This window comes from Pelotalea chapellei (genome assembly GCF_018531195.1).
GTDB lineage: Bacteria > Desulfobacterota > Desulfuromonadia > Geobacterales > Pseudopelobacteraceae > Pelotalea > Pelotalea chapellei.
Genome location: NZ_JAHDYS010000021.1, coordinates 1 through 57,671 on the forward strand (window position 1 = coordinate 1; position 57,671 = coordinate 57,671).

The 57,671-nt window shown below is 53.2% G+C and carries 43 protein-coding genes and 1 tRNA gene (1 of these 44 running past the window's edge); 23 read left to right on the plus strand and 21 right to left on the minus strand.

Going from position 1 to position 57,671, the window contains the following annotated elements; translation table 11 throughout:
* Window positions 1-214 precede the first annotated feature (214 nt).
* The 3 genes from KJB30_RS16505 to KJB30_RS16515 all read right to left on the minus strand — a co-directional run bounded on the left by KJB30_RS16505 (window position 215) and on the right by KJB30_RS16515 (window position 3,157).
* Window positions 215-1,393: a vWA domain-containing protein gene (locus tag KJB30_RS16505; RefSeq protein ID WP_214301396.1), complete on the minus strand. Its 1,179-nt coding sequence runs from the start codon at window positions 1,391-1,393 to the stop codon at window positions 215-217.
* Window position 1,394: 1 nt separating this feature from the next.
* Window positions 1,395-2,453, minus strand: coding sequence for a hypothetical protein (locus KJB30_RS16510; protein WP_214301398.1), 1,059 nt, complete (start codon window positions 2,451-2,453; stop codon window positions 1,395-1,397).
* 296 nt (window positions 2,454-2,749) lie between these two features.
* Window positions 2,750-3,157 carry a bacteriohemerythrin gene (locus KJB30_RS16515; RefSeq protein ID WP_214301400.1) on the minus strand — a complete coding sequence of 136 codons (408 nt, stop codon included), beginning with the start codon at window positions 3,155-3,157 and terminating at the stop codon, window positions 2,750-2,752.
* 284 nt (window positions 3,158-3,441) lie between these two features.
* Between KJB30_RS16515 and KJB30_RS16520 the strand changes: the two genes are divergently transcribed.
* Window positions 3,442-5,352, plus strand: coding sequence for a UvrD-helicase domain-containing protein (locus KJB30_RS16520; protein ID WP_214301401.1), 1,911 nt, complete (start codon window positions 3,442-3,444; stop codon window positions 5,350-5,352).
* Window positions 5,353-5,364: 12 nt separating this feature from the next.
* On the opposite strand, the gene KJB30_RS16525 is transcribed toward KJB30_RS16520, so the two are convergent.
* Genes KJB30_RS16525 through KJB30_RS16535 form a run of 3 tightly spaced genes read right to left on the minus strand, consistent with a single transcriptional unit; the run spans window position 5,365 to window position 11,635 of the window.
* Window positions 5,365-6,651 (minus strand): response regulator, encoded by a 1,287-nt coding sequence (locus tag KJB30_RS16525; RefSeq protein WP_214301402.1) that lies wholly within the window; start codon window positions 6,649-6,651, stop codon window positions 5,365-5,367.
* Window positions 6,648-10,547, minus strand: coding sequence for a response regulator (locus tag KJB30_RS16530; RefSeq protein WP_214301403.1), 3,900 nt, complete (start codon window positions 10,545-10,547; stop codon window positions 6,648-6,650). The genes KJB30_RS16525 and KJB30_RS16530 overlap by 4 nt, the downstream gene beginning before the upstream one ends.
* Entirely contained in the window at window positions 10,544-11,635 is a 1,092-nt protein-coding gene (locus KJB30_RS16535) for a response regulator (protein WP_214301404.1), read from the minus strand. The genes KJB30_RS16530 and KJB30_RS16535 overlap by 4 nt, the downstream gene beginning before the upstream one ends.
* Before the next feature lie 376 nt (window positions 11,636-12,011).
* Here KJB30_RS16535 and KJB30_RS16540 point away from each other — a divergent pair, with 376 nt between their 5' ends.
* From KJB30_RS16540 to def, 4 genes are all read left to right on the plus strand, one after another.
* Window positions 12,012-12,479 (plus strand): YehS family protein, encoded by a 468-nt coding sequence (locus KJB30_RS16540; RefSeq protein ID WP_214301405.1) that lies wholly within the window; start codon window positions 12,012-12,014, stop codon window positions 12,477-12,479.
* Window positions 12,480-12,532: 53 nt separating this feature from the next.
* Window positions 12,533-13,618, plus strand: a complete 1,086-nt coding sequence (locus KJB30_RS16545) for a sensor histidine kinase (protein ID WP_214301406.1) — start codon at window positions 12,533-12,535, stop codon at window positions 13,616-13,618.
* Window position 13,619: 1 nt separating this feature from the next.
* A complete protein-coding gene (locus KJB30_RS16550) occupies window positions 13,620-14,015 on the plus strand; it encodes a response regulator transcription factor (protein WP_214301408.1) in 396 nt (131 codons plus the stop codon).
* Between the two features lie 305 nt (window positions 14,016-14,320).
* Window positions 14,321-14,854: a peptide deformylase gene (gene def, locus KJB30_RS16555; RefSeq protein ID WP_214301410.1), complete on the plus strand. Its 534-nt coding sequence runs from the start codon at window positions 14,321-14,323 to the stop codon at window positions 14,852-14,854.
* 20 nt (window positions 14,855-14,874) lie between these two features.
* On the opposite strand, the gene KJB30_RS16560 is transcribed toward def, so the two are convergent.
* Together KJB30_RS16560 and KJB30_RS16565 are read right to left on the minus strand one after the other, a co-directional pair.
* Complete coding sequence (locus KJB30_RS16560) at window positions 14,875-15,372, minus strand: nucleoside 2-deoxyribosyltransferase (protein ID WP_214301412.1); 498 nt, start codon at window positions 15,370-15,372, stop codon at window positions 14,875-14,877.
* A gap of 159 nt (window positions 15,373-15,531) precedes the next feature.
* Complete coding sequence (locus tag KJB30_RS16565) at window positions 15,532-16,434, minus strand: DNA-3-methyladenine glycosylase 2 (protein WP_214301414.1); 903 nt, start codon at window positions 16,432-16,434, stop codon at window positions 15,532-15,534.
* 208 nt (window positions 16,435-16,642) lie between these two features.
* Between KJB30_RS16565 and KJB30_RS16570 the strand changes: the two genes are divergently transcribed.
* A complete protein-coding gene (locus tag KJB30_RS16570) occupies window positions 16,643-17,074 on the plus strand; it encodes a low affinity iron permease family protein (RefSeq protein WP_214301416.1) in 432 nt (143 codons plus the stop codon).
* 135 nt (window positions 17,075-17,209) lie between these two features.
* Window positions 17,210-17,297: transfer RNA gene (locus tag KJB30_RS16575), tRNA-Ser, on the plus strand.
* Window positions 17,298-17,624: 327 nt separating this feature from the next.
* Here the strand turns inward: KJB30_RS16575 and KJB30_RS16580 are convergent.
* Both KJB30_RS16580 and KJB30_RS16585 read right to left on the minus strand, forming a co-directional pair.
* A complete protein-coding gene (locus KJB30_RS16580) occupies window positions 17,625-18,917 on the minus strand; it encodes a type II toxin-antitoxin system HipA family toxin (protein WP_214301418.1) in 1,293 nt (430 codons plus the stop codon).
* The gene (locus KJB30_RS16585; protein WP_214301420.1) at window positions 18,907-19,245 is read right to left on the minus strand and encodes a helix-turn-helix transcriptional regulator; all 339 of its coding nucleotides are present in this window, start codon (window positions 19,243-19,245) and stop codon (window positions 18,907-18,909) included. The genes KJB30_RS16580 and KJB30_RS16585 overlap by 11 nt, the downstream gene beginning before the upstream one ends.
* Window positions 19,246-19,593: 348 nt before the next feature.
* Here KJB30_RS16585 and KJB30_RS16590 point away from each other — a divergent pair, with 348 nt between their 5' ends.
* Complete coding sequence (locus KJB30_RS16590; protein WP_214301422.1) at window positions 19,594-20,592, plus strand: TlpA family protein disulfide reductase; 999 nt, start codon at window positions 19,594-19,596, stop codon at window positions 20,590-20,592.
* A gap of 232 nt (window positions 20,593-20,824) precedes the next feature.
* Here the strand turns inward: KJB30_RS16590 and KJB30_RS16595 are convergent, their stop codons facing one another.
* Window positions 20,825-21,838 (minus strand): transglutaminase-like domain-containing protein, encoded by a 1,014-nt coding sequence (locus KJB30_RS16595; protein WP_214301424.1) that lies wholly within the window; start codon window positions 21,836-21,838, stop codon window positions 20,825-20,827.
* Between the two features lie 240 nt (window positions 21,839-22,078).
* On the opposite strand from KJB30_RS16595, the gene KJB30_RS16600 reads away from it, so the two are divergent.
* From KJB30_RS16600 to KJB30_RS16610, 3 genes are all read left to right on the plus strand, one after another.
* Window positions 22,079-22,414, plus strand: coding sequence for an MGMT family protein (locus tag KJB30_RS16600; RefSeq protein WP_367619005.1), 336 nt, complete (start codon window positions 22,079-22,081; stop codon window positions 22,412-22,414).
* A gap of 188 nt (window positions 22,415-22,602) precedes the next feature.
* Window positions 22,603-23,607: a diguanylate cyclase gene (locus KJB30_RS16605; protein WP_367619006.1), complete on the plus strand. Its 1,005-nt coding sequence runs from the start codon at window positions 22,603-22,605 to the stop codon at window positions 23,605-23,607.
* Window positions 23,604-27,245 carry a response regulator gene (locus tag KJB30_RS16610; RefSeq protein ID WP_214301428.1) on the plus strand — a complete coding sequence of 1,214 codons (3,642 nt, stop codon included), beginning with the start codon at window positions 23,604-23,606 and terminating at the stop codon, window positions 27,243-27,245. The genes KJB30_RS16605 and KJB30_RS16610 overlap by 4 nt, the downstream gene beginning before the upstream one ends.
* A gap of 224 nt (window positions 27,246-27,469) precedes the next feature.
* Here KJB30_RS16610 and adeC read toward each other — a convergent pair whose 3' ends face one another.
* The 4 genes from adeC to KJB30_RS16630 all read right to left on the minus strand — a co-directional run bounded on the left by adeC (window position 27,470) and on the right by KJB30_RS16630 (window position 33,985).
* Complete coding sequence (adeC, locus tag KJB30_RS16615; protein ID WP_214301430.1) at window positions 27,470-28,891, minus strand: AdeC/AdeK/OprM family multidrug efflux complex outer membrane factor; 1,422 nt, start codon at window positions 28,889-28,891, stop codon at window positions 27,470-27,472.
* The gene (locus KJB30_RS16620; RefSeq protein ID WP_214301432.1) at window positions 28,892-32,053 is read right to left on the minus strand and encodes an efflux RND transporter permease subunit; all 3,162 of its coding nucleotides are present in this window, start codon (window positions 32,051-32,053) and stop codon (window positions 28,892-28,894) included.
* Between the two features lie 63 nt (window positions 32,054-32,116).
* On the minus strand, window positions 32,117-33,349 hold the full coding sequence (locus KJB30_RS16625) for an efflux RND transporter periplasmic adaptor subunit (RefSeq protein WP_281415724.1): 1,233 nt from the start codon (window positions 33,347-33,349) through the stop codon (window positions 32,117-32,119).
* Window positions 33,350-33,409: 60 nt separating this feature from the next.
* Entirely contained in the window at window positions 33,410-33,985 is a 576-nt protein-coding gene (locus KJB30_RS16630; protein WP_214301434.1) for a TetR/AcrR family transcriptional regulator, read from the minus strand.
* A gap of 152 nt (window positions 33,986-34,137) precedes the next feature.
* Between KJB30_RS16630 and KJB30_RS16635 the strand changes: the two genes are divergently transcribed.
* The gene (locus tag KJB30_RS16635) at window positions 34,138-34,317 is read left to right on the plus strand and encodes a CsbD family protein (RefSeq protein ID WP_214301436.1); all 180 of its coding nucleotides are present in this window, start codon (window positions 34,138-34,140) and stop codon (window positions 34,315-34,317) included.
* Between the two features lie 60 nt (window positions 34,318-34,377).
* Here KJB30_RS16635 and KJB30_RS16640 read toward each other — a convergent pair whose 3' ends face one another.
* The 3 genes from KJB30_RS16640 to KJB30_RS16650 all read right to left on the minus strand — a co-directional run bounded on the left by KJB30_RS16640 (window position 34,378) and on the right by KJB30_RS16650 (window position 37,512).
* Window positions 34,378-35,181 (minus strand): amidohydrolase family protein, encoded by an 804-nt coding sequence (locus KJB30_RS16640; RefSeq protein WP_214301438.1) that lies wholly within the window; start codon window positions 35,179-35,181, stop codon window positions 34,378-34,380.
* 85 nt (window positions 35,182-35,266) lie between these two features.
* Complete coding sequence (locus KJB30_RS16645; RefSeq protein ID WP_214301440.1) at window positions 35,267-36,775, minus strand: phospholipase D-like domain-containing protein; 1,509 nt, start codon at window positions 36,773-36,775, stop codon at window positions 35,267-35,269.
* Window positions 36,772-37,512 carry an endonuclease/exonuclease/phosphatase family protein gene (locus KJB30_RS16650; RefSeq protein ID WP_214301442.1) on the minus strand — a complete coding sequence of 247 codons (741 nt, stop codon included), beginning with the start codon at window positions 37,510-37,512 and terminating at the stop codon, window positions 36,772-36,774. The genes KJB30_RS16645 and KJB30_RS16650 overlap by 4 nt, the downstream gene beginning before the upstream one ends.
* 308 nt (window positions 37,513-37,820) lie before the next feature.
* Between KJB30_RS16650 and KJB30_RS16655 the strand changes: the two genes are divergently transcribed.
* From KJB30_RS16655 to KJB30_RS16665, 3 genes are all read left to right on the plus strand, one after another.
* Window positions 37,821-38,510 carry a TVP38/TMEM64 family protein gene (locus tag KJB30_RS16655; RefSeq protein WP_246545761.1) on the plus strand — a complete coding sequence of 230 codons (690 nt, stop codon included), beginning with the start codon at window positions 37,821-37,823 and terminating at the stop codon, window positions 38,508-38,510.
* A gap of 348 nt (window positions 38,511-38,858) precedes the next feature.
* Window positions 38,859-39,914 carry an L-histidine N(alpha)-methyltransferase gene (egtD, locus tag KJB30_RS16660; RefSeq protein ID WP_214301444.1) on the plus strand — a complete coding sequence of 352 codons (1,056 nt, stop codon included), beginning with the start codon at window positions 38,859-38,861 and terminating at the stop codon, window positions 39,912-39,914.
* A gap of 3 nt (window positions 39,915-39,917) precedes the next feature.
* Entirely contained in the window at window positions 39,918-43,346 is a 3,429-nt protein-coding gene (locus tag KJB30_RS16665; protein ID WP_214301446.1) for an IscS subfamily cysteine desulfurase, read from the plus strand.
* Between the two features lie 369 nt (window positions 43,347-43,715).
* On the opposite strand, the gene KJB30_RS16670 is transcribed toward KJB30_RS16665, so the two are convergent.
* Window positions 43,716-44,363: a DUF922 domain-containing protein gene (locus tag KJB30_RS16670; RefSeq protein WP_214301448.1), complete on the minus strand. Its 648-nt coding sequence runs from the start codon at window positions 44,361-44,363 to the stop codon at window positions 43,716-43,718.
* A gap of 467 nt (window positions 44,364-44,830) precedes the next feature.
* On the opposite strand from KJB30_RS16670, the gene KJB30_RS16675 reads away from it, so the two are divergent.
* The 8 genes from KJB30_RS16675 to galK all read left to right on the plus strand — a co-directional run bounded on the left by KJB30_RS16675 (window position 44,831) and on the right by galK (window position 53,268).
* Window positions 44,831-45,568 (plus strand): SRPBCC family protein, encoded by a 738-nt coding sequence (locus KJB30_RS16675; protein WP_214301450.1) that lies wholly within the window; start codon window positions 44,831-44,833, stop codon window positions 45,566-45,568.
* Window positions 45,569-45,621: 53 nt separating this feature from the next.
* A complete protein-coding gene (locus KJB30_RS16680; protein WP_214301452.1) occupies window positions 45,622-46,815 on the plus strand; it encodes a zinc-dependent alcohol dehydrogenase in 1,194 nt (397 codons plus the stop codon).
* Between the two features lie 48 nt (window positions 46,816-46,863).
* A complete protein-coding gene (locus tag KJB30_RS16685; protein WP_214301454.1) occupies window positions 46,864-47,397 on the plus strand; it encodes a hemerythrin domain-containing protein in 534 nt (177 codons plus the stop codon).
* Window positions 47,398-47,486: 89 nt separating this feature from the next.
* A complete protein-coding gene (locus tag KJB30_RS16690; protein WP_214301455.1) occupies window positions 47,487-47,912 on the plus strand; it encodes a four-helix bundle copper-binding protein in 426 nt (141 codons plus the stop codon).
* Window positions 47,913-47,945: 33 nt separating this feature from the next.
* Window positions 47,946-49,730, plus strand: a complete 1,785-nt coding sequence (locus tag KJB30_RS16695) for a glycoside hydrolase family 2 protein (protein ID WP_214301457.1) — start codon at window positions 47,946-47,948, stop codon at window positions 49,728-49,730.
* Window positions 49,731-49,856: 126 nt separating this feature from the next.
* Entirely contained in the window at window positions 49,857-50,945 is a 1,089-nt protein-coding gene (gene galT, locus KJB30_RS16700; RefSeq protein ID WP_214301459.1) for a galactose-1-phosphate uridylyltransferase, read from the plus strand.
* A complete protein-coding gene (locus KJB30_RS16705; RefSeq protein ID WP_214301461.1) occupies window positions 50,942-52,030 on the plus strand; it encodes a M24 family metallopeptidase in 1,089 nt (362 codons plus the stop codon). Before galT ends, KJB30_RS16705 begins: the two co-directional genes overlap by 4 nt.
* Window positions 52,031-52,188: 158 nt before the next feature.
* Complete coding sequence (galK, locus tag KJB30_RS16710) at window positions 52,189-53,268, plus strand: galactokinase (protein ID WP_214301463.1); 1,080 nt, start codon at window positions 52,189-52,191, stop codon at window positions 53,266-53,268.
* A gap of 81 nt (window positions 53,269-53,349) precedes the next feature.
* Here the strand turns inward: galK and KJB30_RS16715 are convergent, their stop codons facing one another.
* On the minus strand, window positions 53,350-55,593 hold the full coding sequence (locus KJB30_RS16715; protein ID WP_214301479.1) for a family 1 glycosylhydrolase: 2,244 nt from the start codon (window positions 55,591-55,593) through the stop codon (window positions 53,350-53,352).
* Window positions 55,594-55,732: 139 nt separating this feature from the next.
* A protein-coding gene (locus KJB30_RS16720) for an NAD(P)-binding protein (RefSeq protein WP_214301465.1) crosses the window boundary here: on the minus strand, window positions 55,733-57,671 show its 3' portion. Its footprint extends 716 nt past the window's final position; the window shows 1,939 of its 2,655 coding nt (coding positions 717-2,655); the start codon falls outside the window, past its right edge — the gene reads right to left on this strand; its stop codon occupies window positions 55,733-55,735.

The window sequence follows — 57,671 nt, forward strand, 5'->3', positions numbered from 1 at the left end:
ATGTCTAGCTCCTTGGTTGAGGTTCTAGACCGAAATCACTAAGTTGGCAATGGCTCAGTTTTCAGGGGGAAGGTCACTTTCATACCCCTGTCACCTCTTATCTTAAGAGGGGGAACAAATTAGTGTTGCCAAAGGTTCAATCTGCATTCTGCTGCCTGTTGCGTTCCTCCCCTTAAGCTAAGGGGAGGGCAGGAGGGGTTATGGATTCTCACTCCTAAACATCCAGCCGCAATTCCACTCCCCACGGCACCGGCTTCTCTCCCTCTCTGGTCAGCACCCACAGTGTAGGGATTTCCATGGTCGCCGGCGCTTCGCCGAAACCATCGGTGAGATATATAACCGCGGCAGGTCTGGGATGAAGGGTACGGGCATAGTCGAAGAGGGGCCGCAGGTCGGTAAAACCGCCACCGTGATAGCTCTGCACCACCTCACTGCCGCTCAGACTTTTGACTTTCTGAATCCGGCTGTTGGCATACACGACATTGATAACTGCATCGCTGGAGCGGGCAATGCGCATCAATTCAGCCGCAAAGCTTTCCCTTAATTCCGGCGCGTTGGTAGAATCACTCACATCAACCCCAATCAGCAAGTTAAGTTTGCGGTTCTTGCGGATGCCGGGAGTTTCATGCTCGAACCGGCGGTGTTCACGACTCCAGCTGTTCCGTCTGCAGGTGCGTCCGACAGTGGCCACAAATTGACGCAGCACCTGTCTCCAGGGAACAGGCCAGGGAGCCAGATAGCCTGCGATAACCTGGCGCAGTTCAGGCGGAACCGAACCATCTGCCGCCTTCAGCGCCTCATTGACCATTCCCCGCACAACCTCTTCACCCAGCTTCAAAGGGGTACTGTCGGCATCGTGCCAGGAAGCATGGCTGTCTATGGTGCCCCCGCTGGTGCTACTGGAATCGGTGTCTGGTTCCGGTCCCGTATGCCCGCCCAAATCCCGGTCGGCATCGCCCAATCCATTGCCGGACAGGTTCCCCATGTCAAAGGGTGAACTGATCCGGGCGTAATACTCTTCTGCCGACAGCCCTTGCGGTTGCCGGTAGGTTTCAGGAAACAGCGCCTCTTCCGGCAGCCCGGCAATCCCCTGGTTGATGGCAATATCGCAGGCGATATCCCAGTCGTGGCTGTTCTTTCCCTTTCCCCGCAGCATATGCAGATGGAGGACATGCTTTACCACATGTTGCAGCAGCCCCTCCTGTTCGGTGGAGGATAGTGCGCCAAAGCTTGTCCCGCTGACTTCCAGGACCGGCACGCCGGACTGGATTGTCACCCCCAGCGGCTCCTTGCAATCAGCCTGTTCACGCCGGAAATTCAGCAGAAACTGCCCGTAGAAGGGGTAATGCTTCAATAGCCGGATAACGGCATTTTCAAGCGCCCGGTCCGACATGTCAGGCCTCCGCGCTCATGGCACGTATGGCATCAAGCACAACTGCGTCGTACTTGTCCTGGCTGATGGCCAGGGCCACGCTCGGGATTTTCAGCAGAGACTTGATCGTGGCGAAACGCATGTCCCGGGGAAGGCAATCCAGATACGAGATCAGGTTTTCCTCCTGATCACTGGTCAGGGCAGGGGATACCTGAAGCAGACTCAAAAGCTCGTTCATGGTGGCTGCCTGGGCATCGTCCCGCTGTCTGCGAACAGCCTCCATCACCAGCGACCAGCTGTTCAGCACCTCCGTTGCAGGCACGGGACGGTTGGCCTGGTCCTCACACCAGCGCAGAAAGGAAATGGCCGCTTCCTTTCCGATAATGCCGGCATACACCTCCATCTCAAGATCCCGCGGCAGCCGGCAGTGCCGGCGCAGGGTGCTGACCATCTCCCAGCCCCGTTCGGTCGGTTCCACATCCATGTCCAGCGGATTGCCCTGGCGCGCCAGGAAGGCGGGATTGCCAGCCAGAAAACCACGCACACCGGCATCCAGCTCTTTTGCAACGGCATAGCGGGCCCAGCACTGATAGTCCGTTTCCACATAGAGCATGACCATCCGGTCGATCAGGGCCCGATCCAGGGTTGCCACCTGATAGGTTCCATCCGGCGGGTTGATGGTTACCACCACCTTGTGGCGCAGGGCCAGTTTGTGGGTATGCAGGCCCCGCTGCTGTCCCTCGGCCGGCGGCTCTACAAACTGGAAAATGGCCTGCAGGGTATCCTCCTGTTGGGCCCGGTTCAGTTCGTCACAATGGACAACAGTCGCTTGCACCTCATCCCCCGGCCACCAGCAGGGTCGTGACCAGTACATTACATCTCCCTCCCGGTAGGGAATGCCGACCAGATCTCCCACCTCCATCTGCCCAAGACGGATAGGAGCGTAACCATGCCCAAGCTCGCGGCACAGCTGTATGATCCCGGCAGTCTTCCCGACCCCCCGATGTCCCACCACGCAAGGGGTGAGATCGGTCTTGGTCAGGATCTCCTTCAGTACGGTTTTCATCTGTTCTATGTTCATGACTCGATTCCTTTTATCGTGCTTGTGTGGAAAGTACCCTGCAATTAAGACATATCAGCCGCTGATTTTCCAATCTTTATTGAAGAATAGGAAGGGTAAACCTGTTTCACGCGAAGCCGCGAAGACGCAAAGAAAGGCTGCAAACAGAAAACTTTTTAAGTTCCCAAAAGTTTGGATTTCAGTCGCATCTTTGTGTCGTTGCGTAAGATCGAGGGGTCGGATTTGGATATTAATTTGATTTTGATGAAAAGACGATGGTGAGACAGGATGGAGAGGGTTAACGGAGTTTGTCTGTTCTAAGAGGTGCCCTTTGCTGTCAGGTAATTTGCAAGACAGAAGTCAATCTGAAGGATGTGATTGAGAAGCCAGTTTTTCAGGTAGATTAGTAATTCAAGGGATTGAAGACGTTTTCCGGAATTGTAGTCCTTGATCATGCCTTCAATCTTATTTGAGAACTGAATATGTTCTTCACAGTGCGCAGCCATTCCTGGAAAAGATTGCTCCTTCATCAACTGTTCCTCGGCTCCAAAATGGTAAGCGGTATAGTCCAGCAACTCACAAAGAACAGCAGCTACGTTTTCTGCAGGGGCATCAGCAGTGAAACCATCATACGCTCTGTTAAGCAGGCTGACGAGGTGTTGGTGGTGCTGATCGATTTCCTGTATTCCAAGTAAAAAGCTACTGTTCCATTCGATAATCGGCATATCAATTTTTGCTCCGGCCATCAAGATTTAGGCTATGTATAAATATACAATTTTCAGTTGTAGGAGATCAAGTTTCTCACTTGATGTGTATCCGCTTTGATCCGAAATTATCAGATTTGATCCGTGTGCAAATTGCCTGACCGGGCTGATGCATTGACAGCATAGCGTGACATGGCGTATAAAAAGGACCCCAAAAATTAAGGCTCTGGAAAAGGGAGCATAATCCCTTAAATCCTGAGCCTTTGTTTGTTTTCAATACATGACAGGATCGGTTTCAGTCGCATATGAGTGAAGAGTGCCAATTTGATATAGTCTTGCAGGAACAGCAGCGCCTGTCCGACATCCTCACGTCAATCGAGGAGACGGCCAGGCAGAACCGGGCCAAGATTGCCAGCCATGACGCATATATGGTGGAACTGGGCAAGGAGCGCCTTGAATCGGTCAGCTGGCGCGAAAAGAATTCGCTTACGGAAAAGCTGATTGAGAACGACAAGTTCGATCCCGCCAAGTACCTCACCGAGTTCACCATGATTGATAGTCCGTACTTCGGGATCGTCGGCATCAACGACAGTGACCGGCGGATCGGCGCCAAGGAGTATCTGATCGGCAAGCAGGGTTTCGTATCCCATGACAACAAGGCTTTGGTGGTGGACTGGAGAAAGGCGCCTATCTCGCGCTTTTTCTATGACTATGACCTGGGAGATGAATACATCGAGACAATCCAGGGCAGGGAACGGGAAGGGGTGATAACCCGGCGTGATACTTTGGAGATCGCGAAACGCTCATTGCGACGGATGGAATGCGGCGATGATCTGTACGACCTGGCTGGCGGCAAATGGGTGAAAAACGCAAAGCAGTTTCATTCGACGACCGACACCAAGGTGGCCAACCAGGACCATCGCATGGTGGATATCGTTTCGCTGATCTCGCCTGATCAGTTCCATATGATTACCTCGGAAGCCACTGACGGCTGTACCCTGATCACCGGCGGTGCCGGCAGCGGCAAGACCGTGGTCAGCCTGCACCGGCTGTCGTGCCTGCAGTTCAACGATCCCGAGCGCTTCGCCCCTGAGCGCTGCATGGTGCTGATGTTCAACAAGGTGCTGCGCAACTATGTTCGGCAGACCTCCGCCGACCTGCTTGGCAACACCAGGGTGGATACCTTCAGCGCCTGGGCCTTGGGCGCCATCGCCTCCTTGACCGGGAAGATCATCAAACCGGTGGTGGGGGATGAGCTGACCGCGCAGAAAAAATCATCCCAGTTGTCTCGATTGCTGACACGATATGTGGGCGAGGTGCAGGAGTCCGACCCGCTGCAGGATCTGTGGCGCTTCTATGGCCAGCCCTATGTGCTGGAGGCGCTATTTGCAGACGGGAAGGGGAGGGAAGACTATCTGGCCGAGTTGCGCCGACGCTACGCGGTCAGGAGCCAGGCTGTCTCCTTTGCCGACCTGAGCGTGCTTCTGCGGCTGTGCCAGCTGCGTGAGAAAGATGGCCCGGTGCGTGAGGCGCTGGGCTGGTATGCCCATATCATTGTCGATGAGGGGCAGGATCTATCGCTCCTGGAGCTTGAGGCGATTCTGGCGGCAACAGACAAGCGCAACAGCATCACCCTCAGCGCAGACAGCAAACAGAAGATCCTTTCCTGGGTTGCTGAAGCAGACTTCGATATCTTCCACCAAAACCTGAAGGAAATAGGAGTAAATAGCCAAAGTCTCTCGGTTTCATACCGCTGTCCCCAGGAGATCATGGCCCTGGCCGCCAGAATCAGCAACCGCGAAATTGAGCAGGTTGGCAGGCATTCCGGAGTGCTGGAGTACCATCAGGCAGCTGATGAAGAGAACGCACTGGTGCTGTTGCGCCGGCTGGTGGAAACGCTGGTGAGCGAGGATCCCCACAGTTTGACTGCGGTGATCTGCAAGAAAAAGTCGGACGAGAAGATGCTGCACAAAGCGCTGACGGGGATTAACGGATTGCATGCCCAGGGTGAGTTGACTTTCGAGCCGGGTGCACTGGTGACGATTGCCCATCAGGTGAAGGGGGTCGAATTTGCCAACGTGATCCTCTACGACCCCAATTCCAGGGATTTCAGGAAGTCTGCCCTGGACCGCAATCTGCTGTATGTCTGTGTCACCCGCGCCTGCCGACGTCTGGATATCGTCTACTGGAGAGAGCTTGCAGCAGGGCTTGCCTGAGGCGGATGGGTGTTAATGTTCTGCGCTGTCTACATATACCCAGACTCCACGCTCCGATGGCGGACGCATGCGACTGTCCTGACGTATAAGCGAAATGCCGGCAAGATCCAGCTTGCCCCCCTTCCGGAGCAGGAGCACCCCTGTGGTACTGATCACATCACGCGAGAGAACCAGCCCTGAAAACAGTTCAGCGGGGGCAACCTCGACTTCTTTTGACGTATTGGGCTTTTTTGTCTCGAAATAGAGTATGCGCGTGATCCCCGAGAAGTAGGCAATCAGTTTGGGATCAAGCAGCGTACCGGCATGGAGCCGCGCTTTCATAAGGGCGTATTCGGCCCGCTCCCCGCTTACGGCGCTTGCAGCGCATTCCAGGAAATCCGCTATTGCCACCAGTCGGGCACCAAGGGGAATGTCATCTCCCTTCAGGCCATCGGGAAATCCGCTCCCTTTATAAGTTTCGTGATGTCCACGAACCATCAACCCTACATCGTGGAGCTCTTCAAGGGATGAGAAAACATCCTGACCCCGTACAGAATGACTTTGATATTCCGATAATTCGTTGGACGTCTTATCCGTTTCGCGCTTCTCGGTGGTACCTCGTCCGGTTCCAAGTTTTCCGACATCGTGCAATAGCCCTGCCAGCCTGACCTTGGCTACCATCTTTGCATCGAGATTCATCTTGCGCGCGGCATCACCGGCCAGTTCACTGACAGCACGGGCATGAACGCCATGCCGGTTTTCCATCATTTCGAAAACACCTGACAACAATTCGACTGCCTTTGAATACCAGCTCAGCTCGGCAGCATGCTCCTCGGCGGACATCAGCGCCTGAGTCTTTTCGCGGATGGTCGTGACGCTTTGCAACAGCCGTTTCTTGAGATTGCTGTTCCATTCCTCTAACGCATCCTGGTTTTCTTTGAGGGCCAGATGCGTCCTGACACGAGCCTGCACAACAGCAGCGTTGACCGGTTTGGTGATATAGTCCACTGCACCAGCTTCCAGCCCTCTGGCCTCATCGTCGCTTTCCTTCAGGGCAGTCACAAAGATGACCGGAATTCTTTTGGTGGCCTCGTCCGCTTTGAGAGCACGACAGACTTCAAGTCCGTCCATTTCCGGCATCATGATGTCTAGCAGAATCAGGTCCACTGGCGTTGTCCGGGCAATTTCCAGCGCCTTGGCTCCCCGCGTTGCTACTTTAATGACGTACTGGTCTTTGAGAATCCCTTTGAGGATATCGATGTTTTCGGGAGTATCGTCTACAATTAATACTGTTCTGCCTTTTTCCCTCTCGTCGGTCATGACTGTTCCCCCATACCGGATGATTCTATTTCCTTCATCATTGCATGCAATGTCGTCAGTGCTTCATCAAAATCATAGTCAGCTATGCTTTTTTCAAGGTTGACCACCATCTCCTCCACAGCAACAACGGAAACCAGATGCTGTCGGCATTCCGCCATGCAATCGGCGGCCTCGCTGTCGCTGTCATGTATATATTTCTCCAGCTTTTTCAACCTTAGACCGAGATCAGCCGGGGAGATAGCAGCCGTGGCATCTGGGACAAGAGGCGAATCTTCTTTCCCCAGGCTTGATTCCAACTGTGTCATGAGCGCCTGCAGCGATTTTGTCAGGCGAGCCAGGCTGTCGACCGGTTCCAATCCTCGGTGCAACTCCTGCTCTGCGGCCAGGGCCGACGATTGAAGTTCCGTTGCGCCGATAGTACCGGCCAAGCCCTTTAACGAGTGGGCAATGCGCTCAGCGCCTGGACGGTCTCCTGATTGCAGCGCCGCGGTGATCCTTTCCGCTGCATCACTCTGTCCATCCTTGAATTTCCTGAGAATCTCCAGATACAGTTTAAGGTTGCCAACACGCCGCACGCCACTGGCCGTATCGACTCCCGGAATATCCATAACTGTTGCGATTGTCGCGAGAGGTTCGCCGTTCCTGCATACTCCTTCTCGCAGGCAGGGAAGATGAGGCAGCTGGCGGCAGATCGATTCCATCAATTCCCGCGGCTCGATCGGTTTGATTACGTGATCGTTCATGCCGGCATCGAGTGAACGCTGCCGCTCCTCGGCAAATGCATGGGCGGTCAGGGCGATGATCGGGAGTGCGTTGAAGCGGCTGTCTTCACGAATGAGGCGGGTTGCCTGGATCCCGTCCATCTCGGGCATCTGGATATCCATCAGCACCAGATCAAAGTGTTGCTCACCTTTCAAAACCAGTTCCAGCGCTTCCCGGCCGTTGGTGGCAAGTGTGACCGTGGCGTTAACCAGTTCCAGCAGTTCGCAGGCAATCTGCCGGTTCAGTTCGTTATCTTCCACCAACAGCAGGTGGAGACCCTTAAAGTTGTATCCCTCTTCCAGAGCGTTTTGTTCGCCTGCGGCGGCAGCGTGATGGCCGGGTGCAAAATGCCTGATGATGACATCGTACATGTTTGACTGGGTCATGGGTTTGTGGAGAAAATCGTCGGCGCCAGCCTCCAGGGCCTCAGTATGCTCCTGTTCTTTCCCGAAGGCGGTCAGCATCACAATGTGGGGTGAGTTTTGAAGGGTGCCGTCTTTCTTGATGCTGCGGATAGTTTCGATACCGTCCATGTCCGGCATCTGCCAGTCCATCAGGACCAGATGGTAAGGTGACAGGGTGTCTTGAGCTTTCACCGCCTGGATTGCTTTTGCCCCGGAATCGACGGCTTCCACCTCAACAGGTAAAAACTTGAGGAGCTTTTTCAGCGCCAGCCTGCTTACCTGGCTGTCATCAACGATGAGGATACGCATGTTGCGGATTATATCTGGGATAAGCCATGGGTCGGCTGCTGTCGCTGAACGGCCGAAAGAGACAGTGAAACTGAAGCTGCTGCCCTGACCCTCAACGCTCTCTACCCGGATCTCTCCTCCCATCATCTCGACCAGCCGCTTGCTGATGGACAGACCTAGTCCAGTGCCGCCGAAGCGGCGGGTGGTGGTGCTATCGGCTTGGGTAAATGGCTGGAAGAGCGTTCCGATCTGCTCGGGGGTCATGCCGATGCCGGTGTCCCGGATCGTGAAGCAGATCTGTAGCTTGTCTTGTGACTGACCGATCAGGTCAATGCTCAGTTCAACCTCGCCCGCTTCCGTGAACTTGACGGCGTTTATCAGCAGATTCATGAGCACCTGCCCCAGTCGCAAGGGGTCGCCGATCAGATGCGACGGGACATTTGCAGAATGTGAGAGCAGGAATTCGATCCCCTTCTCCAAGGCCTTGTGCTGGATTACTGAAATTACCTGGGTAAGCACAGTTTCCAGTGCAAATCCGGTTCGCTCCAACTCCATCCGGTTGGCCTCGATTTTGGAGAAGTCCAGGATGTCGTTGATCACACCCAGCAGTGATTTCCCGGAGCTGCTGATCTTTTTGATGTAATCGTGCTGCTTGGGTGTGAGGTGGGTTTTGAGGGCCAGTTCCGAGAAACCGAGAATGGCATTGAGAGGGGTGCGGATTTCGTGTGACATGTTGGCCAGAAATGCGCTCTTGGCACGGTTGGCGGATTCTGCAATATGTTTTGCGTTTTTCAGTTCCTGAATAAAGTGTTTTCGTTCGGTGACGTCTTCTTTCACTGCAACGTAATGGATCACCTCATCAGTTGGTCCCTTTACCGGGGTGATCGAAGCCGATTCCCAGTAGATCTCGCCGTTCTTCTTCATGTTGCAGAGTTCACCGTTCCACTGCTTGCCCATGGCGAGTGTCGCCCACATTTCCACATAGTACTCGGCCGGTTGAAGGCCGGACTTGAGAACGCGGGGGTTTTGTCCGATGAGTTCTTCTAACGCATAGCCCGTAATTTTTGTGACGTTGGGGTTAACGTATTCGATGATCCCCTTGTGATCAGTAATAACTACCGCAACGGGACTGGCTTCAATAGCCTGCTTAAGCATCTGCTGGTTTTGGGTGGATTCCTCAAGTTCGGCGGTACGCATGCGTAAAGCTTCTTCTGCTTGTTTCCTCGCCGTGATGTCAAGGATGGTGGAACGACTCATTACGTAGTTGCCGCTAATATCCCTGATCGCCGTTGCGCTGAGCAGCACTGTCAGAATGGTGCCGTCCATATGGACGATTTCACATTCAAGGTTATTTACCCAGCCCCGCTTCTTGAACTGCTGGAATTCCTCCTGGAATACCCTCCGGCTTTCCGGTGTCAAGAGATCGGAAAACTTCATCTTGCCCAGAACCTGATCCCTGGTCAATCCGATCATCTTTAATTCCGTGTCGTTGATCTGGACGATGACACCTTCACTATTCAGCGAGTGGTAGCCGCAGGGCGCCTGGTCATACAGATCTCGAATTTCCTGCGACGATCGCAGCAGCGCGTTTTCATGATCTCTGCGAAGTGCTGCACGTTGTAATAGCATGTTGGCGAAAATTGATACCAGCAAGGCGCACATGAACGACAAGAAGTAAAATATCGGCAGTTCAGCGGGAGACGTCCATCCTTTTTTGGGCATCACGGACAGGGTCCATGTGCCGTTGGGCACTGCTATGGAAATATGTACGGGCGATGACCAATGCTCAGTGGTCCTGTTCGTGGAAAAGACATAGGGGCTTTTACCATCAGGCCCGACCCGCCATAGTTCATAAAGATATCCCGCCTTGACAAGTTGATCGATGCTGGTGTTCTGGAGGAGATCAGGAATTTTGATAAGGACGATTGTGAATCCCCAGAATGGTTTGCCTTCATCCTTATCCCTGAAAACCGGCAGTCTGCCGACAGCGGCAACCCCTCCCTGGATAAGCTCAAAGGGCCCAGCCAGGGTCAGTTTCCCCGTCTGAAGCGCGGTGAGGGCTTCGTCACGGCGTTTTGGATCGGTGAGCAGATCATGACCAATGGCCTTTTCGTTGCCTGCCAGGGGGTATGCCTTTGAAATCACCCCGTTGGGCGCCCATTCAAGTGTATTAATGCCACTGTAGGTTCTGATCAGGTTGGCAGCCAGCATGTCAAAATGAGGGATACTGCCATATTGTTGTAAAATGGCCGCCAGGGCGTGCGTTGCTGACAGAGACACCGAAAGTTGCCGCTCAACTGTAAATGCGGTGTTTGCGGCCAATTGTGTTGCCGTTTGCCTTTGGTTGTCAGCGTGCTCGTCTTCGTACCGGGATGAAATCAGTAACCCCAACGCGAACACCATGCAGAAGATAGCGGCAGGGATGAGCCGATTCTTGCTCATTGATTTGCTCCTGCGTACTTCACAATCTCAACCTCTCCCGATAAGGAAGATGACTCCACGGTGACATCGGAGAACTGCTGCTTGACCTCAAGGATCTCGGGAATCCGTCTGGAAAACGCCTCCACCAGGGTCGGATCGAAGTGACTGCCGCTACATCTGCGGATTTCGGCGACCGCCTCCTCCACCGGCCAGGCCTTTTTGTAAGGTCTGACGCTGGTCAGGGCGTCGAATACATCAGTAACCGCGAGAATGCGACCGATCAGGGGAATGTTCTCCTGCTTCAACCGCCGGGGATAGCCGCTGCCGTCCCATTTTTCGTGGTGGGTATAAGCACCAATTGCGGCGGTTTTCAACAGCTCACCGGGATGGTCGCCAATGATCTTGTAACCGATGTAGCTGTGGGTGCGCATGATGTTCCACTCATCGTCGTCCAACTTGGCAGGTTTGAGCAGTACCCGATCCGGGATGCCGATTTTGCCGACATCGTGCATGGGGGCTGCGTGCAGGATCAGCTCCGACTCTGCAACTGAAAGACCGATTTCCAGTGCGATGAGTTGGGAGTAACGGCTCATTCTGATGACATGCATGCCTGTTTCGTTGTCCTTGTATTCTGCAGCCCGGCCCAGGCGCCTGATGATTTCGAGACGGGTGCCATTGAGTTCGGCCGTACGTTCCCGAACCTTGTCCTCCAGGATTCTGTTCTGGTCGTAGAGTGCCAGGTGGGTCTTGACCCGGGCTCGCACTATGGAAGGGCTGAGAGGTTTACTGAGATAATCCACGGCGCCACAGGCAAAGCCGGCGGCCTCGTCCTCAACCTCTCCCTTTGTTGTGACGAATATGACCGGTATCCGCCGGGTAAGCGGATTTTCCTTCAGGCGGCGGCAGACCTGGTAGCCATCCATATCCGGCATCATTACGTCCAGCAGGATCAGGTCGGGAGGAGTTGCCGACTCGGCGATGCGCAGTGCTTTAAGGCCGTTGGTGGCGGCCTTAACGGTATAGTCTTCCTTGAGGATCGCCGAAAGAATGTCGATGTTGGCGGGTATGTCATCAACGATCAGGATGATCTGTTTGTGCTTGTTCTGCATGGTTTACCTTGCTGCAAAAGAGATTATGATGCTAACAGGATAGGCAATTTACGAGGCCCAAATCTAACATATCAGTTATATTTTTACCTGTTTTTTCTTTGTTTTTGCTGGATTGAATTTTGTGAAAATACTCGCAATTAGAGGTATTTAACGTCGTCTTAAGAGGACAGCCTTGTTTGCGAATATACCGACTGTCCCATGCAGGAGATTTCTATAATTTCGGGTAGGAGAGGGTACCTGTCATAGTTTTCCCTTTTTGTGGACTTAGATGGGATGCTGCAGGAGCCTGGAAATTATCGCAACTCCAGTGTAGTATGTGCAACTCATAGGAATAGGGAAAACATGAGAGTGACAGATACTACGAACGGAGAAAATAATGGCTAATAATGAAACATTGCGAAGCATACGGGATGCTCTGAAAATCGACGATGCAACCATGGTCCGGATATTTAAGGAGTCCGGACGTGAGGTGGGTCTGTCAACGATTTCTGCGTTTCTTTCATCTGAGGATGAGGACGATTATATCCCGTGTGCCGATCCGGTTTTCGGTTTCTTCCTGGAAGGATTAATAATCCATAAAAGAGGTCGCAAGGATGATAAAGCATCTCCGGCATCCCAGCCGGTCAGCCGTCTTTCAAAGAATGATGTCGTAAAAAAATTGAGGATAGCCCTGGACCTGAAAGAAGATGATCTCATCACGATTTTCAAGGCTTCCGGCGTTCAAATTTCTAAAAATGATCTGAGTTCCTTATTCAGAAAAGAGGGTAACAAGCACTACAAGGAGTGCAGTGATCAGATTTTTAAGGCATTCTTAAAAGGACTTGCAATATGTTGCAAGGGATAAGGGTGCATCCGGGGCCATTGATTTTATCAAGCTAGAGGGTAGGGCCGCTTCTGATGAACATTTCGGGCGAAATAAAAGCAAATAAAACCGATAAATCTTCCAAAGTCAGGTCAACCATACGTTTGGTTGCAAGCATGCTGGTTGTGCTGTTTTTCGCAGAAGCGATCGTCATGTTCACCCTGCCGCTGATCTTTCATACTTCAATCCCTTTTGTGGACAATTTTGCCGATTCGGTGATGCTGATACTGATAAGCGCACCTTTTCTGTGGTTTCTGATCGCCCGGCCACTGCATGCCACTGCCAGGGAGGTCGAGAGGCTGAATGTGAGCCTTGCGGCGCGGGCCATTGACCTGGAAAAGCAGAATGCGGAATTGCAAAAGACCTATCATGATCTGGAGGTTGAAACCGTTGCACGCCACAGGGCTATGGAAGAACTGCGGGAAAAGGAACAGTTACTGATTCAGCAGAGCCGCATGGCTGCAATGGGTGAAATGCTCGGCAACATTGCGCACCAATGGCGACAGCCTTTAAATGTCCTTGCTGTCAAAATTCAGGAAATAGGTTTTCTTTATCAATACGATGAACTAAGCAAGGAAGTGCTCCAAAGCAATATAAGTACAGCCATGGAAATACTTCAACACCTGTCCCGGACCATTACCGTTTTTCAGGATTTCAGTGTGCCTGACAAGGAAAAAAAACTGTTCATGGTGGAGCAGGTCATATCGAATACGCTTCAGATCATTGAAGAGAGCATAAAAAAAGCAGGAATCAAACTTGAGGTCAGCTCAGCTGGAAACCCTCAGATTACCGGTTATCCCAACGAATTCGGCCAGGTGCTCATGAACCTCATTATGAATGCCAAGGATGCCTTTGTGGAGCAGGGAACGGCGAGTCCGCACATAGTTGTGCATGCATGGTCCGAGAACGGCACGTCAGTGGTGACCATTACGGATAATGGAGGTGGTATCAAGGAGGCAATAATGGATAAAATATTTGATCCATACTTCACCACCAAGGAACTTGGCAAGGGAACTGGTATTGGCCTGTTCCTGTCAAAAACAATCATCGAGAAAAACATGGGGGGACGGCTTAGCGTGCGGAATGTTGAAAACGGTTCAGAATTCAGGATAGAGGTCTGAAATGGTTGCGGAAAAAACTCCCTCATCCTTTTCATTACTATTGGTGGAAGATGACAATATAGTCTGCATGGTCGTTGGTCGCATGGTGGCCAGGAAATTTCCGGAAGCGAAGGTCTATACTGCCGATAATGGCCAAGTTGGGTTGGACCTCTTCCGGGAGCATGTTCCCCGGATCGTTGTGACAGATATTAATCTGCCATTCATGGACGGGATCGAGATGGCCAGTCAAATCAAAATGATAAATGCCGAAACTAAATTTATCGTGCTCACCGGTTACAGCGATCAGAGTCACCTTGAGAAATTTAAAGAAATAGGTTTCGAAGAGTACATGATCAAGCCGGTCGATTTCGACAAGCTGTTTGCTGCGATTGAAAAATGCGTGCCGACTGCTGGCTGATCGGATTATCCTGGACGTAATGTGTCAGGTGAAAATCAGTCGCCTATATCCTTGAAATTGAGTTATTTTTTCTGTCACAAATCTTCTCGTTGTTACAGAGCAGCAACCTCCATAAACGGTTTCAATCCTACCTTCCAAAGCCATAATTCTTGCCATTGATGTCCATTACCTCATCATCAATGCAACCCGCCTCCGCTGTGCCCTTCACGCCTGAGCTGCATGATTGACACTATCATTGACCGGTAGCACAATAAAAAAAGCCTTGTCGCAACTGTAAAAAGAGGAGGCGGAGAAAGGGAACTGCAATGGCGATAATCAGGCAGATAGCTCAACTGGGACATCCGGTGCTGCGAGGGGTGGCGGGTAAAGTCGCACATCCGTCCGATCCCTCCATCCATGCACTTATCGAAGATATGCTGGTGACAATGATCGATGCCAACGGAGTGGGAATCGCAGCTCCTCAGGTGTATGAACCGCTCGCCCTATTTATTGTTGCATCGCGGTCAAATCCGCGCTATCCCGATGCCCCTCAGATGGAGCCGACGGCAATGATCAATCCGGAACTTCTCTGGGCATCGGAGGAGAAGGAAAAGGGCTGGGAAGGGTGTCTGAGTATTCCCGGTCTGCGAGGCCTTGTGCCAAGGCACCGGCGTATTGGCGTACGCTACCTGACCAGGGAAGGAGATATCCGGGAAGAGGAGTATGCCGATTTTCAGGCGCGTGTGTTCCAACACGAGTTCGACCACATTCAGGGACTTGTTTTCATTGATCGGGTTGAGAGCACCCGGGAACTGGTGACTGAGAAGGAATACGTACGATTGGCAAGCTGCGGAGGGTAGATGGGGGCACTGGCAGGCAGTCAACCAATATTCTCTCCATTGAATTGGTTCCTGGTCATGTCCTGGATCCTTCTGAACAGGCAGCCTCCAGATGTGATTATGAAGGTAAGCACCTGCAAATTGATGGGCATCCCGGGAAAATCGCCGCTTTCCCTCACATCTGTTCTCAAACCATAAACCCGTTTGCCGCGGCCAACCGCGTACCCTAGTTCCGATACTGTCCCACTGTCAGGTTCAGTCCCATCCAAGACGGCCAGCACATGATCCGCCTGGTCAATCATCGCGATGTTAGACCTGCCTATTTTGAGTGCCAGCTTGTTCAAGGCAGCCTGTCTGGCTAAGGTGCTGTCCACGGCAAAAATATCCTTCGTCTCCTGCTCAAACTGTGCGCCACTCTCCCAGGGGTCCAAAACCACGAAACCAACTTCCATCAGCTGAACACGAATTCTGGTGCGGTAGGTTTCACCCTCGCTGGTAAATCCAAGTGGTGAAGCCAGATAAATTTTCTTTGAATTCATTTGTTTCTCCGTGGCAGTTGTAGTGGCTTTCTAAAAATCGGGGGCGGTAAGTACTTCAAGCTGCTTTTGATGCTGCTGCTGAATCATTACTGATGTGTCTGATGGTGTCAACGTTTCACAGCCGCGTTGGATTTTTTTTGTTTGAAATCGAAGCTGATTTCATGCCTGGAGCGATTTCATCGCCCAGAGATGGGCGGCTATCAAAGCTCGCCAGGGTGAGAATTCTTCCAGCCAGTCCCTCGCATACTTTTCACTGATTTTTTCTGGATGATCAAGCAAAGTTTGCAGGTTGCGACGAACCGCAACATCGCCATGCAGTGAACCGTCCAGCCAGCCGTAACCGCGCAATAAGGCATAGTTGATGGTCCAGGGACCGATGCCGGGCACCAGCAGTAATTTCTCACGCATTTCATCGACCGGAAGGTTTATGGTCCACTCTTCCAGGGGCAGCAGATTCTCGAGATTCCTGCGACTCAACTCGATCAGGGTACGTGTTTTTGACTGGGACAGGCCTGCCTGACGAAGTTGCTCTTCACTGGTGTGTTCGATTCCGGCTGCATCCGGATAACAGTACAATCCGCTGGAGTGCTGCATTCCGGCGGCCTGGATCAGCCTTCTGCGTACGGCAATAGCTGCATGCAGACTGATCTGTTGTCCAATGATGGCCCAGGTCAGCGCTTCAAAAGGGGTAGCCGAGAGTGGAACCCGCAGTCCGGGGTGTTGGACAATTAGTGGACCCGCTTCTGGATGATGCCGGTAAGTTGCTTCGAACTCTTCAATCTGCTGGGTCAGGCCCAGCATGCGTCGCACCATCTGGTCCAACGATGTCGACATGTTGTCTGCCGGTGAGCCGTCAATTGCAAGAATCGCCTCAGCCTGCAAAGGGTGAAAGTTGATCGTCAGGCAGGCGGCGTGCCCCTGCCACACCAATCCCTTGTGCAAGGTGTAACCCTCTACCCGTTCTGCAGCCATCAGCTGGTCCCGCTTGTGAAAGGAAAGTACATCCTGCAGGCGAAAGTCGGGCGGCAGCTGAATAATACATCTCAATAAGATTGATTCCACGTCTGTTTCTCCTGCCCGTGCGGCACTCCGGTTTGTTTGTTCAATAATATCCGATTGTGTTGAAGAACTACATCCTTTGCTGCGTCAACAGGGATAGTGGCGGGGCGCTGGAATGAATCTCCAGATGTGGTACAAAATAGTATGGGATCTGATTGGTGGCAGCTTATTAACTATGTGGAATCGGGGTCAGGTCCTTTTCGGAGCTAACATGACTATCAATGATGCCTTTCATACCTTCGCGCGCAAATCGTCCGACGCCCTCGGCACCCCCTATGGATTTGCAATTGCAGTGCTTTTGCTGGTCATCTGGGGTGCCACTGGTCCCTTTTTCGATTTTTCAGACACCTGGCAGCTTATTGTGAATACGGCCACTACCATCGTTACCTTCATTATGGTCTTTCTGATCCAGAATACCCAGAATCGTGACGCGCGGGCGATTCACCTGAAGTTGGACGAGCTTCTGAAAACCCAGCAAGGAGCCCGAAATTCGCTGGTAGATCTGGAGGATATGAGTGACGAAGAGTTGAACAGTCTCCAGCACGAATTTGAGCGGGCACGTAAGAAAAAAGATGTAAACCACGCGGAGCGGGAAAAGGCCGGCAAAGAGAAAAACTTGCCGGGAAGTAGCCCCCAGCGTTGAATTTGACGGCATTAGGTACTAGGCATATGCCCTGGCTGAAGTGTGTGCAGTGCGAGAGCCGTATCGAAAAAACCGAGGTTGAATTTGTGAACAGAATAGGGTATAAGGTTCGTCCGCATGAAGTTGCACCAACACGGAGAGGTGTCCGAGTGGTCGATGGTGCCTGACTCGAAATCAGGTGTACGGAAACGTACCTAGGGTTCGAATCCCTACCTCTCCGCCACTAATTATTCAGTAAAATTGTTGATTATGCTGTGAAAACCCCTGACTTTCACCAAAAACTTTCACTAAGAAGGTTATAATGAAAGGGCAGGGGTTTTTTTCGCTTCTGTGAAATCCTTGCCAAAGTAGTTCACGATGTCCCAAAAATCATCCTCCATACCCTCAATGTAATTGCCGTACACATCGTAAATCATCTTCTTCGACCCGTGCACCATCAACTAACCGCTGGGATGGGTCAATTTAAACGCCGAATGACAGACAATTTTGATTAAGTACAGGGGGTGCTAAAAAGCCGCAAACTTCTGAATGAAGAATGCGGCTTTGGATTTTATCTTCGTCCGTGCCGTCTGGCTAGTTCTAATAGCGGGCCTGATTCCAACTCTTCAAAGGCATATGGATTCAGTACCTGGTTTCCCCAGAGCAGATTCCGGTCAACTTTGTTCAACGATGCCTTCTCACAGACAGTCGGCCAGTTCTGCTCGATGCATTCGACCTGTTTGACGATGATCTCGACGGCGTTCTCCTCTGAAAGAAGAAACTGTGGGGCGGCAGCAAGACAGGTGGCTATCCTGCTGGAACGGTCGTTTCCCTTGACCAGCATTGCCTGGGTAGTGATTTGCCCATGACGTCCTTGGGGGCAGATATCATATGCAGGTGTTAATGTCAGTAAGCGCCCATCCCAAAAGGCTGCATGATTTCGGGCATGATCGTCAGTATTACCGACCAGTACGTTGAAAACGATGCGGGAGAACAGTTCGAGCAGTGTTTCCGGTGCAGAAGTGAATCGTGCACGTACTAGTTCGGCCAACATCTCATAGCTTGCGTAACGGGCCATCATTTCATCCAGAGCCAACAGAGTCAGTGCTGAAACAAAGCTTTTACGCTGCCAACCGTTGGCTGTTGCCGTCCGATCAAAACGCTCGACCAACAGCACATCTTTGCCGGCAGCGCATTCGAGCGAGACCGGCGCGACATTAAGACCGACCAGCCCTGCCAGGGTCATGGCGACATATTCAGCCTTAACTACAGAGTAGAGGTCGGTGGATGTCGAGAATTTAGCGATAAATTTTCGGCTGTCGCTTTGTATGAGTGCCTTGGGACGAGCCCCGCCGATAGAAGTGCCATGCTGAAGGGCCTGGGCTAGCTCCGGCGTCAGCGGGATACCATTTTCGACACGCTCAGCGGCTTCCATCAGTTCCTCAAGGGGGGCGCCAGAAACATTCCGAGGTTCATACACGGTAGGTGACAATTGGAAATCCAGGGCTCCAATCCGGTCGGACCCGGACTCAATAAGATAACAGAGTTCGTCGAGTGCCGCCGGGTCGATTCCGGAGGTTTTGTTCCCGAATTTCTTGTTGAGTATTACCCTGCGGCCCCAGGCATCAGGAGCCGCATCCCGCAGACATCCAGGAATGGTAAGTCCTGGCAGGAGAGGAAGCAGTCCCTGACGCAGGGGAAGTTCAGCGTCGTAAATCGGTATGGCGTTGTCGCGCTGCAGGTAGCTCTTGCCGTAGTTGAAGACATACGTTGTCCCTGCGGACGTAAGTCTCCCAGCAACCACCGGCTCTGTCTCTCCAGGGAGCCAGATCCAGGCAAAAATCTCCTTGTACTCAGAACTCATCGTTTACCTTCACGGTGTTGCGAACCGACTGTGGTAGAAGCGCCAGCTTGTCGTCAATCCGACTTATATTTCTGGAGATATTTGTGTGCCCTTCATCCCTGAACAGGTTCACCCCAACCAGGTTGGCGACCTCGAATACCAAGCCGATCTCGCACTTTGGGTCACCCCGTTCGATCTTCTGTAAGGTCCTTCTGGAAATCCCTGCCCGTCCAGATAGGTCTTCCTCAGTCATCTTGCGCTCTTTCCTACCAAGCCGGATGAGCTTGCCCAATAGTTCAACTGCTTCCCGGGTCTGACGGAGATATGTGCGGTTCACAGGAGAGGCCATAGATCACCAAATGGATATTATCTTATTCATGTAATAGCTTAGTGACTACGATAGTATCCATTTGCATAAAGGCAGTCAAGATGCTTTTCATATTCGCTCTGATCTGCCTTTTTGTGAAGCGGTCCTGATGGTCATTCTCTCTGCCACTTAAAGCAGGTGACGGCTGTACAGCTTTGCCCAGTTCCTGTGGAGATGGGAACGCAATCGCTTTGAGCATTCCCTTTGCCAGAGAAGCTTCCCTTAAGTGTGGCTTGCCGTGTGGTTGGCCTAAGGACACAAGTGGCCTTATTGACAATGCAATCCACTGGCAGTAATGTACTTAATTAAAACTGAAGGAAGGGAGACGTGATGGGGGGCAATGCATTGATATATAAAGTGATTATTTCTGCAGTTTTTTTTCTCACCTCATTTGTAGCTACACAATCTTTCTCAGAAGTTCACAAAAATGATGCTGTGAATCGAGACAAATCCATAACCAAGGCAATAGAGGCTGTTACTTCCAATACATATGACCGTGTGAGCCGTGCAGATACGGGTAATGATCCGGTTTCATCAAAAAAAGAAAATGAAAAGACCGCACAAGTACAGGACGTAAAACTTTTGGCAGCAACTTTGAAGGCTGAAGAAGAGTACAACACTAAGAAGTCTGAAAAGTCGCTTACCGCAAAGACAAAGGCTAAAAAGGGAAAATCTGTTGCCAAAGCGTCCCGTTCAGCCAAGCAAAAAGCTAAACACAAGCGTCGTGCCAAGACCAAAGCGGCGCAGAAATATGTTGCTGCTGTGAAGGTAGAGGACGGAGAAACTGTTACCAAAGCTCTCCCTATTGAAAAGCAGGAGCAGGTTGGTTTGGCATCAGTCAAAGTGGAGGATGGCTCCAAAGCTGCCCCAAAAGTGGGAGACAGCCCTCTCACGAATGCAACCTTCGTGAAAGATGAAGCAGAGCCGCACACCAAGCCTGCTAAATCATTATTTCAAGTGGGGCAGGCAGTGCCTAATCTCAGCATAGTTACCGAGTCGGGTCACAAGGTTGCATTGGAAGACTATCGGGGAAATGTATTGGTGCTTAATTTTTTTGAACCGGGATGCCAGACCTGCCGCAGTTATTTACCGCATTTTAAAGAGTTGAACAGTAAATTTGGAAAACAGGGGCTTCAGATCATTGATATGAGTACTGATCAGAATCCCACTAAAGCTGAATTTGGCATCCAGGCTGTTCCAGTTGTTTTTGTAGTGGACGCACATGGTCGTGTTGCTGGTGTGTTCAAAGTCATCAACGATCAAACGCATAGCAGAATTGAAAATTTGGTCAAAGTGCTCCTCAGGGATCTTTACAAGATTCCTGCATAAGGTTGGCCCTGCCGGTTTGTCCCAGTAGAAAAGGGAAGCTGGAACATCAAGGGGGCTATATTTCAAGTACCTAAAAAAAGACCATCCTGGGCTATCCAGGATGGTCTTTTTCATTTATTCCAAATGAGTTATTACCGGCAGTTGAACATAAACACTGCTGTGGGTTCACGGTTCGCCATCTCCCGGATTGGGCGAAGCAAGCCTGGTTCCGATATGTTTACCTGGCGTCGTATTATTTTTTCTTGAAGGTATAACGATACACAAATGATTTGGGAGCATAGAAATCCACAGGCTTGCCATCTATCTCTGCATAGGGGTATCCAAAGGTATTCAGTGGTGCGCCAGCCTGAGGCGGATTGAGTTTCAGGTCACGTCCTTTTGCCAATACTACGCGGTAGGCATCAATCCCCCCCCAGAAAAACTCGCGATATTCCTTGGTTTTTGGATCGTTCAACTCCAGTTTTTCAACCAACATTGCTTTACGAACATCAGCCGGATCAGCTGTTACCCAACCGAAGCCTGGTACGAAAAATTCCGCCCAGCAATGTTGGTAGGTGGTGACATCTTCTTCTGCCTTCTTGCCAAGTCGGATACTGAAAACTTCTCGGGAAGGTACTCCTGCAGCACGGCAAAGTGCTATGAATACCGAGGAGATATCGGTGCATTTTCCACCTGGTTTTTTCAATAACTCGCACACGTCTCCCATGCCACACCCTTTGGTGTTCGGGTCACGATACATGTTTTCAACTGTCCAATCATAGATGGCCCTGGCTTTTGCCAGGTTGGTCAGTTTGCCTTTGGTGATCTTGTCCGCCAGTTTTTTAACATCGCCATCAAGCGGCCCCTTGGTGGTTGGCTGAAGGTATTCTGAATAATCGGCGCGGTTCCACTTTGGTTCCTTAGTCGGTAAGTTGCGTTGGTTTATTTCCTTGCGTTCTGCATCAAAGGAAAATACAAGTTTGCGGCTTACGGCCGTCTGGGGCCATTCTGCGTAGAGCATTGGAGTGCCGTAGGACAGATCGGTGTAGACTCCCGATGAAGCGAAATCTCCTGAAACTTTAATGTTACTGATTGTCTGGTACTGGTCACTTGTTGGATAAGGAACCCATAGCTTGGCTTCCTTGCCCGCTGCCTGTGATGACAAATCCACTTCCAATGTTATTGTTCCTGCTTGCTGGGTTGCTCCCCATGCGCTACCGACAACCAACCAGCACAATGCTAATACTGCTACAAAAATCCTTCTCATGTACGCCTCCTATAATTTCTTACCCGGCTTTTATACGGGTTGTGTCAGTAGTATGTCAAATTGGTAAAAACAATTAGCACCCGGGCAAGCATCGTAAACAATAATAGTTAGATCTGTTGAAGCTGTTTTTGATATTAAAAGAGTTCTTGATGATACTGTTTTGCTTTAGGTAGAATTAAACCAACTGGCCAAAGTTTTTGAGCCGACGCAGATTACTAGCCATAAACAAAGAAGGTATGTGTGAGAAAGTCAGAAGCTTTACCGAGATATCAGGTTATTTATGCTGTCGTTCAACATATACCGGCCGGGATGGTGGCTACCTATGGCCAAGTGGCCCGATTAGCCGGGATACCGGGTGGTGCACGACAGATTGGTTATGCTTTGAGCGCGCTGCCCTACGGGTCTGCAATACCCTGGCATCGGGTTGTCAATGCCCAAGGGAAGATCAGCCCGCGCTCGGATGGCCGTCCGGCCGATGAAATCCAGCGATTGCTTCTCCAGGAAGAAGGCGTGATGTTTGACGAAAAGGATCGCATTTCACTGGATCGTTTTGGTTGGCGTCCGGCCGTCTATTAAGAATGTTGTCTTTCATATTCATTCGAATATATCCATTCATTGATTTTATTCGGCAATCTCATTGATTTACCAGTTTATTAATAGTAAATTTCCGGAAATCAAAACGTTTCACAGTTACCTTCCAACTGAATGTACTGTCTTAAGTGTAACCAGAGCGTAAAGGATCTATTCTCATAATGACAACTCCAGTGGCTAAACGCAAAATTCTGATTATTGATGATACTCCAGCCAATATTCAGGTAATCAACCAGATCCTGCAGGATCATTACCGAATTTACTTTGCGGTTAGCGGCAGCGACGGCCTCAACGTTGCCCAGAGAGAACTTCCCGACCTGATTCTGCTCGACATCATGATGCCGGAGATGGACGGTTACGAAGTCTGTGCTGCGTTGAAAAGCAATGAGGCTACAAGCAGGATTCCGGTTATCTTCATTACAGCCATAACAAGTATCGAGGACGAAGCAAGAGGGCTTGAGGCGGGTGCGATCGATTACATCACTAAGCCAATCAGCCCCCCGGTCTTGAAAATTCGAATTAAAAACCATCTTGAGCTAAAGCATTACAGTGACAAGCTGATGCTGTTGACAAAGGAGTTGACCCTTAAGAACCAGCAACTGGAAGTGCTGGCCCGGCAGGACAGCCTGACCGGACTTGCCAACAGGCGCTGGTTTAACGAAGCCATGTGCGATGAAGTCAGGCGTGCCCAGCGCAGTGGTGAAACTCTCTCGCTGCTCATGGTTGATCTCGATTGTTTTAAAAACTACAACGATCACTATGGGCATCTGGCTGGTGACGAATGTTTGCGCCTGGTCGGACGGACGTTGTTGGCCTCGTTCAAGCGGGCTGGTGATTTGCCGGTCCGTTATGGCGGTGAAGAGTTTGTCGTCATTCTGCCTAATACGAAGGCCACACAATCTTTAAAGCTTGCAGAAAATTTGCGAAGGAAGGTTGCCCACCTTGCCATTCCCCACTCCTGTTCCGAAGTTGCTTCTCATGTTACTTGCAGTGTTGGTGTCGTTACGGCACAGGCAAGTGAATCACGGAGTGCTGACTGGTTTACCTTCCATGCTGACAAGGCACTGTATCAGGCCAAGGATGCAGGCAGAAACAGAGTGGTAAGCATGGTTTTCGATGATTTTCATGATCAGCTGAAATACCCTCAGGAATTTATGACGGGTGACTTGAAGTCATGAATGAGCAAAGGTTTATCAAGAGGCTGAAATATCAATGGGGATCTCTTTTGTTCGCTTTGTTTGTTCTCGGCAGCCTCCTTGGATTGCACATCCATCAGGATTATCACCGTACCCTTGCACGGGAACAGGATCGACTTCTGGTTCAGGCAAAAATTATCCATTTAAATTTAGCGAAAAATCTGGAGTCGGTTAACCAGGTCCTAACTTCGTTGCAGCATGAATTTTCAATTTCTAAAGCTGATGCAGGTCACGATTCCAGGATGAGTAATCTGGTTGATGCAATGCCCGGCATTCGCACTCTCTTTATAATGGATGCCGGCGGTACAATCCTGACTTCCAGCCGGAAGGAGCTGGTTGGTAAAAACCTTCAGGAACGTGATTATTTCAAGGTGCCGAAAGAAGGTTTTGACCCTGACACTCTTTACATCTCGCCCCCTTTCAAGACGATGCTCGGGTCTTTCGTAATCAGTGTCGGGCGCTGTCTCAAAGCTGCCGACGGCAGTTTTGCCGGAATTGTAACAGCAGCGCTTGATCCTGCCTATTTCAGCACATTGCTTTCATCTGTACTCTCTGCTCCTGATATGTGGACTTTTATCGCCCACGGGGACGGTCTTCTGTTCATGATCCATCCAGAAAAACAGGGTATAGCCGGTAAAAATATGGCCATACCAGGTACTTTCTTCAGCAGGCATATGGCCAGCGGTCTGGAAACAACCGTGCAGACCGGCACGGTATATGCCACCGGTGAAATAAACAAGTTGATGGTCTGGCATACCATCCAGCCGAAAGAGCTGAAGATGGACAAGCCGTTGGTGGTGGCTGCAGGCCGCGATCAGTACGTGATATTCGAGACATGGAGACGCGACTCCATGATTAAAGGGGTGCTCTTTAGTTTGATGGGGCTGATTGCAGCGACTGGGATGTACATGCATCAGCAGCGCAGACGCGAGAACGAACAGCAGACAGCACAGGCTGCCGCTGCCATTACAGAGGTTGCGGAACGTCTGCAATTGGCAACAGGTGCGGCTGGTTTCGGAGTATGGGATTACCATCCGGTTACAGGATCATTGATATGTGACGATGCCATGTACGCTATCTATGGTCTGGAACGTACAGGAACATCTGCTAGTTATTCCCTGTGGCGTGAGCGGGTGCTGCCGGAAGATCTTCCAGCCACCGAAGCAGCACTTCAGGCAGCCATCAATGATGGTCCGGCTTTTGATGTGGTTTTCAGGATTCGCCGTGGAGATGGTGAGGTTCGCAGCTTGCGCGGTATTGCACGGGTTTATTTCGATCAAAATCACGTTGCGAACCGGGTGATCGGAATTATTGAGGATATCACTGAACGAAGAATGATAGAGCTTGAACTTAAAAGTGCCAAGGAAGCTGCCGAGTCCGCCAGTCGGATCAAAGGTGAATTCCTTGCCAATATGAGTCACGAGATTCGTACTCCCATGAACGCCATATCGGGTATGGCCTATCTGGCCCTTCAGACTGACCTCACCAAACGTTCCCGCGACTATGTTTCGAAGATCCTCAGCTCGAGCGAATCTCTGCTTGGCATTATCAACGATATTCTTGATTTTTCAAAAATTGAAGCCGGTAAAATGGAATTGGAGGCGACCACATTTGAGATGAGCGATGTTTTTGAGCATCTCGGTATTGTGATCGGTGGCAGAGCTGCAGAAAAGGGAGTGGAAGTTCTTTTTTCGCTGCCGGTTGAGCTGCCACCTGTTCTTATCGGCGATCCGCTTCGTCTTGGACAGATTCTGAGCAACCTTACCGGTAATGCTATCAAGTTCACTCATTCAGGACATATCGTGATTGCGGTTGAACAGGCGGCTCCTTTGAAAAACGGCATGCTTCCGCTTACCTTTTCCGTCACCGATACCGGTATCGGGATGAATCGGGAACAGAAGGAACGGATTTTCGAGCCATTCTCCCAGGCAGACAGCTCGACATCACGCCGATATGGCGGGACAGGTCTGGGACTATCCATTGTCAAGCGTTTGCTCGGCTTGATGGGCAGTTCTCTCGAATTGGAGAGCGCTCCGGGAAAAGGGAGTCGTTTTTCCTTTACCATTGCTTTAGCCCTTCCGGCTGAAAATGAGACTGAAAAACCGCTGCTTCCCGCTGAATTAAGGGGATTACGGGCACTGGTGGTTGACGACAATGAGGTGGCGCGCAATATTCTGATCAGCATGCTGAGTTCCTTTTCTTTCAGGGTTACAGCCGTCGATTCAGGGGCAGCCGGCATTGCCGAACTTCGGCATGCGACAGAGTCACAAGCCGATGATCCTTATGCCATTGTCTTTATGGATTGGCAGATGCCTGAAATGGATGGACTAGAGACAATCCGCAGAATTCGGGAAGAGGGTCTGGCCTCAAGCGCTCCTGCCATCATAATGATCGCGGCTTTTGGCCAGGATGCAGCCAAGCGCACTGCTGCAGCTCTTAAAAATACCTCGTACCTGACCAAACCGGTACAGCCTTCAGGCCTGTTAAATACAATCCTTGAAAAGCTCGGAAACCAGCAGCAGGTTCCTGTCCACCGATCCAATCAGCTATCGACATGGATGAATGAGTTGAAGCTTCTATATGGAAGCCGGGTGCTGATTGTTGAGGACAACCCGATCAATCAGCAGGTGGCCAGGGAGATCATGGAGCAGGCAGGGATTATGGTTGAAGTTGCTGATAATGGTCTGGCTGCCCTGGAAAAACTGGGACCGGAACATGCCCCTTTCGACGCAGTCTACATGGATCTGCAGATGCCGGTAATGAGCGGTTACGAAGCTACCATCAGGATCAGGGAAATGTTCAGCTATGAGGAACTGCCGATCATTGCCATGACCGCTCATGCCATGCCGGAGGTACGCAAAAAATGCCTTGATGTGGGTATGAATGATCACCTGGCCAAGCCGATCGATCCGCAACAGCTGTATGCATCGCTGACGAAATGGATTACTCCCAAAAATATTGATTCTTCCGATGTGCAGGATAAGGATAATAACCCTTCGTTACCGATGGTTTCATTCAGGGCGTTGCCTGAACAGCTCCCTGGGATAGACCTTCCGTCTGCATTGGAACGGCTGGACGACAACAGTGAACTGCTGCGACAGATCATTGTCCAGTTCGGAGAGCAGTACGCAACTGCTGTTGAGGATGTCCAACATGCTCTTGAAGCCAATGATAAGCAGTGGGTGGGCAGAATGCTGCACACATTACGTGGAGTGTCCGGAACAATTGGTGCAGACCAGCTTTGCCTTGCAACGACGGATCTTGAAGATGCGATCTGTGAAGGAAATCAGGAGAGTCTGGACACGTTGATCGAAGCAGTAAAGCTTCAGTTAAGCAGGGTATTGGAATCGGCACGGATACTGAGAGAGCAGGCAGAGTCTATGGAACAACAAAGCGAGCCAACCGCCTCCTCGGAACAGTTACAGCTACTGATTCAACAGCTCAGGGAATCTCTGATCAAGAATGATCTAGAAGCTATCAAGTTGCTTGAGGCTCTTGGGCTGGTTCTGGATCAGCCCGCCTGTTTAAGCAAAGTGCAGAAAGCCGTCGACCGGCTGGATTTCGCCACAGCCTTGGTTAAGCTGGAAGAGGCCGTGGTTTCTGTTTTAAAAGGTTGTTGAAAAACAGCCATCTCGCCGCCGTCCTCGAAAGCCACCTTGTGCGACGTAGCGCTGCTACGTCTCCGCGGGTCTTTCTCCGGTTGCGACGATCTGACTATTTTTGAACAACCTGGGTATTTAAACAGTCTCGTGAAGTGTGAGAGCTGGGAGCGAGTTGATATCAAAACAGAGAGGCCGCATCTGACATGATGCGGCCTCTCTGTTTTTGTCATTTCAGTTCAACGCTATTCTTCTGATCCGCCGCCTAACACCTTGTACAGAGTAACCATGTTGGCCAGCCGGGCAAGGCGAACGCTGATCAGATTCTGCTGGGCGACGTAGAGTGATCGCTGGGCATCGAGCACGTTCAGATAACTGTCGACTCCCTTGTCGTAGCGAGCCTGGGAGAGAAAGTGGGTCTGTGCCGTGGCGTCCGTGAGCGATTGCTGGGCTGCCAGCTGGTCCTCTATGGTTCCCCGCTGGGCAAGGGCGTCGGCTACTTCGCGGAAGGCGACCTGGATCGCCTGTTCATAACGGGCGACAGAGATATCCCGGTCCACTTCGGATACTTTCAGATTGGCCCGGTTTGCTCCCCCTTCGAAAATAGGCAGAGAGACACGCGGAGCAAAACTCCAGGCAAAGGCGCCCCCTGTGAACAGTCCTGCCAGCTCCTGGCTGCCGAAGCCGACGCTTGACAGCAGGGTAATGCGCGGGAAAAACGCTGCGCGTGCAGCCCCGATGTTGGCATTGGCACCCTTGAGCAGGTTTTCTGCCTGGAGGATGTCGGGACGTTTGAGCAATACCTCCGAGGGCAGGCCGGGAGTCACTTCCTTTAGGGCTGTGAGCCTTTCGGAAAGCGCCTGGGGCATCAGATCCGCCGACAGTGGTGCTCCTACCACAAGGCTGAGGAGATTGATGTCCTGGGCAACAAAGGTGGTAAAGCGGGCAATATCCACCCGGGCAGCATCCAGGATGGTCTGTGCCTGGTGGAGGTCGAGGGCCGAGGCGACACCGGCGTCCAGGCGGCTTTTAGTTAGATCATAGGATGACTGCTGGTTGGCAAGGGTGTCTTTGGCAATTTTCAGTCGCTCCTGATCTGCAGCGAGAATCAGATAGCCGGTGGCCACCTGGGATACCAGACTGATCTGTACACTGCGTCGGGCCTGTTCAGTTGCAAGGAACTGCTCAAGGGCCTGGTCTTTCAGGCTGCGCACCCGACCGAACAGATCGACTTCATAGGAAGCGACGCCGAGACCGACATTGTACTGGTGAACATTCTCCCCGCGGCCGCTGCTCGAGAAATCCTCAGGCAGCCGTTGGTAGGTTGCGCCGGCAGTGGCATCTACCTTGGGAAACAGATCGGAGCGCTGGATCTGATATTGTGCTCTGGATCTTTCAATATTCAAAGCTGCAACACGCAGGTCCCGGTTCTTTTCCAGGGCCAGGGTGATCAGCTTGCGCAATTGGGGGTCCAGGAAAAACTCCCGCCAGGGAACTTCCGCCAGCGGTTTGTCGGCCGGCTTGCCTTCCTGTTTATAGGCCGGCCCACTGGGCCAGGAGTTTTCGACAGGGGAGGCGGGCTGGGAATATTTCGGAGCCATGGTGCTGCAGCCGGCCATCAAAAGTAAGGCCCCACCGGCAAGATATATTTTAAGTGTGCGTTTCATTCAATGCACCTCCATGGCGCTATCCGTAGCGGCTGGTTGTGTGGAAGGCTGTTTTTTCCTGAACAACTTCGAGACCATTACAAAGAAGAAGGGTATGAAGATCAGGTCGATAAAGGTGGCCGAAAGCAATCCTCCGGTTACTGCGGTTCCGATGGCATTCTGGGCTGCTGCGCCGGCTCCTTTGGTAAGCGCCAGCGGCAGGGTGCCGAAGAAGAATGCCAGGGAAGTCATGATGACCGGGCGCAGCCTGATTTTGACAGCCATCAGGGTGGCCTCGACCAGGTCGTGTCCCTGATGCATCAGCTCCTTGATGAACTGGATGATCAGGATGGCGTTTTTGGTGGAAAGACCGATGGTGGTCAAGAGACCGATCTGCAGATAAACGTCGTTGGGGAACATGCGCAGCTTTACGGCGATCACGGCCCCGACAAGCCCCAGCGGCAGCATCAGCAGGTTAACCAACGGGATTGTCACGCTTTCGTAGAGGGCTGCCACGCTCAAAAACACGACCAGCAGTGAGATGGCATACAGCGCCGGCGCCTGAGCCCCGGCGTTCTTTTCCTCATAGGAGAGGCCGGTCCATTCATATCCGATTCCTGGCGGAAGCTTAGCCACCATCTTTTCAACCTCGTCCATGGCTTCGCCGGTACTGATTCCGGGCGCTGCCTGACCCAGAATCTCAACAGCGGAAATGCCGTTGTAACGCTCCAGGCGAGGCGAGCCGTACTGCCAGCGGGCGGTGGCAAAGGCCGAGAAAGGTACCATCTCGCCTTTGTTGTTGCGGACGTACCAGGTGTTGATATCCTCCGGCACCATTCGTGCTGTTGCTTCAGCCTGAACATAAACCTTCTTGACCCGTCCGTTCTGGATGAAGTCGTTGACGTAGGTGGACCCCCAGGCTGTGGAGAGCACGCTGTTGATGTCGGCCTGGGATACCCCCAGCGAGCCTGCCCTCACGTCATCGATGTCCAGCTTGAACTGGGGCGAGTCATCCTGGCCGTTGGGGCGTACTGCAATCAGTTTCTTGTTCTGCATGGCCATGCCCAGGAGCTGGTTGCGAGCCTCCATCAGTTTTTCATGCCCCAGTCCGCTACGATCCTGCAGCTGAAGATCAAAGCCGTTGGCTACCCCCAGTTCGAGGACTGCCGGCGGCGAGAAGGCGAAAGCCATACCGTCTCTGAACTTCGAGAAAGCCCCCATGGCCCTGCCGGCAATGGCGGAAGCTTTCAGATCCTTGCCCTTGCGAACGTCCCAGTGCTTGAGCCTGACAAAGGCCAGACCCATGTTCTGCCCCCGACCGGCAAAGCTGAAGCCGGCCACGGTGATGACCCCTTCCACTGCTTTGGATTCATTCTTGAGGAAATGCTGTTCCAGGTCCCGTATGACCTGGATGGTCCGCTCCTGGGTCGCTCCGGCCGGCAACTGGACCTGGCAGATGATGAAACCCTGATCCTCATCCGGCAAGAACGACGTGGGCAGGTGCAGAAAGAAGAAGGCCATGGCGGCTACAATACAGCCATAAACCACCAGATAACGGACCGGCTTGCCGAAGGAGCGGCCGACAATCCCTTCATATTTGTGCCGGCACCAGTCGAACACTTTGTTGAACCAACGGAAAAAACTGCAGAACCAGCCGCATTCTCCGGGAGTATGCCCTTTCTCGACCGGTTTCAGCATCGTGGCGCACAGGGCCGGCGTCAGAATCATCGCCACGAACACCGACAGGATCATGGCAGAGATGATCGTGACCGAAAACTGGCGGTAGATTACGCCGGTGGAGCCGGGGAAAAAGGCCATCGGCAGAAAGACCGCCGTAAGCACGGTGGCAATGCCCCACAGGGCGCTGGTGATCTGCCCCATGGATTTGATGGTCGCTTCCTTGGGCGGAAGGCCTTCCTCGGACATGATGCGTTCCACGTTCTCGACAACGACGATGGCATCGTCAACAAGCAGGCCGATGACAATGACCAGGGCGAACATGGTCAGGGTGTTGATCGAGTAGCCGGTGGCGGCCAGTACCCCAAGGGTGCCGAGCAGAACGACCGGCACGGCGATGGTCGGGATCAGCGTGGCGCGGATGTTCTGCAGGAAAAGGAACATGATGATGAAAACCAGGAAGACAGCCTCGATCAGGGTGTGCACCACCTCTTCGATCGAAATTTTGACAAAGGGGGTCGAATCATAGGGATAGACCACCTTCATGCCGGGAGGCATGTATTTCGATAGTTCGGCCATCTTGGCCTTGATCCGCTCGCCTGTCTCCAGGGCGTTGGCCCCTGCTGCCAGTCGGATGGCCATTGCGCCCAACGGTTTGCCGTTGTAGTAGGATTGGATCTCGTAATTCTCGGTGCCGATTTTACTTTCGGCTACATCCTTCAACTTGACCGTGGAGCCGTCAGGATTGGTCCGCAGCACGATGGCATCGAATTGCTCGGGGGTCTGCAGCAGGGTTCGGGCATTGATGGTGGCGTTCAGTTGCTGCCCCTCGGACGCAGGGATGCCGCCGAACTGACCTGCAGATACCTGGACGTTCTGGGATTGCAGCGCCGCAACCACCTCATTGCTGGTCAAGTGATAGTTGTTCAGCTTGGTCGGATTCAGCCAGACCCTCATGGCATTCTGGGTGCCGAACACCATCAGTTCACCAACTCCATCCAGGCGGCTGACGATATCCTGGAGGTTCGAGACCATGTAGTCGGTCAGGGTATTGCGATCCATGGAACCGTCTTCAGACGCAAGGCCGACAATCAGCAGGAAGTTTCTGGTTGATTTGACAACCTGGATCCCCGAGCGCTGGACGATCTGCGGCAGCAGCGGCACGGCCAGCTGCAGCTTATTCTGCACCTGCACCTGGGCGATGTTCGGATCGGTGCCGGCCTTGAAGGTCAGGGTGATACTGACCGCCCCGGCCGAATCGCTGGTGGAAGACATGTAGATCAGGTTATCGATGCCGTTCAGCTTTTGTTCGATGACCTGGGTGACCGTGTCCTGCACGGTCTGGGCTGAGGCGCCAGGGTAGACGGCATTGATGGCGATCTGCGGCGGCGCGATTGCCGGATACTGGGATACCGGCAGTTTCTTGACAGCCAGCAGACCTGCCAGCATGACCATGATGGCGATGACCCAGGCAAATATGGGTCTGTTTATGAAAAAACGAGGCATGAAAAACTCCTTGTTAGCTACTAAAACATAGGACTGATCCGACCGATCGGTCGGATGCAAAATTTATTTTTTTACTGCTGCCGGCTGTGCGCCTGGCTGGCCTGGCTGAGCTCCGGCTTGTGCCGTACTGCCTGGTGCCGCTTCAGCCGGTTTGGCCACGAAAGGAACTGTCTTGACCTGTGTTCCGGGTCGCGCTTTTTGAATTCCTTCCAGAATCACGCGGTCCCCCGGCTTCAAGCCGTCGCTGACCAGCCAGTTGTCGCCCACCGTCCGCTCCACTTTGATCACCCGCGGCTCAACTTTATCTCCGGCACCGACGACCATTACCATGGCATTGCCGGCCGGGTTACGGGTAACGCCACGCTGGGGCACCAAAATGGCCTTTTCATTGATTCCTTCCTGTACAACCGCCCTGACGAACATACCGGGAAGAAGCTGCTGTTTGGGGTTGGGGAACAGTGAACGAAGGCTGACTGCGCCGGTACTCGGGTCAACGGTGACATCGGAAAATTTCAGAGTGCCGTCAATGGGGTAGGGGGTGCCGTTCTCCAGCAGCAGTTTTACTTTGGTCTGGGTATCGCCGCGTTTGAGAACACCACTGGAAAGACTCTGCTGCAGGCGCAGCACTTCAGTGTTGGACTGGGCTATATCCACATACATTGAGCTGAGTTGCTGAATCGTAGCGAGTGCAGCCGGTTGATTCGCGGTTACCAGTGCTCCGGTGGTCACCGCTGATTTGCCGATGCGTCCTGAAATCGGGGCAGTAACCTTGGTGTAGGCCAGATTGATGCGGGCTGTCTCAACGGCAGCTTTGGCAGAAGCAATGTCAGCCTCTGCCTGCCGGAATGAGGCATAGGCATTGTCGTAATCTTGCTGGCTGACTGCCTTGATCTTTACCAGTTCCTTGTAGCGTTCTTCCCTGAGCTTTGCCGGGATAAGATTTGCCTCGGCCCTGGACTCGGCAGCCTTGGCGCTGGCGTAGGCGGCCTGATAGGTGGAGGGATCAATCTGGTACAACGTCTGGCCAGCCTTGACATCGCTACCCTCGGTGAAAATACGCTTCTGGATTATTCCGTTCACCTGGGGCCTGACTTCAGCAATGAGGTAGGCAGAGGTACGTCCGGGTAGTTCAGTGGTTACAGCCACTCGCTGAGGCTGTATGGTGATTACTCCCACCTCGGGCGGTCCGGCAGGGGGAGGGGCGGCAGCCTTTTTCTGGCCACAGCCGCCAATGATTACATTGACTGCGATGAGTGCTGTGAGTGCGAATAACCTGGTTTTGTACATGTGTTGCATAATCACCTCGGGGTTGTGATGTTTATCAATCAATAAGTATGACGAAAAATTGGATATTGGCTAGCTTTTCAAGCTGTCCCAGCAGGCGGAAATAATGTTGTTAATGAGCTTGTCGTCAAGGGTCACGAACCCAAGGATATGATCACGGGCAATGAAAATCAGGGGGCCGAAGGCCAGTGAACAGAGCACCACCATGGGCAGATTTTTGATCGTTCCTTGGGTGACACCCTGTTCGAAGAGCTCGCAGTACAAATCACGCTGGACCGATTTCCCCAAGAATTTGTCTCTGCGATGGGCAACACCGTAGGGAGAATTGTGAAACTGCTCAAGATACTTAAAGTGAATGGGGTTTGTAATGCAGTAGCGAAGCACTGCAGTTGAAAGATGAAGGAATCGGTCCCTGAGCGGCTGTTCCACTGCGTACCCCTCCAGTAGATAGGCGGTTAAGCGCTTTTCCAGTTCCTTGTACATCTCGTTGATCAGGACATCCTTGTTTTCAAAATAGCGATAAATGGTTCCTGCCCCGACACCGGCGCGCTCCGCGATCATCGCCATGGGAGCACCATGAAATCCATGTTCCGCGATCAAGTGTAATGCGGAACAGAGTATTTCTTCTCTTTTGTCTGGCTTTGGCATTTCATCCTCCGGAATGAACGTTCATTCAGTATTAACCCTTCTGCTGCTAAACTGTCAAATAAATATTAGCTCATGCAGGCTTTCAAATTTAAATGCTCTGCTATACTTGCATCAGATAGCGGTAAACACGCATTACAAGGGAGGTGTAAAGCATGAAAGAGAGCACAAAAGATCAGGTAAAAGGGAAGTTTCGGGAGACCAAGGGCAAAGTGAAGCAAGCCGTTGGGGAAGCGATTAATAAACCGAATATGGCTATTGAAGGACAGGATGAGAAAATAGCAGGTAAGATACAGAAAAATGTAGGAAAAGCTGAAAAGAAATTGGATAAATGATTGAACATGGAAATAGCCGCTTCTTTACGAGGCGGCTATTTTCATAACTGTACATGTATATCAGGAAGCTTTCGCTCCAGAAATGGTGTCTGCGGGAAAGCGTTCTTTGGGGCGATAGAAATCCAGCGCGTTCTCGCGGAAGACCCGTGCGGCACTCACTGGCCCAAGGGCGTTAACAACCAGCACAAAATCATCGTCGTGATAGGGGCGCGGCGCACGGGTCGAAGGAAGATCGGTGCCGAACATCAGTGCGCCGGCATTAACGGAATGAATGTCCCGCAGCGCCTGGGCAACATCAAAGTCGACCCGGCTGAAGCCGCACGCCTTCACATGAACCCCTTTCTCCACAAGCTTGATCAGCGCCGGGAAACCGTCATGGCTGAGGCCGAGATGATCGATGCTGACTGCCGGCAATTTGACCAGCGTGCTGTAAAGACTCCCCAGTTCCCTGGAATCCACATACAGTTCAGTATGCCAGCCGACCAGTTCATGAACCCGGCGTGCCAGGTAATCGAGCTGTGATACCTCCTCTGAACCGCCACGTTTCAGGTTAAAGCGGATTCCCCTCACGCCTGCCCGGTCGAGCCTCAGCAGCTCATCGTCCGGCACCGTTGCCGGCAGTTGGACAACACCTACAAATGAGGGACCAAGCTGCGTCAGCGCGTCCACCAGATATTCACTATCAAAAGCCTGAAATGAGCCGGACACGATGGCGCCACCCATCAGCCGGTATCGCTGCATGCGGGCACGATAGTCATTGCAGTTGAAATTATCCGGCAGGTAACCCTGGTTGGGGACCAACGGAAATCGGCTGTCAATAATATGGAAGTGTGCGTCGAAAAGCGGGAACTCATTGAATGGCATGTGAACCTCCTTGATAGACCTGGGACCTGGAACTGGAACCTGCGACCGGGGACCAAGACCGGTCCCAAGTCTCCGGTCCCCGCTTTTAGATGATGCTATTAACCCACTGGGTCAACTGGTGAATGCCTTTGGCAAAAATACTGTCCCGGGAACTCATTTTTTCAAAATCATGTTCAAGGGGATCCACAAAAGAGGTAACCGGGTCAAGCGCATCCTCCCAGGGAGTGTTTTCGAGAGATGGATCGGGTTCATAGTGGCAGAGGCGCATGTCCGGATCGTCTGCCAGCTTGTTGAGGTATTCCACCAGTCCGTCGGTATTTTCAAAGCTCTGCTCCAGGCAGCGATTGAAGAGGCCGGCATGCTCCGCGAGAAGGGAGGTGCGAACCCGGGTAATGGATTTGACCAGTTCATCCTGTCCCGGTTCCGCTTCCCAGCTCACGTTAAGTTCCGTGTCCAGACCCATGCTGCGGTTGGTGATGTTGGCTGAGCCGAGGCTCAGAAAACGATCATCCACCACCATCAGCTTGGAGTGAATGAAGGTCATCTGACGAACACCCTCTTTCATGCAGGCGGTCGAATATACACCCAGCTTGTGGCCGCTATCAACGGCCACCTGCTGCAGTGAGCGCATCATTTTCATCTGGGTCCGCCCAATGAACAGTTTTTCAGTCAAGGGAAACTGGCTTGGCAATATCATCACGATCTGCAGACGTGGTCGTTCAGGATCGTTCATACGCTCAATCAGTGCGTTATATACAGCCTGGGAGCTGAAATACTGGTTCTCCAGATAAATGAAATGTTCGGCGGAAAGAACGGCCTTGATGAAAAGATTGCGTATTTCCAGGATATGATTCTGCTGCGGATTGAAAGTAAGCGCCTGTGTCCGGCTGATGCCGACCTGGCGGGCAGACAAGGGGATAAGCTGTTCCATGTCCAGGGGAATAGGTCCGTTACCCTGTTCAAGCGAAAGCGGCTCAGCTCCGGAATTGATCCAGCGCTGCTTGAAGATTTCGACGAGAGTATCTACAACCGGTCCGGTATGGAAGGACTGGATATCATGGTAGGAGTCGAACGGTCCATTGGTGTCAGCCCGTTCAGGATTTTCGAACAGATGGCGCCGGTCGTCCCAGCGGTCCGCACAGATGTCCATTCCCCCAACAAAAGCCAGCATGCCGTCGATCACCACCAGCTTCTGGTGGTGTGTCGCTCCCACTGCGTGGCGATTGTCGAAACGGAAATGAATCCTCTCGCTGGTAGTCCAGTTGAAGATGATGTCCTGGAACCATTCCCGCTCCATTGAGAAGATCATGCTGAAGTCCCAGGCCAGGATGTAGATTTCCAGATCGGGTTTTGACAGGCAGAGCTGTTCCAGAAAATGCAGAAAGCGTACATCGCCTGCCGCCTTCTCCGCATCTTTACCCCGCAGCAGACTCACCTCCGTATCGAACTGCCATCCGGTAAACAGCAGGTAGCGTTCGGCTGCGCAGGCCGCATGGTATATGGCGCGATAGTAATCCCTGGCATCCACAATCACCCCGGTCGTGCAGGTTTCATAGATGCCCATGCAGTTGATTCCCGGCTCAAGGATGTTCATGTCAGCTCCAGTGTAACCACCAGGGGGAAATGGTCTGAAGCCATCCTTGTAAGAGGAGTTTTGGGCACGGTAAAACTGCGTACTTTAAGGCCGTTGCTGATGAAGAGATGGTCAATGCGCATGAAAGGGAAACGTACCGGACAGGTGCCCAGGGGGCGTCTTCCCTTGAGACAGCGCTGGACGTCCCGCAGGGAATCTGTGATGCGGCGATAGGCACGTGAAGCGGGTAATGCATTGAAATCTCCGCATAGTACCACCGGCTCATGGCAATCAGCATGCCCGAGCCATTCGGGCCCCAGCAATTCTTCGGTCTGGGCCATGCGCTCTTTTCGATTAAGGCCGAAATGGGTTGCCATTACCTGCAGTTGCGAACCCCCCAGATCAATGGCAACCCAGATCGCTCCGCGGCGCTCACATGACTCGTTGTAGATCTGCGTCGGCAGGGGACCGGCCTTGATCATGCGTGCCGGGTAGTGACTGAGGATTGCATTGCCGTACGCTCCCCCTTGCACCTGGATGGAAGAGTGAAAGTGATAGGACATGTTCAGGTTCAGGGCAATCAGGTGTGCCTGGTCGATCATCTCCGTACGCGGCACTCCGCAGTCCAGTTCCTGGAGTGCCACGATGTCCGGATTGCACTGGTTGATCACCTCGGCGATCCTGCCGGGTGAAAGTGTGCCGTCCATGCCGATTGCGCTGTGAACATTGTAGGTCATAACAGTAACGGTTTTTGACATTAGGACCAGGTGTATTACTTTTTAGGTGAAACCAGCATGGAACAGCTATGTTTTTGCGACCGCAACATTCCCCTCTCCCTAACCCTCTCCTTTAGGCCCTGTGGGTCCACAAAGGGGAGAGGGGATTTTTAGCTCCCCTCCCTTTAATGGGAGGGGTTGGGGGAGGGTGCAAGCCAGTGCTTTGTTTCATAATGTTGCAATATCCCAACAAGGCTTAGGTTGAAACTCAGCCGGTCACTGAAAAATTGTACGGGCAAAGCCGGGGATGTCAATTGACGGGCCGTGGCCGGTAATGGCTGGAGAGCATAATGCAGATGCATGTGAAACGGATCAGTCTGTTGTTCTTCATGGTGATGATCGTGGCAGGAGCAACGTACTTGTGGCAGGGCGATTACCTGACGTTTGATTCCATACAGCGCAATCAGACTGCGCTTCTGGAATTCATTGACCGGCATTATGCCAAGGCAGTGCTGCTGTATATTCTTATTTACGTGGCTACCGGGCTGTTTCTCCCAGGGGCTTTGATTCTGACCATTAGCGGCGGGATGCTGTTCGGTACTCTTCCGGCAGTAATGTATGCCAATACCGGCGCCACCTGTGGTTCTATCCTTGCTTTCATGCTCAGCCGCCATGCACTTGGCCACTATATCCAGAGACGCTTTGCCATTCAGCTTGAGCGTTTCAATCAAGAACTTTCCCGCCACGGTCCCCATTATCTGCTGGTTCTGCGCATTCTGCCGATAGTTCCATTCTTTGTGGTTAACTACGGCGCCGGTCTCACCAGAATTCCATTTGTCAGCTTTGTCTGGACCACCTCCATTGGAATGCTGCCAGGTTCCCTGATCTACTCCTATTTCGGCAGCAAGCTGGCTAGGCTCAGTGAGGCAGAGGGGCTGTTCTCCTGGGAGATCCTGCTTGCCCTGGTGCTGCTCTCCCTGTTTGCTCTCCTGCCTGTAGCCGTGCATCACCTGGGAATTCGAAAAAAACCTACCTCTTAGCAGCGCCCCATTCATCGCCTTTTTTCCGATACCAGAATCAGCCGTACCCCTAATGGCGGGTAGCTTGGAATCCTCTACAATGAAGGTTCCCACAGCCGGAATATGCCCAGTTTCCGTCCGGAAAGGGTTCTTTTTCGCCCTGGCGGCGTCAATTTTCGGGCTTGCTTGTGCGGCGTACCGACGTACGCCTCCGCGCCACCCTTCGATTTCCTTGCCAGGACAAAAAATCCCTCCTTTCCGAATCGGAAACCAACAGTTTCTCATCCGGAGTTTCCTGATGGAAACTGCAAAATACACGGGGGAATGATTTATGAAGCAGAACATTTCCCCACGAAAAAAGGGGGCTTCATGGAATTGTTTTCTCCAATGGCGGAAATAGTGGCAGCTGGAAACGTATTTGATATCGCTGCAGGCGAAACAATCATACGGGGCAGTCACGAGATAGATGAGGTGCGTGATTTTGCCCTTGCGGCTGCTGCCGGTCTGGCCTCTCATCCCCGGAAACTGGAATCCCGCTTTTTATATGATGCACGGGGAAGCAGGCTGTTCGACCTGATCACCCAGCAACCGGAATATTATCTCACCCGTATAGAAACCGACTTGTTGGCCACCCACGCGGCAAAAATCAGGGCATTGACAGGTCCGGCGACTCTGGTGGAGCTCGGTTCGGGCAATTCGATAAAAACGGAGCATCTGCTGAAGGCCTGGCTGGCCCATGAGTCATTGGTTGGATATGTAGCAGTGGACGTGAGCGAGAGTGCCCTGCGTGAGGCAAGCCGAGGCATATCTGCTGCACATCCCGGGGTAAGAGTTATCGGAATCAATTCCGACTACAAGTCCTCATTTCCCCTGTTGTCCGCGCTTTCTCCGGTACTGGCCCTGTTTTTGGGGAGCAGTATCGGTAATTTCTCGCCCTCCGAGACGACCTCTTTTCTTCAGGGCGTGTCAACTGCCTTGACACCGGGAGATTTTTTTCTGGTTGGCATCGATCTTGTCAAAGAAAAGTCTGTCATTGAAGCTGCCTATAACGATGCGGCCGGAGTGACACAGGAATTTACCCGTAATCTGTTTGTACGCATGAATCGGGAGCTTGGCAGCGGGATCGACCTTTCGGCGGTGCATCACGAGGCAGTTTATAATCCGGTTAAAGAACAGGTTGAAATCCAGGCTCGTTTTACCCGCCAGCAGACCATTCGCATCGAGCCGTTGAACGAGCGGTTTACCCTCTCTTCAGGCGAAGCCATCCAGACGGAAATCAGCCGTAAGTTCAACGTGGATCGTTTCGTATCCCTGGCGGGCAGACTGGACCTTGCTGTTGAAGAAGTTTTCACGGATCAGCAAAACTGGTTTGCCCTCGTGCTGTTAAGACGCAGAGAAATTAAAGTCTCAAAAGGTGGGAACTGATCCATGGCCGATTCCGAGATCCGTCACGGCATGTGCGGCATCTGCCCGGCAGGGTGCCATGTGACAGCAACTCTCAGCGAGGGAAAACTGCTGCATGTGGAGCCGCGCGAGGGTCATCCATTGGGCATGATCTGTCGCATCGGCCGGCATTCTCCCGAGCTGGTCCATGACCCCGACCGGCTGCTCCATCCCCTGCGCCGCAAGGGACCCAGGGGTAACCATGACTTTGAGCGCATTTCCTGGGACGACGCATTCGAAATCATCGTTGACCGGTTTCAGGAGATCAAGCGGGAGAGCGGACCTGAAGCGGTGGCGATCTATACCGGCCGGGGCAGTTTCGACATGGCGCTGTGCGATGTCTTTCAGCCGGCAGGAGTAGCGGTATCTTCGGCATCAAGCGTTCTGTTTCCCTTTGGTTCACCATCGACCCTGGGAGTGGGTGCCCTCTGCTACGTCTCCTTTGCCATGATTGCCCCCCATGTGACCATGGGAGAGATGCTGATCACCATGGAGACCGACCTTGAACAGGCCGAACTGATCGTTCTGTGGGGAGCCAATCCGGCCACCGATTCGCCGCCGCTGGCCCATCGCCAGATCCTGCAGGCACGGGAGCGGGGAGCACGTGTGATCTCCATCGATCCCCGCCGGAGCGAGACCGCGCGGGAGAGTGGGGCCGAGTGGGTGCCGATACGCTCCGGTACCGATGGCGCCCTTGCCCTGGGAATGATCAATGTGCTCATCGAAGAAGAACTGTATGACGAGCAGTTTTGCCGGGAATGGACCGTCGGGTTTGATGAGCTTGCCAGGTACGTGCAGCATTTTTCCGCGGAAACAGTGGAACAGATAACCGGCGTAGCATCGGAAACCGTCCGTCAGCTGGCGCGCAGCATAGCCTCGGCCCGTGGAGCCAGCCCGGTCATGTACACCGGCCTGGAGTATTCGGACAGCGGCGTTCAGGCTATCAGGGGGGTGTTCACCCTGTGGGCCCTTGCCGGTCAGCTGGATGTGCCGGGGGGCATGCTCTTCCGCATGAAGGAGAACATCTTTCCCCAGAACCGCAGCGGCCTGATTCCCAATCCCGATGTGAGGAAAGCCCTGGGGCGGGAACGCTTTCCGGTGTACAGCGCCTACAGGGGAGAGTCGCACGCCATCGCGCTGCCCGAGGCGGTGCTGAAAGGCACACCCTATCCGGTGCGGGCGCTTACCGTCCTGGGAGGTTCGATCATTACCGCCTGGCCCCAGCCGGAGCTGTGGCGCAGAACGTTCAGCGCCCTTGACTTCATGGTCTGCATCAACCGTTACCACACCGCCGATTCGGCCTATGCCGACATCGTCCTGCCTGCCGCAACCGCTTACGAGATAACCTCCTATATGCGTTATGGCCCTCTCTTCGCAATCCGGGAACGACTGGTTGAGCCGCAGGGAGAGTCGCGCGGTGATTACCAGATTCTGGCTGAGCTTGCACGGCGTCTGGGATACGGCCATCTCTATCCCCAAAGCGAGGATGATCTGCTGCGTCATGCCCTGGAGGGGAGCGGTTTCAGTCTGGAGCAGGTACGGGCAAACAACGGGGAGGCCCGGGTAGAAACGACCATGATGCAGTACAGGAAATGGGAGAAGGGAGCGCTGAGGGGGGATGGCCGCCCCGGCTTCGATACTCCGAGCGGAAAGTTTGAAATTGCCTCCTCTATCCTCGCCGAGCATGGTTATGACCCGCTGCCGGTCTATACGGAGCCGGGAGAGGGTCCTCTGGCCAATCCCGAGCTGGCCCGTGAATTCCCCCTGGTATTCAATTCGGGAGCGCGAACTACCCATGACTTCCGCAGCCAGCACCACGGTGTTGCAGGGCTGGCCAAACGGCACAGCGAACCGCCCTTGACGATGAACAGCCAGGATGCAAGGGAGATGGGAATAGGCGAGGGGGACAGGGTTCGGGTCGAAACGCTGCGCGGCAGTGCTCTGTTCACCGCCCGTGTTACCGATGACATCGTACGGGGTGCGGTTGATGCGGCCATGGGAGGGGGCGGACCCCTCGGATCGCAGGCCTGGCAGGAATGCAATGTAAATGAATTGACCGATATCGGCCGCTTTGATCCCATCTCGGGATTCCCGGTTTACAAGAGCCTGCTTTGCCGTCTGAGGAAGGTGGAGTCGCAAGGGATATCTGCTATCGCCACAGGAGGTGAAGCAGCATCGTGTGACATTTCCGATGCCTCTTTATTGTTCATGTCTGCGGACAGGAACGAAGAAAAGAGCCATGAACCGTTGCGCCGGGTTTATCTGGATCACAATGCCACTACTCCGGTGGCAGCGGAAGTGCGTGAGGCCATGCTGCCGTTTCTTGGGGAAAGCTGGGGCAACCCTTCAAGTATCCATGCTGCCGGAAACCATGCGCGATCTGCAGTTGAAGCGGCCCGTCGCACCCTGGCCCAGGGGCTCAATTGCACGGCACGCCGGATAATTTTCACAGGCGGCGGTTCAGAGGCTGACAATCTTGCCATAACCGGCCTGGCAAAGGCCTCGGATGGCACCAGGCGGCATCTCATCACCAGCAGCATCGAGCATCCGGCTGTCCTTGCTCCCTGCCGGGCGCTGGCTCGTGAGGGATACGAACTGACCCTGCTCCCGGTCAACGGTGAGGGGGTAGTCGAGCCTGACAGCCTGCGTGCCGCACTTCGCCCCGATACGCTGCTGGTCTCAATCATGCTGGCCAACAATGAGACCGGCGCACTTCAGCCGGTGCAGGAGCTGGCCCGTATTGCCCATGAGCATGGGGCGGTTTTTCATACTGACGCGGTACAGGGTTTCGGAAAAATACCGATCGATGTGGAGGAACTGGGGGTCGATCTGCTGTCCGTTTCAGCCCACAAGCTCCACGGACCAAAAGGGGTTGGTGCTCTGTATGCGGCCAAAGATGTAAGGCTTGAAGCGCTGGTCAAGGGAGGTGGGCAGGAGCGGGGCCTGCGGGCGGGGACGGAAAATGTGCCGGGTATTGTAGGTTTTGGGCGTGCGGTGGAGCTTGCGCTCCGTTGGCTGAACACGGCAGGTCCGGCAGAGATGTCACGACTGCGTGACCGGCTGGAGAAAGGATTCAGCCGACTGGTGGCCAAGGCTGGAAGAAACGGCCCATCCAGCGGTCGGCTTCCCAATACCGTAAACCTGACCCTGCCGGAAATCCGGGGTGAATCGCTGGTCTTGCAGCTGGATCGGGCCGGCGTCGCCTGTTCATCAGGTTCGGCCTGCAAATCGGGCAATCCCGAGCCCTCCCACGCCCTGCTGGCCATGGGATTGACCCCGGTGCAGGCACATTGTTCGGTGCGATTCTCCCTCGGTTCCGGCACCACACAGGAAGATATCGATTATGTGCTGGAAGCGATGGAAACAGTAATCAGGGAAACAGGCAGTTCAGTGCGTTTTGTGGGGTGTCGGTGAGGCGGGAAAGGCTTATCTCACGCAGAGACGCAGAGAAAGGCGTGAATCAAAAAGCCTAGCTTCACGAAAAATCTCAAAAAAGCCGGATAAAGATTTTGAGTCTAAATCGTGAAGTTCAATAAAAGGTTTTGATGAAGGTTTTCTCTGTGTTCTCTGCGGGCTCTGCGCGAGATGGTTTTAAAGTTTTTGAAAGGCTTGAAGCAAAACAGATTCAGCCTCACGAAAAGTAAATCGTGAGTTCAATAAAAGGTTTTGATGAAGGTTTTCTCTGTGTTCTCTGCGGGCTCTGCGCGAGATGGTTTAAAGTTTTTGAAAGACTTGAAGCAAAACAGATTCAGCCTCACGAAAAGTCCCCGGAAAGGGCCGGAATTAATCCAAAACCGCCCCTTGGGTTACACCATGCTGGGTGTGGTCATCATAGGCAACCTGGTTTTGTTTGTGCTGGCTCAGGAGCGCTTTTACCTGCCGGTCAGCTTCCTGCTTCAGTTCGCGTTTGCTGGAAAAGCCGCCGAGATTGTTCAGGATCTTGTTAACTTCAGCTGCAGCATTAACAGCCATGTCCCTGTGGCCGAATTCATGCTCTTTCACACGATCGCTGTAGTTTTCCCACTGGGCGGCAATGCTGGCCGGTGGTGTGGAGCCCGGTTCCCATCTGGGGAGCGAGATTTTGATACCGATGTCCGTCTCGACCGAGTCGATGAAGTATGAGCCATTGCGATAGCTGACATCATAATTGTACTTGATGTCCCAGGTAGTCAGGGCGGCGTAGACATGCCCGTCATTCCATTTCGTGCCGTTCTGTTTCATCTGACTGCGGAGTTCCGCTGCAGTAGAGCCATTGACATTATAGTAGTCGAAGTCTTCGCTGATTTTGAGGACAGGTTCTTTTTTCAGAGTTTGCAGCGGTTCTTCATAAACTTTTGCCACCTGAATTTCCGGATCAACGGGTGCGGCCGCCACCAGTGATGATGAACAGAACATGCTTGCCACGATCAGAAGTGCAGAACGAAATGTCATTGTTGCTACCCCTTTTTCAGTAATCGTTATTTTTCAGTAGGTTTGTGCGCTGTAACGAAACTGATGATAGGGGAGGGGGGCTTTTCTGTAAGTGAGGCGGCTCACAAAAAGGAGCACTGTGAGGAGTGAGCAATGTGGAAGGCTCAGATGATGATTTGGTGGAGTTTGCAGTAGTGATCTGATGAAAACCAGGAAGACACGCCTCACGCAATGACGCTACGTTAAAGCAATAACAAGACTTTTTGCCTTTCGTGCGTCGTTGCGTCGTTGCGTGAAACTGGTTTCAGATTATTGTTTAGTACTCATATATATAATAAATACCAGTTAGTCTGATAGGCATAGTACTAAGTAGTATTAACATTTGTATGAATTTCATATGCAAGATCAGTTTCTTGAATAAAATGGTTCATGTGCTAACGTTACATATACAAAAATTAAGATTATAAACAGTAAGCCTTGGAGGAATAATGAATACTACTAGGACAGATATTCAAAAAGGCAGGCAAGCTCATACTGCTGTCAATGTAGGACGCATCGAGAGAAAGGCATCCATGATTGGCGGTGCAGCGCTGGCCATTACCGGTCTTACCAAGATGAAGAACATGAAATTCATTCCTGGGGTGGCCATGATGGCAGCCGGTGGCATGCTGTTGTATCGCGGCAAGACCGGTCATTGCGATATGTACGAGGCCATGGGGGTTGCTACGGCCGGAACCGAGGATGCCGGACTGGTCGTGGAAAAGGTACTCACTATCAATCGGCCTCCTCAGCAGGTGTATGATTTCTGGCATGACTTTCAGAATCTGCCCCGTTTCATGCAGCATCTCGACATGGTCCAGAAGACCGGCAATTCAACCTCGCACTGGAAGGCAAAAGGCCCCGGCGATGTCACACTCGAGTGGGATGCTGAGGTAATCGAGGACACTCCAGGTGAGCGCATCAGTTGGCAGTCCTTGGAAAATGCCGACATCCCAAATCGGGGCACAGTTGAATTCCATGAGGCGCCTGCCGGACGCGGCACCGAACTTTCTGTCAAAATGCAGTACTTTCCTGTTGGAGGCGCGGTTGGCAAGATGGCGGCCAAAGTCGCCCATGGCATCAACTCACGCCAGGTGGAGGAAGACCTCAGACGGCTGAAACAGATATTGGAGACGGGCGAGACCCCTACGGCCTGTCTGGTCCCGGAATGCATGACAACTCACTGAGCATGAACAGACCTAGGAAAAGAGTATTTCAAAGGGTCTGAACAGGAGGAGACATGAAGGCTGTATGTTGGCATGGAAAACACGATGTGCAGGTGGATAATGTGCCGGATCCCAAGGTTCTCAATCCTCGGGACGCCATTGTCAAGGTTACCCTGAGCGCAATCTGCGGGTCTGATCTGCATCTGTACAATGGGTATATTCCCACCATGAAAAAAGGCGACATCCTTGGACATGAGTTTATCGGAGAGGTGGTAGAAGTCGGTTCAGGGGTCAAGAATGTCACCCGCGGTGACCGGGTCGTGGTGCCATTCCCGATTGCATGCGGTGACTGCTGGTATTGCCAGCACGAATTATGGTCCCTCTGTGATAACTCGAACCCCAATGCATGGATGATGGAAGAGATCTATGGAGATACAGGGGCCGGTATTTTCGGCTATTCGCACCTCTATGGCGGTTATGCTGGAGGTCAGGCTGAGTACGTGCGGGTGCCCTTTGCCGATGTCGGGCTGGAAAAGATTGCACCTGGCCTGAAGGATGAACAGGTACTGTTTCTGACAGACATATTCCCGACCGGCTATCAGGCTGCCGAACAGTGCAACATACATCAGGGTGATACGGTGGCGGTCTGGGGGGCAGGGCCGGTAGGTCTTTTGGCCATGAAGAGCGCCGCTCATATGGGGGCGGCCAAAATAGTGGCTATTGACAAGAATCCTGAACGCCTCGAAATGGCCTTTAACCACTGCCAGGCCGAAACACTCAATTTCGAGGAAGACGATGTGGTCGAGGCTCTGCACTCCATGACCGGAGGGCGCGGCCCTGATTCCTGCATCGATGCTGTCGGAATGGAGTCCGAAGGGATCGGTATGGAGGCGGTTTACGATACGGTAAAGCAGACCCTGCGTCTGGAGTCGGATCGGCCTATCGCCCTGCGCCAGGCTATCAAGGCCTGCCGCAAGGGGGGCACTATTTCCATTCCGGGTGTTTACGGAGGATTTGTGGACAAGATGCCCATGGGGGTTGTTTTCGCCAAGGGACTGACCATGAAAGCGGGGCAGACAAATGTGCAGAAATATTTGCGTCCGCTGATGCAGATGGTCGAGAAGAATGAAATCGACCCAAGCTTCATTATCACCCATCGCATGTCACTGGATGAAGCACCTCAGGGATACAAAATGTTTGCCCAGAAACAGGACGGCTGCGTGAAAATTGTTCTCAATCCCCAGGCCCGGAGCCAGGCAACCCACTGACCCAACGGGTGGTGCGGCATTGCCTTACAAACCCCAAAGGAGCGTTACATGGCACAGCAATCATCCAATCTGCAGAGTTCAAAGCAACTGTTCGACCTTCTTAAAAGTGATCATCGCCAGGCCGAGAAATTGATGAAGCAGATTGAATCCGCTTCTTATGAAAAACGGGAGGCCCTGTTTGCAATCCTCAAGCAGGAACTGACGCTGCACATGCAGATGGAAGAGAAGGAATTCTATCCTAAACTGCAGAAAATTGCGGAGATGTCCGACCAGGTGGAGGACGCACTGCAGGAGCACAAGGAGGCCAGGGAATATCTCGCCGAGCTGGAAGATCTGGACCAGGACGAAGATGAGTGGCTTTCATCGTTTCAGGACATGCAGGAGGGTATTCAGCACCACGTTGAGGATGAAGAGCAGGAAATCTTCCCTGACTGCAAAAAATTCCTGAGCGAAGAACAGTTGGGCGAGATTGCCCAAAAATGCATACAGATGAAGGAAAAATCACAAAAACCTTCATCACGGACTGCCTCCAAAGGCGGTCTGCAGAGGCAGACCAGAAAGCAGCCTGGGGCAAGGTCGTAGAGTCTCTGAGTCACGGAGTCTCGATTTAGAAAGGTTGTGTAGTAACTAAGAGACTCCGTGACTCCATGACTGTTTCTCGGGGAGTATTCATGCGGACAGAGGAAATGATCATGACCCATCCGGTCAAGCCCCAGTATGACCTGAAGAGCTTGAACGAGTTCATGCAGGCGGTGGCTGCATGCGAGCAGGCATGTGTTTCCTGTGCGGATGCCTGTCTGGCCGAGGAAAAGCGAGACCAGCTGGTGCGCTGCATAAGCCTGAATCATGATTGTGCCGATATTTGCATGGTTACTGCCCGATTGGTCGCCCGGCAGACCGCCCCGGATCTAAAGGTTATTCAGAGTCAGGTGCAGACACTCTCACTGGCCTGCAACAGTTGCAAGACAGAATGCCGCAAGCATGCCAGCATGCATGATCATTGCCGGGTCTGCGCTGAGGCCTGTGCCAGGTGCGAGGAAAACTGTGCAAAGTTGCTGACGCTCTTTCCGATGACGATAGGGCAGGATAGTCGCTAACATTTTATTGATTTCAATTACACAGGATAACCCATGAGCGATTTAGCTTATCCCCGTCCCCAGATGCAGCGGTCCAACTGGCTCTCTCTTAACGGTGAGTGGAATTTCTGTTTCGATCATGAACAGAAATTTCGTATTCCATCTCAAGTTCATGACTGGTCAGCCAAAATTCAGGTGCCCTATGCGCCGGAATGCAGCCGGAGCGGAATTAACGATACCGGATTTCATCGCGCCTGCTGGTACGAGCGGGAATTCGATTATCCCCTTCCGGAAAGCGGTCGTGTGCTGCTTCATTTCGGCGCCGTGGACTATATAGCCCAAGTGTGGGTCAATGGCATGCTGGTCATGAAACATATGGGGGGGCACACTCCCTTTTATGCCGATATCACCTCTGCTCTCAGCACCAGCCGACGTCAAAAAGTGACTGTACTGGCCGAGGATGATCCGGAAGATCTGGAAAAGCCGCGGGGCAAGCAGGACTGGAAGGAAGAGCCGCACTCGATCTGGTATTACCGTACAACCGGTATCTGGCAGACGGTCTGGATCGAAAATGTACCGGATACGTACATCAACCACATCCGCTGGTCTCCGCACCTGGAACGCTGGGAAATCGGCTGTGAGGTATTCTTCTCAGGACCGATTCTTCCGGATATGAAGGTCAAGGTGATCATGAGCAGAGGTGATCAGCTCCTGGTGGAAGACAATTACCGGGTGCTGGGGGACGAGATGCATCGCCGTATCGCGCTCTCCGATCCCGGAATCGAGGATTTTCGCAACGATCTGCTCTGGACTCCGGAACGGCCGACATTGATCGATGTGACGCTGCGTCTGATGCAGGGCGATGAGGTACTGGATGAAATCTATTCCTATTCTGCAATGCGTTCGGTCAAGGTCCACCGGGACCGCTTCCTGCTGAATGGACGGCCGTACCAGCTGCGTATGGTGCTGGACCAGGGATACTGGCCCGACACGCTGATGACGCCGCCATCCGACGATGCCCTGCGTAAAGATGTGGATCTTGTCAAGGCGATGGGCTTCAACGGAGTACGCAAGCATCAGAAGATCGAGGACCCGCGCTATCTCTACTGGGCAGACCGGCAGGGTCTTCTGGTCTGGGAGGAGATGCCGAGCGCCTACCGCTTTACTACGCGCTCAATAAAGCGGCTGATGCGGGAATGGATGGAGGCTATCGAGCGGGATTACAGTCATCCCTGCATAATTACCTGGGTGCCATTCAATGAATCGTGGGGTGTTCCTGACTTGAACGCAACCCAGGCCCATCGGGACGCTGTGCATGCCTTTTTTCACCTGACCAAGACCATGGATCCGACCAGGCCCGTCATCGGCAACGATGGCTGGGAAAGTTCTGCAACGGATATCATCGGCATTCATGATTATGATGGCAATCCGGTGACGCTGCGTGAACGGTACGGTGCCCAGGTCAAGCCCGAGGAAATGTTTGACCGGCGACGTCCCGGCGGCAGGATGCTGACCCTGGATGGCTACCCCCACCGCGGTCAGCCGATCATCCTGACCGAGTTCGGCGGCATTGCCTACGTGAAGCCGGGCGACCCGCTGTACCAGGAAGCATGGGGATACAATCGTCGAGACGATATCCGGGAGTTTGAAAAACAGGTGCTATCGCTGATCGAGGTGGCCTGCACTATCGGTATGTTCTGCGGTTTTTGTTACACCCAGTTCTGTGACACTTTCCAGGAGGCCAACGGTTTGCTCTACGCCGACCGCACCCCAAAGCTGCCGCTGGAGCGGATTGCGAAGTCAGTGAATGTCTATCCATTTGATACTCATTTTGTGTGAATTTGACCCTCCCCCAGCCCCTCCCATAAAGGGAGGGGAGTTACGTTCCCTCTCCCTTTATGGGAGAGGGTTAGGGAGAGGGGGTTTTGAATTAATTTGAAACAACATGATCCAAATTGGTGCCTAATGCACATACTCCAACTAAAAAAAGACGATGGCCGCGATCTGACCCTGTACAGCCGCAGGCCGATTGATCCTACTCTGACCGCCCCCAGTCCTAACCGGGACCCGCTTGTGGCCAATCCGCATCTGCGCTGGCATCCCCTGCGTGGGGAGTGGATCACCTATGCAAGCTACCGGCAGGGACGGACCTTCATGCCGCCGCCTGAATACAATCCCCTGGCTCCCACCACTGATCCGGAGAATCCGACCGAGCTTCCGGCAGGGGATTATGATGTAGCTGTGTTCGACAACCAGTTTCCCTCCCTTAGTCTGGCATCCCATAACCCGCCACAAACAATTGTTAACACTCTGCCTGCTAATGGCAGTTGCGAAGTGGTGGTCTTTACCGAAGATGCCGGTGCTACCCTGGCCACGCTTCCCTTAAGTCATCTGGAGCTGTTATTTCAGGTCTGGGCCGATCGCACCAGAGTTCTGGGAAGCAAGCCGGAGATACAGTTCGTACTTCCTTTCGAAAACAAGGGAGTCGAGGTGGGGGTAACGCTACACCACCCCCATGGCCAGATCTACGCCTATCCTTTTGTGCCGCCAGTGCCAAAACAGATGAATGCCCAGGAACTCGCCCATCTCAAGGAGACTGGTCAGCCGCTGCTGCAGGAACTGATCAGGGCGGAGATAGCTTCCGGTGAGAGGATCCTGTACCGAGGGGAGCATGCGGTGGCGTTTCTTCCGGCCTGGGCTCGCTATCCCTATGAGGTCTGGGTGGCACCCATCCGGCGGGTGAAGGATTTCGGTTGCCTGCTGCCTGAGGTGCGCGCTGACCTGGCCAGAGCTCTGAAAACAACCCTGCTTAAATACGATGGCATGTGGCAACGCTCGTTTCCTTATCTGATGGCCTGGTATCAGGCGCCACAGGATGGCGAGCAACACCCGGAATCCCATCTGCATGCCGAATTCTTTCCGCCGTACCGTACCAGGGACAGGCTCAAATATCTGGCAGGAACAGAGCTGGCAGCCGGCATGTTTGCCAATGACGCACTGCCCGAGGATAAGGCCAAGGATCTGCAGGCTGTAATTGTGGATGTGGAATCATGACCATGGACCGCAGTGCAGAGGTGGATTTCAAGATCGCATTGGTCAGATCGTTCCTGATCGAGCAGGAAGGGGTGCGCCTGCGGGGAATTGACTGGTTTGCCTGGGCCACGGCAGGAGCTTCGAGCGCCGTTCTGCTTGCGGCTGAAACCGGTATCGCAGAAGTTCTTATCACCCTTGATGGCGCCTGGATTCTTACCGATGACATTGAAGCTCGCCGGCTGCAGGATGAGGAAATCGTCGGTTCTTATACCATTCATGCTTCGGCCTGGGCGACTCCCCAGGATCGCGAGCAGTTTGTCCGCAAGAAGGGTGGCACTCTGATCCTTTCCGATCGTCCCAAGATTGGTGAAGCGCCGCTTCCCTCCGGGATGATAGATTTCAAGCGCAGCATGATGCCGGGCGAGATCGAACGCTATCGGAAAGTCGGACGTCTGGCAGCCGAGGCAATGACCGAGACTCTTTCCCTTGCCGAGCCGGAATGGACGGAATGGGATTTGGCTGGTGCCGGTGCCGATGCATTACTTTCGCGTGGTATACATCCGGCTCTGGTTCTTTCTGCCGGCAACCGCCGCCTGCCCATCTACCGGCACCCGACCCCTTCCATGGACCGCATTGGCAACTGCGCCATGCTGGTCTTCTGCGGCCGCATGTACGGGTTGTATGCAAATTTGACGCGCTTTGTCAGTTTTGGCCCACTCGAGCAGGCGGCAGTTGATCGGCACCGCATTGTGAGGGAGATAGAGGCACGTGTGCTGGAACAGTCCAAGCCGGGAGCTTCACTGCATTCCATGTACACCGTTCTGGCCGGAGCGTATGCCGAGGCTGGCCAGGCCCGGGCGATTCAGGAACATCACCAGGGTGGTACCACCGGCTACCTTTCCAGGGAAATAGTTGTCACGCCTGACCTGCTGGGGGAATATCTGCGCAGCAACTCAGCCGTAGCCTGGAATCCAAGCATCAAGGGAGCCAAAATTGAGGACACCTTTCTGGTGACCGACACCGGGCTGCTCAACCTGACACTGGATCCCGTGTGGCCCGTGATCGAGGTTGCTGGACTCAAGCGGCCGCTTGTGTTGGAGCGGTAACTGAAACCACCCCTCTCCCCAGCCCTCTCCTTTAGGCCCTGCGGGTCCACTGAGTGGAGAGGGAGCATAAAAGCACCCCTCCCTTGATGGGAGGACCCAAAGGGCCTAAAGGGCTGGGGGAGGGTGAGAAGGGTGAAGAGATTGACAAAAGGAGCCCCATGACACCTTCAAGTTTCAAGGAAAAATTCGGCATTGAGGCTGAAGCCTCTGCCAGTGCGCCGGGGCGGGTCAATCTGCTTGGTGAGCACACCGATTACAACGACGGCTTCGTATTGCCGATAGCGATCCCGCAACGTACGCACGTTCAGCTTGCCCGCAGCCATGACGCAACTACCCGCATTTTTTCGGCCCAGATGACACGGGAAGTTGCTTATTCCATGGACATGCCCGCGATTCCAAGAGGGTACGCAGGTTACATCATCGGTTGCATCCGTCTGCTGCAGGAAAAGGATTTTCCGGTCTCCCCGGTCTGTCTGTACATCGATTCCAACGTTCCCATCGGCGCGGGACTTTCCAGCAGCGCGGCGCTGGAGGTGGCAGTATTGCGTGGCCTGCGCAGCCTGTTCAACCTGAAGATAGATGACGTGCAGATTGCCCTTATGGCCCAGCAGGCCGAGATCCGCTATGCCCATGTGCACTGCGGGATAATGGATCAGATGGCATCCAGTCTGGCTGATACGGAGCACATGCTGTTTCTGGATGCGCGTTCGCTTGAGCGGAAGCTGTTGCCGCTGCCCGAGTACGCCGAGCTGCTTGTGGTGGACAGCGGGGTTCCCCGTTCTTTGGCTGACAGCAGTTACAACGAAAGAAGGACTGAGTGTGAGGAGGCGGCCCGACTTCTGGGAGTAGCTTCCCTGCGCGATGTAGATGACCTTGGAGCTGTTTCCAGACTTCCGGAGGTGCTTCGCTGCCGTGCCCGCCATGTGATCAGCGAAAATCAGCGCGTCCTGGAAGCGGTACGCTCTGTAAAGGCTGAACGTTTCGGTGAGTTGATGAACGCTTCCCATGCCAGTCTGCGGGATGATTTCGAAGTATCCATAGATGCTTTGGACCAGATGGTGGGGCTCTTACAGGCAGATGCGGCGGTGTATGGTGCCCGTCTGACAGGAGCCGGTTTCGGTGGAGCCTGCGTTGCAATGGTCAGGAAAGGTGCTGCTGCGCAGGTAGCAGAGACCGTTTTGGAAAGGTATAAACAGCGCGGCTATCAAGGAAAATTGCTGGTTGCCGGCAGCATGTAATTCTTGAAATTTGGTGGGCTCAGATTAAGACCCTAAAGGTTCCAAAACCTTTAGGGTCTTCGACATTGCGGAAACAAAAACCTATCCCCCTGCCACAACCGCTTCGGAAGAAGCGTCAGTAAGGATCTCCTCAAAGTATCGTCCCAGAGCATCTTCATAGGTCGGCAGCAGGTTATGCAGTTCGCTGGTGAGCGTACTGTTGCGGGGGCGCCTGGCGCGGTAGCCAAATTGGTTGGACCTGCAGCAGATGATTCCGTCGGTGTCCATGCCGGCCATGGTTGCCGAGCTGTATGCCAGTTCCGCCCAGCTTAGGGCGCCGGAGTTTGAGATATGCCAGATGCCTGATTCCTCATCCAGAAGCAGATCAAGTGCTGTGTTGATGAGATCCGGCAGGTAGGTGGGAGAAATAATCAGGTCGTCGGCAATCTGTACTTTTTCTCCTCTGGCTAAAGCGCCAAGAGTGGAGGTAATGAAATTGTAACGATCCCACGGTCCGAAAAAAGCGCTGGTGCGGATAACCAGTGCTTCTTTCATCAAAGCAAGTACGTGACGCTCCGCCTCCGCTTTGCTGAGACCATACACATTCAACGGACCAACCGCATCCTGTTCGTGATAGCCGCGCCCCTTTGTTCCGTCAAAGACGAGGTCAGAGGAAAACGTCACCAGACGCACACCCAGGGCTTTACAGGCAGCTGCCAGCTTTAAGGGACCGATGGTGTTCTCTTTGAAGCACTGGCGGAGATTATCTTCCGCATCATCCACCCGAACAAAGCCGGCGGCATTAACTACAGCCCACGGCCTGTATTTCCTCAGGGTGGCTGTCACCGAGGCACTGTCAGTGATATCGACCTGCTGCCGCGTCAAGAGATGATGATGCAATCCCCGCGTGGTGCAAATCCTGCCAAATCCTTTTCCTAAAGTCCCGCTGCTTCCGATGATCAAAAGCGGCTGGCTGTTGCCATACTCAAGTTCTTCAGAATCATGGTGCTTCGGCCGGCAATGGGCGAAAAGACGTTCCGGCCTGCGCCACCAGCCGGGAGCATTCAGGGATGGGTGATGGAAGGTACCTTTTTCATTTAGCTCCCGAATCATGCGGGTAAGCATGGTAGGACGCGGAACAGGTGCGCGGACATCATACACACCAGGTTCGTAGTGATTATTTTCGCTTGTAACCAAAGTGTTCCAGTCACATGCACCAAGCAGGGACCAGGCCGTTACTGCACGCACCGGCACCCCCTCGCGACAGAGATCGAGTCCTGCCTGCCAGGCCTCCATGAACCAGCGAACCTGTTCCTCTCTGGTGCAGCTGATATGGGCCTCGGTAATGGCCACCGGCTTTGCATAGCGTTGCCAGGCCTCGCGCAGTACCACGTGATGTCCCTGGATCCCATCGGGCGATGCTCTGACCGCTTCTGCATCGGCATAGTCCTGCCGGCCGTTTCCACCGTGGTAGCGCTTCGGGTACAGGTGCATGCGCTCATCAAGCATTCGGTCGCTGGTGAGATAATAATTTATCCCGATAACGTCCGGTTCACAGCCACTCAGGGAGTCAAGCTCGGCTTCGGTGGCGCCACAACCGGTAAGCCAGCTGTAGAGCGGGTGATGATGGTTCACCCGTCCGGCGAGAAGATCTAGGCTGAGCCAGCGGCGCTCGTTCTCGAAATCGGCCTGATATCTGAGCATGTCGGTGGAATAGGATCTGGAGATGTCCTCGGTAACGATCAGTTTTGCTTGTGGTATCACTTGACGTATTGCTGCCATGGCTGCACCAATGGCTTTGCATTGCAGGATGATGGCACGAATGAAGGTACTACAGTCACATCCGTGGGGAAACCAGTGCCCGTACATGCCGGAAAACCGGGCTGTAGTAAGTGGTTCATTGATCGGAGTGAAAGTTTCAAGCCAGGGATACCGTTCTGCCACAAGCTGTGCAAAGCGCGCCAGTTTCCTGGGGAAAGCGGGATCGACCAGACTTGTGTATGTTGGCCCGCTGCCGTGGTGAAGCAGGCCTGCAATCGGCGTGATACCCAGGGATTTCATCTGTGCAAGCCGTTCATCGGTCCAGCGCCAGTCTCTTGTATCAAGTGAATCGGGGGAGACAAGTTCCCATAGAATGGGATAGCGCATGGTGCGGATTCCCAGTGAGGCAAAACGTTCGAGATCATCGGCCCGGTGCCAATGGCCGGTAGCGAGAAGCTGGTTGTGGAATGTATCCCTGACCCGGTTAACGGTACATTCAACTCCTCCCCAGATTTCCGGACGCAGATGATAACCAATGGAGGGTGAGGAGAGGATTGGGCAGGCATGCTCTGTTTCCTTGTTCACGAAGCACCTCCGAGCGGCGGCACAGAAGACTGTTTTGGGATAATTGTGCAGGCGACTGTGTCGTGATCTTCGGGGACAATCAAGGGCAGGAGTGGTCAATTTCCGCTCCGGCAGGGCGCCGGAGCGGGACGGACTGCTCCTACACAGCGGGTATTTCGCGCCGTATTTTTTCCCTGGCGGATTTGAAAAGTGTTGAAGTCTGGACAGCAGCCGACTGCAGCGTGCGTACTTTTTCCGCCGCCTGCTTCCCTGCCAGCAGGGCGTGGTCTGAGTTATAGTATTCCCACTCACCGTACCGGCCGGCTGGTATGATGTTGTTGGCCTCCAGCCAGGTCCTGATGGTTGCCACATTCCGTGCCCTTGTATGATCATAAATGACATAGGCATGGGGCATGTCCAGTTCATTGGCGGTAATGATGCGGTCTCCCCGTTTGATCAGGCCGATCTTGGTGCAGTCTTCCACGCAGCGCTGGATGAGTGCCGGTCCTTCACAGGGGAGGGGTTTGAGATCGGAGTAACTGATTTCGCAGGTAAGTCCGAACCCGCCGGACGGATTGCAGTAAGGACTGGCATTGCCCTGAACGAACACTCGATGTGCCACGGAACCCTCGGGCAGGTATATCCAGTGTTTGTCGGTGATGTTGGCCCGGCCGATGCCGATATTGACATTGCGGATGGATATGTGACCCAAGCCTTTGGCAGCAGCCCGAACAGGGGCTGGTGCCTCGTCACCCATGGCCAGGATCAGCTCCGGAAGCGGCATGGTGCTGATCAGGGTCTGGTACTGGTATCTCCTGCCATCTTCCAGTTCTACGCTCTTCTGGCGGGGGGAGACCGACGCCACTTTGGCGTTGGTAACAACATCACCCCTGAGACGGCTGTTGAAACCATCCATCAATGCCTGGAACCCGCCATGAAGCGGATACCCGAACCGGGAATTGGGTCCCATCGGCTTTGGCACCGGGTGCAGTGCTCCGTCGAGCATTTCTTCAAGGTCCGGAAGTGGTACTCTCCCGCCAAGCCAGGATGTTTCCATCTCATTGAGCGGAAGGGTCCACAGTTTGGTGTTGTATGGTATGGCAAAATGTTTCGCGATGCCTGTTCCCCACACTTTATAAATAAACTCTTCAAAGTTGCGTGGCTCTTCCTTGATGTCAAGCAGGGGCAGCATGCTGCTTAAACTCGTTTTTTTGCTGCCGGCGCCGGTCTGGCTCATTTTTTCCTTTGCAATACTTCCGAACCTTGCCTCGATTGCTCCTACAATGCATTCCTTGATCACCTCCGGTGGAAGTCCGTAGAGCGCTCCCTGAAATGGATAGCGGGTGTAGGTCTGCTTGCTGAAGACCCAGGCTTCGCGTTCCTGCCAGTGAACATTGTTCGACAGCAGCAGGGAATACATGCGGTGCACGTAGGGGTCATTGGAAAACATGATGTGCCCGGCATAATCGAATATAAAACCCTTGTCTTCAATGGAACGGCACCATCCGCCCAGTGTTGAATTCTGTTCAAGCAGCAGACTGTCGTCTCCCAGGTGATAGGCCGCGCTCAGTCCGGTTGGTCCGGCCCCTATGATCAGGTGGGGGAATTCGGGGGTTTCACCGGTTGTGGCAAGTGTCAGCGGGTGCTCAACCTCAGCCACTGGTCTGATTTTTGTCGTGGCTGTTTCAGCACTGCGTTTCGCCGATCGTTTTCCGAAAGTCTTGTCTATGATTTTGTTGATGGCTTCGGCGGTGGCGTCCCAGGAAGTGCGGGAAAGAACATCGCGCATACCGGCGACCCTTCGCTGCTGTTCCATACGTGATTGGAGCAGGGCTCGTTCGCAGGATGAAATGAACGTTTCCGGGGTGTCCCCCAGGTAGACTATATGTGAGTAGGGATCGGCCACATCTGTGATGGGAGTGCTGACAATAGGTTTTTCTGCGGCCATATATTCAAGAGTCTTGGTCGGGCTGATGAATTTTGTGGCTTCATTGAGTGCAAATGGAAGCAGACAGACATCCCACCCGGAAAGGAAGTTAGGCAGGTCCTCATAACGTTGCTGACCGAAATAGTGGATATTTTTATGGCGGGGAAGGTCG

Bases quoted from the DNA above. Each gene is read 5' to 3' on its own strand.
- KJB30_RS16690 (WP_214301455.1), top strand. From the start codon at position 47,487: ATGCGGACAGAGGAAATGATCATGACCCATCCGGTCAAGCCCCAGTAT.
- KJB30_RS16685 (WP_214301454.1), top strand. From the start codon at position 46,864: ATGGCACAGCAATCATCCAATCTGCAGAGTTCAAAGCAACTGTTCGAC.
- KJB30_RS16510 (WP_214301398.1), bottom strand. From the start codon at position 2,453: ATGAACATAGAACAGATGAAAACCGTACTGAAGGAGATCCTGACCAAG.
- KJB30_RS16535 (WP_214301404.1), bottom strand. From the start codon at position 11,635: ATGCAGAACAAGCACAAACAGATCATCCTGATCGTTGATGACATACCC.
- KJB30_RS16550 (WP_214301408.1), top strand. From the start codon at position 13,620: ATGGTTGCGGAAAAAACTCCCTCATCCTTTTCATTACTATTGGTGGAA.
- KJB30_RS16665 (WP_214301446.1), top strand. From the start codon at position 39,918: ATGGCCGATTCCGAGATCCGTCACGGCATGTGCGGCATCTGCCCGGCA.
- KJB30_RS16695 (WP_214301457.1), top strand. From the start codon at position 47,946: ATGAGCGATTTAGCTTATCCCCGTCCCCAGATGCAGCGGTCCAACTGG.
- KJB30_RS16635 (WP_214301436.1), top strand. From the start codon at position 34,138: ATGAAAGAGAGCACAAAAGATCAGGTAAAAGGGAAGTTTCGGGAGACC.
- KJB30_RS16630 (WP_214301434.1), bottom strand. From the start codon at position 33,985: ATGCCAAAGCCAGACAAAAGAGAAGAAATACTCTGTTCCGCATTACAC.
- def (WP_214301410.1), top strand. From the start codon at position 14,321: ATGGCGATAATCAGGCAGATAGCTCAACTGGGACATCCGGTGCTGCGA.
- KJB30_RS16675 (WP_214301450.1), top strand. From the start codon at position 44,831: ATGAATACTACTAGGACAGATATTCAAAAAGGCAGGCAAGCTCATACT.
- KJB30_RS16620 (WP_214301432.1), bottom strand. From the start codon at position 32,053: ATGCCTCGTTTTTTCATAAACAGACCCATATTTGCCTGGGTCATCGCC.
- KJB30_RS16585 (WP_214301420.1), bottom strand. From the start codon at position 19,245: ATGGCCTCTCCTGTGAACCGCACATATCTCCGTCAGACCCGGGAAGCA.
- KJB30_RS16560 (WP_214301412.1), bottom strand. From the start codon at position 15,372: ATGAATTCAAAGAAAATTTATCTGGCTTCACCACTTGGATTTACCAGC.
- KJB30_RS16545 (WP_214301406.1), top strand. From the start codon at position 12,533: ATGAACATTTCGGGCGAAATAAAAGCAAATAAAACCGATAAATCTTCC.
- adeC (WP_214301430.1), bottom strand. From the start codon at position 28,891: ATGAAACGCACACTTAAAATATATCTTGCCGGTGGGGCCTTACTTTTG.
- KJB30_RS16590 (WP_214301422.1), top strand. From the start codon at position 19,594: ATGGGGGGCAATGCATTGATATATAAAGTGATTATTTCTGCAGTTTTT.
- KJB30_RS16645 (WP_214301440.1), bottom strand. From the start codon at position 36,775: ATGAACATCCTTGAGCCGGGAATCAACTGCATGGGCATCTATGAAACC.
- KJB30_RS16540 (WP_214301405.1), top strand. From the start codon at position 12,012: ATGGCTAATAATGAAACATTGCGAAGCATACGGGATGCTCTGAAAATC.
- KJB30_RS16530 (WP_214301403.1), bottom strand. From the start codon at position 10,547: ATGAGCAAGAATCGGCTCATCCCTGCCGCTATCTTCTGCATGGTGTTC.
- egtD (WP_214301444.1), top strand. From the start codon at position 38,859: ATGGAATTGTTTTCTCCAATGGCGGAAATAGTGGCAGCTGGAAACGTA.
- KJB30_RS16610 (WP_214301428.1), top strand. From the start codon at position 23,604: ATGAATGAGCAAAGGTTTATCAAGAGGCTGAAATATCAATGGGGATCT.
- KJB30_RS16580 (WP_214301418.1), bottom strand. From the start codon at position 18,917: ATGAGTTCTGAGTACAAGGAGATTTTTGCCTGGATCTGGCTCCCTGGA.
- KJB30_RS16525 (WP_214301402.1), bottom strand. From the start codon at position 6,651: ATGACCGACGAGAGGGAAAAAGGCAGAACAGTATTAATTGTAGACGAT.
- KJB30_RS16705 (WP_214301461.1), top strand. From the start codon at position 50,942: ATGACCATGGACCGCAGTGCAGAGGTGGATTTCAAGATCGCATTGGTC.
- KJB30_RS16520 (WP_214301401.1), top strand. From the start codon at position 3,442: ATGAGTGAAGAGTGCCAATTTGATATAGTCTTGCAGGAACAGCAGCGC.
- KJB30_RS16505 (WP_214301396.1), bottom strand. From the start codon at position 1,393: ATGTCGGACCGGGCGCTTGAAAATGCCGTTATCCGGCTATTGAAGCAT.
- galK (WP_214301463.1), top strand. From the start codon at position 52,189: ATGACACCTTCAAGTTTCAAGGAAAAATTCGGCATTGAGGCTGAAGCC.
- KJB30_RS16680 (WP_214301452.1), top strand. From the start codon at position 45,622: ATGAAGGCTGTATGTTGGCATGGAAAACACGATGTGCAGGTGGATAAT.
- galT (WP_214301459.1), top strand. From the start codon at position 49,857: ATGCACATACTCCAACTAAAAAAAGACGATGGCCGCGATCTGACCCTG.
- KJB30_RS16670 (WP_214301448.1), bottom strand. From the start codon at position 44,363: ATGACATTTCGTTCTGCACTTCTGATCGTGGCAAGCATGTTCTGTTCA.
- KJB30_RS16625 (WP_281415724.1), bottom strand. From the start codon at position 33,349: ATGCAACACATGTACAAAACCAGGTTATTCGCACTCACAGCACTCATC.
- KJB30_RS16570 (WP_214301416.1), top strand. From the start codon at position 16,643: ATGACTATCAATGATGCCTTTCATACCTTCGCGCGCAAATCGTCCGAC.
- KJB30_RS16515 (WP_214301400.1), bottom strand. From the start codon at position 3,157: ATGCCGATTATCGAATGGAACAGTAGCTTTTTACTTGGAATACAGGAA.
- KJB30_RS16655 (WP_246545761.1), top strand. From the start codon at position 37,821: ATGCAGATGCATGTGAAACGGATCAGTCTGTTGTTCTTCATGGTGATG.
- KJB30_RS16650 (WP_214301442.1), bottom strand. From the start codon at position 37,512: ATGTCAAAAACCGTTACTGTTATGACCTACAATGTTCACAGCGCAATC.
- KJB30_RS16640 (WP_214301438.1), bottom strand. From the start codon at position 35,181: ATGCCATTCAATGAGTTCCCGCTTTTCGACGCACACTTCCATATTATT.
- KJB30_RS16595 (WP_214301424.1), bottom strand. From the start codon at position 21,838: ATGAGAAGGATTTTTGTAGCAGTATTAGCATTGTGCTGGTTGGTTGTC.